The organism is Sphingobium sp. FG58 (assembly GCF_057809055.1).
Window position 1 is genome coordinate 172431 of sequence record NZ_JBMDJF010000005.1, and the last position, 57410, is coordinate 229840.

Consider the following 57410-nt stretch of genomic DNA (forward strand, 5'->3'; position numbering starts at 1 on the left):
GCGCGGCTGGTGGTCGATACCGGCATTCACTCAAAGCAATGGAGCCGTGAGAAGGCCACCGCTTATATGGTTGAAAAGACAGGTTTCACTCAGGCGCGCTGCCAGCGTGAAGTGGAGCGTTACTGCACCCAGCCGGGCCAGGCGACCAGCTACAAGGTCGGCCATGGCGTATGGAGCAAGGCGCGCGCCGCAGCCCAAGCCGCGATGGGCGATCGCTTCGATATCAAGCAGTTCCACGCCATTCTTGAGGAAGGCGCGATGCCGCTATCGATGCTGGAAGCGCGGGTCGCGGCGCGGGCGAAGATGGGCGTTTAAAACGCCGTTCGGGCTGAGCCTGTCGAAGCCTTGTCCTTCTCTTCAAGAAGAACGGCCCTTCGACAAGCTCAGGGCGAACGGTTTAAAAACGTTTGCCGAGTTGCTTACTCGTAATCCAGATCCTGATAGCTGTCGTCCGCCACATCGGAGAAGCGGGTGATGCGGGCGTCGAATTTCATGCGGATGCGGCCGGTGGAGCCGTGACGCTGTTTGGCGACGATGACTTCGGCGAGGCCATAGATGCGGTCCATATTTTCGCGCCAGATGGCATAGGCCGCTTCATCCTCGACCTTGGGTTCCTTGGCCGCTTCATAATAATCCTCGCGGAACACGAACCAGACCATGTCCGCGTCCTGCTCGATCGAGCCGGATTCGCGGAGATCCGATAGCTGGGGCCGTTTGTCCTCCCGCTGTTCGACCGCGCGGCTGAGCTGCGACAGGGCCAGCACTGGCACATGAAGTTCCTTCGCCAAGGTCTTGAGACCACGGGAAATTTCCGAAATCTCATTGACGCGATTCTCGTTGCCGCGACCCGTCCCTTGCAGCAGCTGGAGATAGTCGACGACGATGAAGCCGACATCATGGCGGCGCTTCAACCGGCGCGCGCGGGTGCGCAGCGCCGCGATGGTCAGGCCCGGCGTATCGTCGATGAACAGGGGTAGTTCCTGCAACTCGCGCGCGGCGCGGGACAGGTTCTGGAAATCGGCGCGGCTAATCTTGCCCATGCGCAGCGCTTCGCCGCTGATCCCCGATTGTTCGGCCAGCACGCGGGTCGCCAGCTGATCGGCCGACATTTCCAGGCTGAAGAAGGCGGTCTTGGCCCCCATATTCTTTTCCGGCGGGATGCCATCGGCATTGTCACGCAGCCAACGGGACGCGGCATTATAGGCGATGTTCGTGGCCAGCGAGGTCTTGCCCATGCCCGGACGGCCCGCCAGGATCATCAAGTCGGAATTGTGCAGACCACCGATCTTGGCGTTCAGGCTGTTGATACCGGTGGTGATCCCCGACACATGCCCGCCGCTGTTGAGCGCGCGTTCCGCAACCTGCACCGCGGCGGTGGAGGCGGTGAGGAAGCTCTTGACCGATCCGCTTTCCCCCTCCCCTTCGGACACTTTGTAGAGCGCGACTTCGGCCGCCTCTATCTGTTCGCGGGGATTGACATCCTCGCTCGTATCCATCGCATTTTCAACCAGTTCCCGGCCAACACTCACAAGCTGTCGCAGCAAAGCGAGATCGTAAATCTGCGACGCGAAGTCCCGCGCGCCGATCAGCGCCGCGCCATTGCCGGTCAGTTGCGCCAGATAGCCGGCACCGCCCAATTCCTTGAGCGCAGGGTCCTGATCCAGCATCGGCTTTAGCGTCACCGGATTGGCGACCATGTCGCGGTCCAGCAACTTCATGATCGCGTCATAGATGCGGCCATGCATCGGCTCGAAAAAATGCTCCGCCTTGATCTTGAGCTGGACATCCTCCGCCAGCCGGTTGTCGATCATCAGCGCGCCGAGCAGCGCGGCTTCCGCCTCCACATTGCGAGGGAGTTCAGGCGCGCCGGTTTCGGCGGCGGGATTCATTTTCACCAGTTCGACCATGGCTCTCTAATCCTCCGCCCGCCGCCTGCGCGCAAGGGCCAAGGTCGAAACGACGCATCGACGTTGTGGATAACTCCCGCTTGCATTTCGCGGGCCGCCGCCGCACTGAGGCTGATCGCAATATGGCCGACCCGCGCATCATAGACATCAAGCTCGACGAGCGGACGATCCTGTGGCGCAATGCCGACGTCGAACAGGAACGGCGCATCGCGATCTTCGACCTGCTGGAGGATAATATGTTCGCGCCGCAGCGCGTTCATGCCGACGGCTATGCCGGCCCCTACAAGGTCGTGCTGCGGGTCGAGGACGGGCGGCTGGTGATAGAGATTAACCGCGAGGATGACAGCGCGCTTGAAGCCATCATCCTGGGGCTGGGCCGGTTTCGCCGACCGATCCGCGAATATTTCGCCATTTGCGACAGCTATTATCAGGCGATCAGCAATGCCTCGCCCGCCCAGATCGAGACGGTCGACATGGCCCGGCGCGGCATTCACAATGACGCGGCGGAAATGCTGCGCGAGCGGCTGGAGGGCAAGATCGCGGTCGATTTCGACACCGCCCGCCGCCTGTTCACGCTGATCTGCGTGTTGCATATCAAGGGGTAAGGACAATCGGGCGGCTGACTTTGGGGGGATTGCTGGTCCGCGTCGGACTGGCGCTGGCGCTGATCGCAGTGCTGGCGCTGGCGCTGTTCCTCTATGCCCGCAACTGGGCGCCGGACCGGGGCGACTATCCGGTGCAGGGGCTGAGCGTCAGTTCCGACAATGGGCCGATCGACTGGGGGACGCTGGCAGCGCAGGGGGCGGACTTCGCCTATATCCGCGCGGCCAAGGGGGCGGACTGGCGCGACCCCGCTTTCGCCGCCAACTGGCGCGGGGTGCGTAGCGCGGGCATGCGTTATGGCGCGATGCTGGAATTCAGCCTGTGCCGCTTGGCCAGCGATCAGGCGACCCGTTTCATGACCACCGTGCCGCGCGACAATGCCGCCCTGCCCCCGGTCATCCGGCTGGCCTTCGACCCGGCCTGCACCGCGCGACCGGGCCGCGACCTGTTGCTGTCGGAACTGAACACGCTGGTCAATCTGGTCGAAAGCCATGCTGGCAAGACGGTGCTGCTCAACGTGACCGAGGATTTCGACAAGCGTTATGATGTCGGCTCCGGCATCAACCGGACCTTATGGCTGGACGGCAATTTCTTCCCCCCCGATTATGCGACGCGGCGCTGGGTGATGTGGACAGCCAGCGACATGCGGCATATCGACGGGATCGACGGTCCGGTCAGATGGGATGTGGTGGCGCCATGACGCGCGAGGCAGAGATTGCAGAACTGGTGACGGCGGCGCGCACGGCGATGGCCAATGCTCATGCGCCCTATAGCCGCTTTGCCGTAGGCGCGGCGGTGCGGCTGACCGATGGCAGCATCGTGACCGGCTGCAATTTCGAGAATGCGAGTTACGGCCTGTCGCTCTGTGCAGAAACGGTCGCGCTGGCGACCGTCAATGCGCAGGGACGCTTCGCCGATGTCGCCGCCATCGCCGTGGTCGGCGGCGCGATGGACGGCGCTGGCACGGCGATCGTCACCCCCTGCGGCCGCTGCCGCCAGGTCATGAACGAAGCCGAACAGATGGCCGGACGTCCGCTGGCCATCTATTGCGCCACGCCCGACGGCGCGCAGATTGTCGAACATACAGTCGCAGCATTGCTGCCCCATGCCTTTGGTCCGGCGGACCTGGGCATCACTCCTGTCAGGAAGAACTGAACATCCCATGTCGATATTGTCGGATAAGTGGATTCGCGAACAGGCGCTGACCAACGCCATGATCGAGCCGTTCGTGGAGAGCCAGCGGCGCGACGGCTGTATCAGCTACGGCCTGTCCTCCTATGGCTATGATGCGCGGGTCGCCGACGAGTTCAAGATTTTCACCAATATTGACAGTACCATCGTCGATCCCAAAAATTTCGACACCAACAGCTTTGTCGATCGCAAGACCGACTGCTGCATCATCCCGCCCAACAGCTTCGCGCTGGCGCGCACGGTCGAATATTTCCGGGTGCCGCGCGACGTGCTGGTCATCTGCCTCGGCAAATCGACCTATGCCCGCTGCGGCATCATCGTCAATGTGACCCCGCTGGAGCCGGGCTGGGAGGGGCATGTGACGCTGGAATTTTCCAACACCACACCGCTGCCTGCCAAAATCTATGCCAATGAAGGCGCGTGCCAGTTCCTGTTCCTGAAAGGAAATGAGCCGTGCGAGGTCAGCTATGCCGACCGGGCGGGGAAATATATGGGGCAACAGGGCGTGACGTTGCCGCGCCTGTGACGACGTGCCAGACTGTGGCCCATGAAATGGTTGCGGACATGGTTGGCGCGGGGGCTGGCACGCGGGACGCCGACTGAGGCATCGCCCCCGCCGAGTGTGGGCGACCGCCGCGTCTATGCGATTGGCGATGTGCATGGCCGCGCCAACCTGCTCGACGCCCTGCTGATACTGATCGCGCGCGATGATGCCGAGCGGGGTGCGATGCCCCCGCACATCGTCCTGCTGGGCGATCTGGTCGATCGCGGTCCATCCTCGCGGCAGGTGATCGACCGGGTGATGGCCATGGTCGCATCGGGCGGCGATGTGCGCTGCCTGAAGGGCAATCATGAGGAAATTTTCGTCCTGGCGGCACGGGGCGAAGTGCGGGCGGTGCCGGTCTTTCGCCGGATGGAGGGCGCCGCCACGCTGGCCAGTTACGGACTGGACCCGATCTTGTTTCATGTCATGACCGATGAAGAGATTGTGACATGGATGCTCAACCATGTGCCGCGCGACCATGTCGATTTTCTGGACGCCCTGCCCGATCAGGTCGAAATGGACGATTATCTGTTCGTCCATGCCGGGATCCGGCCGGGGGTGCCGATAGAGGCGCAAAATGGCGCTGACCTGCGCTGGATCAGGCGCGAATTTCTGGATCATGGCGGCGCGCATCCCAGGATGATCGTGCATGGCCACAGCATCACGGATGATGTGGATTTGCAGCCCAACCGGATCGGCATCGACACCGGCGCCTATTATTCGGGGCGACTGACCGCGATTGGCCTGCAAGGCACGGATCGCTGGTTTCTCCAGACCAACGACTGAGTTGTTTTTCCTTTATCTTTTGCGTTGCAGCATCGCCAAATAGCGCCTGCATCAGTCATAAGCTGTTGAGAAACATTCCATGGTTATGGCCCAAGGAAAAGCATAGCGGATTGCTACCTTTGCTTCGTTTCAAGGGGACAGAGCGGCCCAGATGCTGCCATCCAGGGGAACAGATCATGCGTGCTATTCATGCGTTAACCGGGCTTTGCCTGGCGTCTTGCCTTGTGCCTTCTTCCCAAGCTTTCGCAGCTGCAAAACAGGATTTGGCGCTGAGCCAGCGTCATAAGTTCGACATTCATGTCCAGCCGCTCAGCAGCGCGCTGCGCCAGCTTTCGACCCAGTCGGGCGTGCGCATCCTGTTCCCCTATGATGAGGTGGCGGCGATCCGCAGCCGCCGGATTCAGGGCTGGCTCTCAACCCAGGACGCGCTGGCGCGGCTGCTGGCGGGTACTGACCTGAAGATGGAACAGGCCGGTGTCGGCGTCATCGCGCTTGCCGCCCCCGCCAACCGCAGCGTCGCGCGACGCAGCCCCCTTGCGCTCCAGTTCGCGCAGGCGAGCGTCGCAGGCAGCGCCGCTCCGGCCGCCCTCGCCCCGGCCGCCGAACCGATCGAGGATTCAACGCCGATCATCGTCACCGGTACGCGCGCGACCAACCGCACTGTCGCCGAAAGCCTTGCGCCTATCGACGTATTGGGGGCCAAGGATCTGGAATCCAGCGGCAAGCAGTCGGTCCGCGATCTGCTCGGCACGCTGGTCCCGTCGATCAACGTGTCGAACAACGGCGCGGGTGCCAGTTGGGCGGTGCGCACCCTGTCGCTACGCGGCCTTGGCGGTGACCAATTGCTGGTACTGGTGAACGGCAAGCGGCGGCATAATTCGGCCACGCTGTTCATCAACGGATCAGTCCAGAACGGCCAGTCGCCGCCGGACCTGGACCTCATCCCCGGTAATGCGATCCAGCGGATCGAAGTGCTGCGCGACGGCGCATCGGCGCAATATGGGTCGGACGCGATTGCGGGCGTGGTCAACATCATCCTGAAGAACGACACGGCTGGGGGCGCGGCACTGACGCTGGGCAGCACGGCGGACAATGGCGGCGAACAAGGCCGTTGGCAGGTCGACAAGGGTTTCGCGATCGGCCCGGATGGTGGCTATTTCCATCTTGCGGCCGACGGTGTGTTGCAGGCCGGAACGCTGGTTAAAGGATCTCCGATCACCGGCGCCTATTATCCCACAGGCGATCCGCGAAACAACGATCCTGATCTGGACCGGTATCGCGGCAAGGCTGGCCAGCCCGAAGTCATCGGCGGCAATGTCAGCTACGACGCCATGCTGCCAGTGGGTGGCAGCGTGGAAGCTTACAGCTTCGGCACATATTCAAAGCGCCACGCCGCTGGCTGGCTGACCTATCGCACACCAGCCGCGCTCAACAATATCATCGAAATCTATCCCGAAGGCTATATCCCGCGCATCCATGTCTATGATGAGGATTTCCAATATGCGCTCGGCCTGCGCGGCGAAATTGGCGGAGGCGTGCATTTCGACCTTAGCTCCACCTATTCGCAGAATGAGGTCAAATATAAACAGACCACATCGCTTAATCCTTCGATGGGTACGGCGAGTCCGACGAACTTCTATCTGGGCAAGATCCGGTTTGACGAATGGACCAACAATCTGGATTTCAACAAGGAATTGGAGATCGGCCTGGCCGGACCGTTATCCGTTGCTGTAGGTGCAGAATATAAGAAAAATAAATTCATGATCGGGGCTGGCGATCCTGAATCCTATATCGACGGCCAATATGTATCGCCGCCTGGTGCCTGGCTTGCAGGACGGCAACGCACTGGTGTCGGCGCGCAAGGCGTGACGGGTTTCGTTCCGGAAGGCACTGGGAGTTGGAGCCGCAGCAACTGGAGCGCCTATATCAACCTGGAAGGCAAGATCGTCGAGGGGCTGGAATTCGGCCTTGCCGGGCGGCATGAGGACTATACCGATTTTGGCACCACGGACACCGGCAAGGCGTCGCTCCGCATCGAACCGATGCGCGGCTTTGCCATCCGCGGCACGGCCAGCACCGGTTTTCGCGCACCGACCTTGCAGCAGCAGCATTATGCGTCATCCTCCACCATCGGCGTGGTCCAGAATGGCGTCAGCGTACTGTTGCCGGTGCAGGCGTTGCCAGTCGAGGGCGCGGCGGCCAAGGCACTGGGCGCAGTGCCGCTCAAGCCTGAAAAGTCCGTCAACTTTTCCGCCGGTATCGTGCTGACACCCGCGCCGAACCTGAACATCACGGTCGATGCCTATCAGATCAAGATCAAGGACCGTATCCTGCTGAGCGAGACGCTGAGCGGTCCGGTCGTCATCAACGCGCTGGAAGCGGCCGGCATTTACGGGATTGCCGGTGGACTGCTCTTCTCCAACGCCGCCGACACGCGGACACGCGGCCTCGACATCGTCGGCACCTATCGCGCGGGGCTGGGCGACATGGGTCTAGCAACGATCAGTCTTTCGGCAAATTTCAACAAGACCATCTTCACCCATATCGACCCTGTCCCCGGACCGATCGCCGCATCGGGCCTCGCCCTGATCGGCCGAACCAAGCAGGGAGACCTGACTGAGGGCACACCACGCAACAAATTCATCGCCAACGTCCTGTGGGAAAAGGACGATTTCAATATGAACCTGCGCGCGACGCGTTTCGGCAAGATCGTCCAGCGCGCAAACGCCACGGCATTCCACACCGCCGACTTTACGGCTTGCGCAGTCAATGTCGTGAGCCCTGTCTGCTTCCGCGACTTTGTGGACGAAAAACTGAAGCCGAAGGTCATCGTTGATCTCGAAATCGGCTATAAATTGACCAAGGGCGTCAAGTTGTCGGTCGGCGCAAACAACTTGCTCAACACTTATCCCAACAAACTGAAACCGGTAAGCCAGTTCGTCGGCTTTCTCTATAACACCTATGCGCCCTACGGCATAAGCGGGGGCTTCTACTATGGCCGCCTGAACCTGGAGTTCTGAGCATGACGATCAGATCGGGCGTCAGCCGTCGCGAGGCGATCGCGGCGGGCGGGATCGGCTTGCTGGCGGCGGGGAGCGCCGGGGCGGTGGGCGATGCCCGCGCCCCGGCAACGGGTAAGGAGACGATGGTGAGCGTCGAGGACGCCACCAATGTCGCCCTGACCCTGTCGCCCGACGGCAGCCGGATCGCCTTCGATCTGCTCGGCATATTATGGACGATGCCGGTCGCGGGTGGTCCTCTGAAGCGGCTGACCGGGGATTTTGACGATCTCGCCCAGCCCGACTGGTCGCCCGACGGAGCGCGCATCGCCTTCCAATCCTATCGCAGCGGCAATTTCCACATCTGGTCGGTCGCGGCCGATGGCGGCGACATGCGCCAGCATACCGACGGACTGCTCGACGATCGCGAACCGCGCTGGTCGCCCGATGGCAAAAGCATCGCCTTTTCCAGCGACCGGGCCGACGGGCGCTATGCCATCTATCTGCTGGAGGTGGCGTCGGGCCGGGTGACGCCGCTGTCCAAAGGCATAACCAACGACAGCGAACCATGTTGGTCGCCCGATGGCCAGCGCATCGCCTATGTCGCGGGCGGCACGAAACTGGTCTTAGCAGATGTTACAACCGGCGCGGTGACCGAGGTGGCGTCGGTGCCGCCCTCCCCCGACCGTTTCAACCCTTCCGCGATCATGGCCCCCGCCTTCGCCCCGGACGGGCGCATCGCCTATACCCGCGTCCAGCCGGGGTCCGTGACGCTGGTGGTGAATGGCAAGGATGTGATCGCCGGAGAGGATCTCTACCCCTTCCGCCCCGCCTTCACCGCAGACGGCGCGATCCTCTACGGCTCCGGCGGCAAGCTGCGGCGCTGGCGCAATGGCAAGGCGAGCGTGGTGCCGTTCACGACGCAAGTGCCGGTCACGACACTCGATTACAGCAAAAAGGCGCGAGACTTCACCTCCACCACGCCAAAACCCGTGGTCGGCATCGCCGCGCCAATGCTCTCGCCCGATGGCAAGCAGATCGTCTTTGCCGCGCTCAATGATCTGTATCTGATGCCCGTCGGCGGCGCGCCCCGCATCCTCGTCGGCGACGCCTTCCACAAATGCGATCCGGCCTGGTCGCCCGATGGCCGGACGATCGCCTATAGTTGCGACCGCAGCGGGACGCTCGACCTGTGGTTGCATGACGTCAGCACGGGCAAAGAACGGCAGCTGACCAATATCCCCGACAAGGCGGTCGCCTGGGGCAGCTGGTCGCAGGACGGGACGCTGATCGCCTTTCTGGATCAGGAAGGCGCGCTCCATACGGTCGAGGTCGCGACCGGCACCGTGCGCAAACGCTTCGATGCGATCTGGGAACCGGGGCGGCCAAGCTTCGGCCCGGATGGCCAAACCATCGCCTATGCCGCGTTCAAGCCGGTGACGGGCCGCTATCGCGAGGGATCGAGCCAGATCTTGTCGGTCGATCTGGCCACGGGCAAAGGCACCTATCGCCCGGTGTTCGATGGCAAGTCGCTCGGCACGCGCGGGCATGACGGCCCGGTCTGGTCGCCCGATGGCAAGGCGATGGCCTTTGTGTTCGCCAGCACGCTGTGGGTCGCCCCGGTCGCGCCGGACGGCAGCTTCACCGGCGCACCGCGCCAGGTCAGCACGGACCTGGCCGATGCGCCAAGCTGGAGCGGCGATTCACGCTCCATCCTGTATCTCAGCGGCGGAAAATTGCGATTGGTGCCGGTCACAGGCGGCAAGCCACAGACTGTGCCATGCCGCCTGACATGGGCCAATGCCAAGCCTTCGGGTCGCACCGTCATCAGGGCTGGCAAGGTCTGGGACGCCCTGTCCTCGACCTACAAGAGCGGCGTGGACGTGGTGATCGACGGCAACGTCATCACCGCGGTCACGCCGCACGGTGGGGGCGCGCCGTCCGATGCCAATGCCCGCTTCATCGACGCGCCAGACCTGACGTTGATGCCGGGCCTCATCGACATGCACACCCATCGGCAGATGGCGGGCTATGGCTATGGCGACCGGATGGGGCGGCTGTGGCTGGCGATGGGCATCACCGCGACCCGATCCCCCGGTTGCCCAGCCTATCATATGGTTGAGGACCGCGAGGCGATCCAGAGCGGCAAGCGGATTGCGGCGCGCCACTACGCCACCGGCGAAGCGATCGACGGCGGGCGCATCTTCTACAATTTCATGCGCCCGGTGACCGAGCCGGGACAGATGGCGCTGGAGCTGGAGCGGGCGCGGCTGCTCGATTATGACATGGTCAAAACCTATGTCCGCCTGCGCCACGACACGCAGAAGGAGGTAGTCGACGCCTCCCACCGCATGGGGATGCACCTGTCGTCCCATTATCATTATCCCGCGCTCCACAGCGGCATGGATTGCATGGAACATACCGGCGCGACCAACCGCTACGGCTATTCGCGCACGGTAACGGCGCTGGGCGGCGGCTATCATGACGTCAATGACCTGTTCTCAGCCGCCAAGGCCGGGCGCACCCCGACCCTGTTCGCGGCCACTGCGCTGCTGGGGCTGGACGACAGCTTCACCCGCGATCCCCGGATCACGACCCTCTATCCGTCATGGGAGTTCGCAAAGCTGACCGGGCGGGTGAAGGCCATGTCGGGCGAAGGCGGCCCGATCATGCTGGCGTCACTGGAGCGGCAGGTGGCGCAGATCAAACAGATGCTGGCGGCAGGATGGCACCCCCTGTCCGGCACCGACGCCCCGATCGACCTGACCGCGATCAGCCTGCACCTCAACCTGCGCGGCATGGTGAAATATGGCGTGTCCCCGCTCGACGCCCTGATGATGACGACGCGCTGGTCCGGCGAATTTCTGAACGAACCAATCGGCCGGATCGCGCGCGGGATGCTGGCGGATCTGATTCTGGTGGAGGGCGATCCACTCAAGGATGTCAGTACGGTCGCCAATGTGCGGCAGGTCGTGGCGAACGGCGTGGTCCATACGCCTGACGCACTGATGGCCCCGTTCGTGGAAGCCAGGCCGCAAGCGGATGTGACGCCCGTGCTACCGATGCTGGCCGATGCGCACCAGCATATCTGGTGGCACGATGCTGAATATGTGGAAGCAAGCCGGGCGGCCTGTTGCGCCGGTCATGCGGTGGCGCATGTTTGATCAGAGGGACTAACGCAGCAATTCGCTCACCAGCGAAGGTTTCTTCGCGATCATGGCGAGCAGCACCTGCGCGGGACCGGTGGGACGACGGCGACCATGCTCCCAGTTGAGCAGTGTCCCCTTGGCGACACCAATGCTGCGCGCGAACGCACCCTGCGACAGACCAGTGCTGGCCCGGATCGCCGCCACATCCACGACCGGCACTTCCACCTGATGCACCACAGCTCCGGTCTTTTCGCCACGGGCAAAGGCCAGCGCTTCGTTCAGCCCTTCCATCAGGCTCTCATAGACTTCGCTCATGACCTGGCTCCGTAAGTTGCAAGCAATTGCTTGCTCAAAGCGACCGCCGCCGCCTGTTCGGCCTTGGTCAGATTATCCTTCTCATTCTTGGCGAACACCGTCAGCAGAAACAGCGGCATCGCGTCGCCACCGAACACATAGAGCGTGCGATAGCCACCACTTTTGCCGCCACCTTCACGCGCGACACGCACCTTGCGCAGACCGCCGCCGAGCGAGATTCCGGCCTCCGGGTTTGCCGCCAGAAAGCGAACGATCCCGACCCGCTCATCATCCGACATGATCGCTCTGGCGCGCTTAAGAAACGACTCCAGCTCGACGACGGTATGAAGGCGATGCATCATGCCTATCTATGCGCTATTGACGCATAGGTCAATGACGCATGGTCAACGCCACCCCTTCGCCCGCGCATCCACCTCGCCCCCGGCATCCACAGGCTCCCCCTCAATCAGCGCATCCACCGTCGCCATGACCCGCGCGTCGCTGGAGGAGGCCTGACGATAGGCATAACCCTGTCCGGCACCCGGCAACGCCTGCTGCACCTGCCAGCCATCGCCCTCGCGGCAGGCGACGCCTGCAACCGCGCCGTCGAAGCTGCGGCACCAGCCGCCGCCCTTGCGCTGGAAGGTCAGGCCGATGCGGATCGCGCTATCGCCCTGCGCCGATGCCAGCTGGGTGTCGAGCGCCCGCGCCAACGCGCCCTGCGCGACCATGACGCCATCATGCAGGCCGATCGGGCCGCCCTCCCCACCGGTCAAGCGGCCAAGGCTGAGTCCCAGAACAAGGCTCGCGGCGATCGCCCCGCCCGTCGCCCAACCCCGCCAACGCTGCGCCGGGCGCGCCAGCGGCACCACCCTGACGCTCTCCTCCACCAGCGCGCGCATCGCCCCCGGCACCGGCTCCTGCGCGATCGGCGCATAATGGCCCGCCAGCCGCTCCCGCAACCGGCGGTGCATCGCCAGTCGCTCCGCCAGCGCCGGATCGTCCGCCACGGCGCGATCGACGCGGCGACGTGTCACTTCGTCCAGTTCGCCATCGACCAGCGCGATCAACATGGCTTCGTCAATGTCGGTCATGCCGCTTCCCCCATCAGTTCAATGAGCGCCCCGCGCCCGCGCACCAGCCGCGACGTCAGCGTCCCCATCGGCACCCCCAGCACGGCGGCGGCTTCCTTGTAGGACAGCCCCTCCACCAGCACGAGCGCGATCGCCTCGCGCTGTTCGTCGGGCAGCGCCTGCATCGCCCGGTCGACATCGGACAGATGGACATGCGCCTCTATGTCCCGGTCGCCTGCATGGCCGACATGCTCACCAGCCTCAGCCGGGGCAAAGGTTTTGGCAGCCCGCTGGCGCGCGCGGGCCTCGTCGATCCACAGGTTGCGCATGATCCGATATATCCAGCTGTCGAGGCGGGTGCCGGGCTGCCACTGGTCGCGCGCCTTGAGCGCCCGCTCCAGCGCGGCCTGGCACAGATCGTCGCCATCGGCACGATCGCGCGACAGGCTGGCGGCAAAGCGCCGCAGCCTGGGCAGGATCGCCAGCAAATCATGCTCGAACGACATCGGGCCTCCAATCACATGTTCCGGGGATGAAACGGGCCTGCCCGGTCGTTTCATCCCACGACTTGAGAAAAAACGGAAATATTTGTGCGATGGATCATTATGCACCCGAAAGGACCGGTGAGAGCGACATGAGACTGACCCGCCCATGGATGATCGCCGGGCTGATCCTGATCGCGCCGGGCGCGCAGGCGCAATTGCTGGGCGGTCCGGTAGGCCAGGTCGTGCCGGAGGTACTGGACCGGGTCGGTGGCGTTATTGAAGGCAGCGGGCTGGAGCGCCTGTCTCCGGCACGGCTGGCCGATACGTTGATCGAGGCGCGGGCGGCGCGGATCGGCGATCTGCTCCGGCGGCATGGCGATATGGTCGAGCTGGACGACCGGCGTGAGCCGGCACGGCGCGGGGTGATATTGCTGACCGGTGCGGATGCAGCCAGTCTGGATGCGCTGAGGGCCGCAGGATTTGGCGTGGAGAGCGAGGCGGTGGAGGGGCTGGACCTCAGCATCGCACGGCTGCAAGTGCCACAGGGTCGCAGTCTGGCGCGGGCGCTGAAAGATGTGCGCCGCATCGCCCCAAAGGCGCAGGCCAGCGCCGACAATCTTTATTTCCCCGGTGGGTCAGCCAGCGGCGCGGCAGCGGGCGTACTGGCAAGCAGCGGCACGGTGGGACGCAGCGCGGCGGGGCTGATCGACGGCGGGGTCGCGCGGCATCCGGCGCTGAGCGGGCCGATCGAACAGCGCGGCTTTGCGCGCGGTGCGCCAAGGGCCAGCGCCCATGGCACGGCGGTAGCCTCGCTGATCAGCGGCACGGGCAGCGTGCGGGGTGCTGCACCGGGCGCGGCTTTGCTGGTCGCCGATGTCTATGGCGACGATCCGGCTGGCGGCGGCGCCTTTGCGATCGTGCGCGCTCTGGGATGGATGGCGGCGCGCGGGGTGCCGGTCGTCACGGTCAGTCTGGTCGGGCCGGACAATCCGCTGCTGGCAGGCGCGATCCGGCTGGCGCGCGACAAGGGCGTTACCGTGGTCGCCGCCGTCGGCAATGACGGCCCGGCCGCACCGCCCGCCTATCCCGCCTCCTACGCCGGGGTGATCGCGGTTACGGGGATCGACGGGCGCGGGCGGCTGCTACCCGAAGCGGGACGCGCCGCCCATGTCGATTTTGCCGCGCCGGGGGCGGATATGAATGCGGCGCGCAGCGATGGCGGCAAGGGCGCGGTGCGCGGCACCAGCTTTGCAGCGCCGCTGGTCGCCGGGCGGTTGCTGGCGCGGGGCAGCCTGACCGCGCTGCGGGCCGAAGCAGAAGCGCCAAAGGGCAAGGCGCGCGGCTTCGGCCAGGGTATCATCTGCGGCACATGCAGAAATAATGACTGATTTTTAGCCGGTTACGCATTTTTCCCGCCTGCGCGGGATGAAATGCCTGCCTCCTCCCGTTGTCCCTGCATTGCATCGACAATCAACAAGGAGATGAGCGATGAAGAGCAAGTTCATGATCGTGGCGGCCTGTATCGCAACGCTGACCGCAGTTCCCGCTTCGGCCCAATTGCTGGGTGGCAGCGGCGGCGGTGGCGGTCTGCTGGGTGGATCGGTCGGCGGCCTTGGCGGCGCGCTGGGCGGATCGGGCAGCGGTGGCCTTGGCCTCGACCGCAGCATCGACCTCGACAATGGCCGGGTCGGGGCGAGCGGGTCTGGCAATGGCCGCGCCGATGGCAGTGCCAGCGGTTCGCTGACCCGCAGGGACAAAAGCCGCAGCGGCAGCGCTTCAGGTTCGGCCAACGGATCGGCGGGCGGCAGCCTGGCGGTCGATACCCTCGGCACCAGCGACGCCCGCAATGCCGTCGGCAATGTGCGTGACCGGGCCGATAGCGGCGTCGGCGCAGTACGGGATCGGGCAAGCGGCGCCGTCAGTGCAACGAAGGACCGGGCTGGACAGGCCGCAGGCGCGGTTCGGGATCGGGCTGGATCGGCCGTTGGCAGTGCCACTGGCGCTGTGAATGGCGCAGCATCGATCGACGCCAGCGGCCAGGTTTCTGGGGGTGGACAAGGTGCCGGTTCGACCGGTGCCGCTCCCGAAAGTCAGGCGGAAGATTGACCCCGCAGGGGAAAGGGGGGCGGCGGCCAAGTTCCAAGCCGTCGCATCCCGCCCCGCCGCCTGACCGGGCCGACGATTTGGAAGGCCATCTTGGCCAGACCGGATCGTCGGCCCATTTTTTTGCGTCAGTCTAGGACAAGCATCCGCGCGATCGCATCAGTCAAATCACGCTGGGCGCGTTGCGCGACCCGCGCGGTCGCCACCATGTCGAAGGCATGGATAGCGCCTGGATAGACATGACATTCCACCGGCACCCCTGCCCCGGCCAGCCGCCGCACAAAATCCAGATCCTCGTCAAGGAACAGGTCGAGCGCACCCACCGCCACATAGGTCGGCGGCAGGCCAGCCAGATCATCCGCCAGAGCGGGCGAGAACCAGCCCTTGCGCGCGTCATCGCAGCCATAATCGCCGCGCAATGCGCCCCAGCCAAACTGGTTGGAGGCGCGTGTCCAGATAAATTCGCCGGTGCTGGCCGATTGCCAGCGGCAGTCATGCCCACCGGTGCGATGGTCGAGCATGGGATAGATCAGTATCTGCCCGGCCAGCGCGATGTCGCCCCGGTCCCGCGCCATCAACGCCAGCGCCGCCGCCAGCCCGCCGCCCGCGCTTTCACCCATCACGACGATGCGCTGCGGATCGATACCCAGCGTATCGGCCTGCGCCACCAGCCAGTCGAGCGCGGCATAGCAATCCTCCTGCGGCCCCGGAAAGGCCGTTTCGGGCGCTAGCCGATAGTCAACAGAGGCAGCAACGAAACCCATCGCTTCGGCCATCGGTCCAATCGATCGGCTCGCCATATCGGCCGTACCCAAAATCATGCCGCCGCCATGGATGTGCAAAATGGCTGGACGAGGCGGGCGGGCAGGATCGGCATTGAAAATATGAAGCGCCACATCGGGCGCGCCATCGCGGCCCGGAATCGACCGGATATCGGGGATCGCTACCGGTCCCTGTGCCTCCATCGCCGCCATGCCCTCCCGCATGAACGGCAGGATGTCATGGCTCAGTTCCAGTTCCGGCAGCATATCCAGTACCGGGGCGATTTCGGGGTCGATCAGATGGCGGGTCGTCATGGCCTCTCCTGCGGCTTTGTATCCTCGTCGGACATTATCCTATGCCAGCCCGCGCCCTGCCACAACGGAAAAGGCCGACGATCCTGACGGATCATCGGCCTTTCCACCCCCTGGTAAGCGCGTGTGGCGCGAAGCGTCAGGCGACCTTAGCCTGTTCTTCCAGCGCCTCTTCCGGGTCGCGCAGCACATAGCCGCGGCCCCAGACGGTTTCGATATAATTGTCGCCACTGCACGCCAGCGCCAGTTTCTTGCGCAGCTTGCAGATGAACACGTCGATAATCTTGAGTTCCGGCTCGTCCATCCCGCCATAGAGATGGTTGAGGAACATTTCCTTGGTCAGGGTCGTACCCTTGCGGAGCGACAGCAGCTCCAGCATGGCATATTCCTTGCCGGTCAGGTGAACGCGATTGCCATCCACTTCCACCGTCTTGGCGTCCAGATTGACCGCCAGCTTGCCGGTGCGGATGACCGATTGCGAATGGCCCTTGGACCGGCGCACCACGGCATGGATACGGGCGATCAGCTCTTCGCGATGGAAGGGCTTGGTCACATAATCATCGGCACCGAAGCCGAAGGAGCGGACCTTGCTGTCCATCTCGGCTATGCCCGACAGGATCAGCACCGGGGTCTGCACCTTGGCAGCGCGGAGCTTCTTCAGCACGTCATAGCCGTGCATGTCAGGCAGGTTGAGATCCAGGCAGATGATGTCGTAATCATACAGCTTGCCGAGATCGAGACCTTCCTCGCCCAGGTCGGTCGTATAGACATTAAAACCTTCGGTCGTGAGCATCAGCTCAATCGCCTTGGCGGTGGTCGGTTCATCCTCAATCAGCAGCACGCGCATGTGAAGCCCCTTTGTGTCGCAGGTCCGTTCACCCCACCAGAACGGCGTCCGCATCAATTCATTAACCAAAAAACTTCTGAAGGACAAAGGTTAATTTTTCGCTAACCCGCAGAAATCCACGAGTCGTCCAAAAACGAATCTGTTTACAAAGAGTTGAGGCCGAAATGATTCCTGGCGAGTCAAGAAAGATTCACCTGCGAAACGAGCTTTAACACCCATGATGCCGGGTGATGAAATCCAGCAGCGCATCGACGCGGGCGGGGCGCAGCCGCGATGGCGGCGTGACGAGGTGGAGGCCAAAGGGCGGCGCGCGCCAGTCGATCAGCAACTCTTCCAGTTCGCCACTGGCCAGCGCTTCGCCGACGATAAAATCGGGCAACCGGGCAATACCGACCCCCGCGCGCAACGCAGGCAACATCGCGTCGCCGCTGTTGACCGTCAGGCGCGATCGGACCTGCACCACCACATTCTGCTGCCCCGGCCCCGTAAAGCGCCACACGTCGGGCGTGGTCACATTGGAATAGCAGAAGCAGTCATGGCCGCTGAGATCCGAGGGATGCACCGGCCTTCCCCGTGCCGCCAGATAGGCGGGCGACGCGACGACATGAATATGCACATCGGCCAGGCGGCGGGCGCGCAGCGAACTGTCGGGCATGTCGGCAATGCGGATGGTCGCGTCCAGCCCCATTTCAATGAGGTCGATATGCGCGTCGGACAGATGCAGGTCAACATCGACCAGCGGATGCTCCTGGGTAAAGCGGGCGATCAGCGGGGCGATGCGTTGCAGGCCAAAGCTCATCGGCGCACCCAGCCGCACAACGCCCGACAGATCGGCGGTTTCTTCGCGCGCCGCCTCCTCCGCCGCCTGTCCTTCGGCAAGAATACGATGGGCGTGATCGGCCAGCCTCTTGCCGCTTTCGGTCAGCGCCAGGCGGCGGCTGGTGCGGTTGAACAGGCTGGTGTCGAGATGTTCCTCCAGCCGGGTCACGGCCTTGGACACGGTCGCCTTCGACACGCTCAGCGCCTTGGCCGCGTCGGTGAAGCTGCGATGTTCGACCACGGCGGCAAACATCGCCCAGGCCTCAAAATCAGGTAGTCGCATGGGGAAACAATCCGTTTCAATGCTGCGTGTTTCGGAAACGATCCTGATGACTAGATTAGCGGAAAGCAAGCCGGAATGTCCGGTCGATATTCGGAAAGGCAAGGATATGAACACGCACATAGCAAACCGTATCGAGCGCCGCCCCTTCGCGTCGCTCGGCCACGCCGATCATGGCTGGCTGAACGCACGGCACCATTTTTCGTTCGCCGACTATCATGACGAGGACCGCATGCACTGGGGCGCGATCCGGGTATGGAATGATGATGAGATCGGCCCGCGTTCGGGCTTCCCGCCCCACCCCCATGCCGACATGGAAATCATCACCTATGTCCGCACCGGCGCGATCACGCACAAGGACAGCCTGGGCAATCAGGGCCGCACCGAAGCGGGCGATGTTCAGGTGATGTCGGCCGGAACCGGCATCCGTCATGCGGAATATAATCTGGAGGATGAGATCACCACTTTGTTCCAGATCTGGGTCATCCCGCGCACACGCGGCGGCAGCCCAAGCTGGGGCGCCAAGCCGTTTCCGCGCGGTGAGCGTTCGGGCAAGCTGGTCGTGCTGGCCAGCGGCTATGACGAGGACGCAGAAGCCCTGCGCATCCGCGCCGATGCCCGCCTGCTGGGTGGCACGATCAGGGCGGGCGACAGCGTAACCTATGACAGCGCCGACGGTCGCCACCTCTATCTCGTGCCTGCCACGGGACGGATCAGCATCGACGGTGAGACGTTCGAGGCACGCGATGGCGCAGCCATTATCGGCGGCGCGCCCATCACCATCACCGCGATCGAGGACGCCGAAATCGTCCTGGTCGACAGCATCTGAAGTTACCGGCCCGTCCTTCCCCCCGGACGGGCCGGCCGCCGCCCGCGCACTCTCCCCCTCCCCTTGCGCGGGCGGCACCCTCTTTTCCACCCTATAAGGAGACACATCATGGCTAAGGTTCTGGTTCTTTATTATTCCTCCTACGGTCATATCGAAACGATGGCCAAGGCGGTTGCCGAAGGCGCAGCCGCGGCTGGCGCTCAGGCCGATATTAAGCGCGTACCCGAAACTGCGCCGCTCGAAGTCGCGAAGAACGCGCATTTCAAGCTGGATCAGGATGCCCCCGTCGCAACCGTCCCGGAACTGGCGGACTACGACGCGATCGTAATCGGCACCGGCACCCGCTTTGGCCGGATGTCCAGCCAGATGGCCGCCTTCCTCGATCAGGCCGGTGGCCTGTGGGCGCGTGGCGCATTGAACGGCAAGGTCGGCGGTGCCTTCACCTCGACCGCCAGCCAGCATGGCGGGCAGGAAACCACGCTCTTCTCGATCATCACCAACCTGCTGCATTTCGGCATGACCATTGTGGGTCTGGACTATGGTTTCCAGGGCCAGATGGGCGTGGACAAGGTGCGCGGCGGATCGCCCTATGGCGCGACCACGCTGGCCGATGGCGATGGCAGCCGCCAGCCGTCGGAAGAGGAACTGGACGGCGCCCGCTATCAGGGCCGCCGCATCGCCGAAACCGCGATCAAGCTGCACGGCTGACGGTTATCGACTGATCACATCGTCTAGAGATTGCAGCTGCCGAGCCTCCGGGTCGTACCAAAGGTTAAGGCAAGCGGCAGGAGGCTGGCGCGCCGGGACTGTGCGCCAGCCTCCTTTTTTTAAACTATTTCCCCGCTGCGAGCAGGAAGTCGGCACTCTTCTGCAACATATCGGCGCGGGCATCACTGTCGTTCAGGCTGTGGGCCAACCCGTCATAGATGACGAGTTGGCTACGCTTCCCCGCGCCTTCCAGCTTGTCCCCAAATTCTTCCTGTTGGTTCAGGGGCTAAGCGAGGCGGACAAACCGCGCAATCCCCTTGCTTGCCCTTGCCCTCGCACAATGGCATCACGGGACATCACAATCGTATAACAATGATTTTTTGAGGGATATGCCCTGATGCGAACGTCTTTGCTGGCCCTTGCCGCCACCCTTGCCCTGCCACTTACCGCCTGCACCAGCGACGGTGCCGATGCGCCGCCTGCGTCGGCATCCGCCAAGGCTCCGGCTGCGGTCGAGCCGTCGATCGACACGATGAAGCGGCTGGTGAAGGAATTGTCGTCCGACGCCTATGAAGGCCGCGCGCCCGGCTCCGCGGGCGAGGAAAAGACGCTGGCGCTGCTCGCCGCCGAGTTCGGCAAGCTGGGCCTCAAACCCGGCAACAAGGGCAGCTGGTTTCAGGATGTGCCGCTGGTCGAGATCAATGCGAAGAATGTCTCGCCACTCAGCTTCACCGGAGGGAAGAGCGCGGTCAGCGCGACCTATGGCCCGGAAATGGTCGTCGGCACCTATCGCACGACCCAGCCGAAGATTGCGGTCAAGGACAGCCCGGTGGTGTTCGTCGGTTATGGCATCAACGCGCCTGAAAAGGGGTGGAACGACTATGCCGGGGTCGATGTGAAGGGCAAGACGGTCATCATCCTGGTCAATGATCCCGATTATGAAACGCCGGGGCTGACCGGGCCGTTCAATGGCCGGGCGATGACCTATTATGGCCGCTGGACCTATAAATATGAGGAAGCCGCGCGGCAGGGCGCAGCCGCCGCGATCATCGTGCATGACACGGTGCCGGCCGCCTATGGCTGGAATGTCGTGCAGTCGAGCTGGACCGGGGCGCAGCATGTCGCCGACAGCGCGGACGGTAATGCGGGCCTTTCCGCCGCGATCGGCTGGATTCAGAAGGACAAGGCAGCGGCCCTGTTCGCCGGCGCCGGGCTGGACCTGACCGCCCAGATGGCAGCGGCGAAAAAGCCGGGGTTCAAGGCGGTGCCGCTGGGCGCGGTCAAGGCGTCGGTGTCGTTCGACAATGACCTGCGCAAACATATGTCGAAAAATGTCGTGGCGCTGCTGCCCGGCAAGACGCAGCCCGACGAATATGTCCTCTACAGCGCCCATTGGGATCATCTGGGCCGTTGTCAGGCCGCGCCCGATGGCGACGATATCTGCAACGGCGCGGTCGACAATGCGACCGGCACGGCAGCGCTGGTTGCGCTGGCGGAGGCCAATGTGAAGGCCGGACCGACCGACCGCAGCCAGGTGTTTCTGGCGGTGACGGCGGAGGAATCGGGACTGTTGGGATCGGCCTATTATGGCAGCAATCCTATATTCCCCTTCGCGCAGACCGTCGGCGGAGTGAATATGGATGCGCTGTCGGTCGCGGGGCTAGCCAAAAATGTCGTGGTGATCGGCAAGGGCAAGTCGCAGCTCGACGCCTATCTCGACCGGGCGCTGGGCGCGCAGGGTCGCGTCGCGACACTGGAGCCGACCCCGGAGAAGGGCTATTATTACCGCTCGGACCATTTCAGCTTCGCCAAGCATGGCCTGCCGATGCTCTATTTCGAGGGCGGCGAGGATCTGGTCAATGGCGGCACGGCGGCAGGCATGGCCGCCGCGGAAGATTATACCAAGAACCGCTATCACGGACCCAAGGATGAATATGATCCCAATTGGGATTGGACCGGGGTGCTGGCCGACTTGAAGCTTTACTATAGCGTGGGCCGCGATCTGGCGACCGGCAGCGACTGGCCCAACTGGGTGGAAGGCGACGAATTCCGGGGCATCCGCGACAAGGATCGGGCGGGGAAATAAGGGCTGCCCGGTGCTCCCGCGCGGGCGGGAGCACAGTTCCAATGTCTCAACTGGGCTCCCGCCTGCGCGGGAGCACGTCGCTCATTTGGCAGGGCATTTCATTCCCCCATCGGCGCGTAGGACCAGCTTTGCTTTTCGCTGCCGTCGATCTTCGAGATTTCGGCCTTGAGCAGCTTGCCGTCGCGCCAGTAGCGGATGCGCTGGGGATAATCATGGGTGGCGTCCGCAAACACGATCTCCGTCGCGCTCTGCGATTCGATGGCGAAACGTGCGGCGCGCGCGCCCTTGGGTGATGCGTAGAAGGCAATGCTGCCGTCGGGGTCGATCTGGATGCGGGTCTGTTCCCAGAATTCCAGCGTCTCCCCCTTCCCCGTGCGCGCCGCGCCCAGCAATATGCCGCCGCGCGGGCCGGACCAATACTCCTCCGACCAGCTCTCACCATTGCGTTCCACCCATGCCCCCGCAATCCAGCCGGGCAGCTCGTCCGCTTGCGCCGTCAAAGGCGTCATCGCCAGCATGAGGCTCATGATTAGTGCGCGCATGATCCGCTCTCCCCCTGTCCAGACCGGACGCGCCACGCTATGGAGCGCCCCGACCTATAATATCACGCATCGCCGCGACTGCCGAGTGAGGACAGACAGATGACTTTCCGTATGCCTGCCGAATGGGCGCCGCACGACTGGACCTGGATCGGCTTTCCGACCAACCCCGCCGAATGGCCCGGCGCGTTTGAGGAAGCGCGGGCGCAGATCGCCGCCTTTGCCAGCGCACTCTATGCCGGGGGCAAGGGCGAACATGTCCGGCTCGTTGTCGCTAATGCCGCCAATGCGGACGCGGCGCGGGCGTTGGTTGCGCCAGGCGTCACGATCGTCGAACAGAGACTGGGCGATGTCTGGCTGCGCGACACCGCGCCGATCGCGGTGCTGGACGGCAATGCGCGGGCGCTGCTCGATTTCGGCTTCAACGGCTGGGGCGGCAAATATCAGATGCCCGGCGACGAGGATATCGGCGCACGGCTGGCCGCGACCACCGGCCTGCCGACATCGACGCAACATTGGATATTCGAGGGCGGCGCGGTCGATACCGATGGCACCGGCCTGTTCGTGACCACCGAGCAATGCCTGCTCAACCCCAATCGCAATCCCGACCTCGACCGGGGCAAGATCGAGACTTTGCTGGCGGGGAGCCTCGGCCTCTCCGACATGCTCTGGCTGGGCGACGGGTTGCTGAACGATCATACCGATGGCCATGTCGACAATCTGGCGCGCTTCGTGGGCGAAGGGCTTCTGGCCCTGCCGATCGCCACGACCGATGATGATCCCAACGCGGCGATCTACGCCGATGCACGGGCGCGCGCCAAAGCGCATGGCGTGACAGTGGTGGACATCCCTTCGCCGGGGCTGGTGATAGTGGATGGGGAGGCTATTCCGGCCAGCTATATGAATTTCTATATCGGCAACGCGGCCGTCATCGTGCCGATCTATGGCCGGCCCAATGATCAGGCGGCACTCGATACGCTTACCCCTTTCTTTCCGGGGCGAGATATTGTCGGCCTGCGCAGCGATGCCATATTGTCGGGCGGCGGCAGCTTCCACTGTTGCAGCCAGCAAATGCCCACAATAGGTGAGCAATGAGACTGAAAGTCTGCCTCCCACTTATCGCAATCATGAGCTGCTTCTCCTCCGGTGCAATTCCCCAAAGCGGTCGAGTCTCCACCGAAGATTATCCGAAGCGAGCCTTAAAAGAGGAACGCGAAGAGGTTGTGCATTTCAAAGTCGCCATAGGCGCTGATGGCGTAGCGAAGAATTGCACCGTCACACAGAGTTCTGGTTCACAAGATTTAGACGATACGGCCTGCAAGATAATAATGAAGCGCGCTCGTTTTAAACCAGCCCGAAACGCCAAAGGTGAGCCGATGGAAGATGTCTACGAAAGCCGCCTTGTCTGGAGAATTCCGCAATGACCAAAGTAACCGTTGCCGCGCTCCAGCTCGCTTTCACCGACGACATGAGCGAGAATATCGCCCGCGTCGCGACCCATGTGGCCAAGGCCGCCGCGCGCGGGGCGAAGATCATCCTGCCGCCCGAACTGTTCGAAGGCCCCTATTTCTGCCGGGTCGAGGATGAGGCTTTGTTCGCGCGCGCGCAGCCGTTGGACGAGCATCCCGCCGTGCAGGAAATGCGCAAGCTGGCCAAGGATCTGGGCGTCTACATCCCGACCAGCTTCTTCGAACGCGACGGCCAGCATCATTACAATTCGCTCGCGATGATCGACGATTCTGGCGAGATTATGGGCGTCTATCGCAAGAGCCATATTCCCGACGGGCCGGGCTATGAGGAGAAATATTATTTCCGCCCCGGCAATACGGGCTTCAAGGTGTGGCCGACCAGATATGGCACGATCGGCGTCGGCATCTGCTGGGATCAATGGTATCCCGAATGCGCGCGAGTGATGGCGCTGATGGGCGCGGAAATGCTGTTCTACCCAACCGCGATCGGCTCCGAACCCTATGATGCGGACCTCGACACCAGCCGGATGTGGCGGCGTGCGATGATCGGCCATGCCGTGTCCAACTGTATGCCGGTGATCGCCGCCAACCGCATCGGTGAAGAGGATGGCCAGTCCTTCTACGGCCATAGTTTCATCAGCGACCAGTGGGGCGATTTCGCCGCCGAAGCCGATGCCAAGGATCTCGGCGCGCTGGTCGCGACGCTCGATCTGGCGCAGGCGCGCACCCACCGCGCAGGCATGGGCTTCTTCCGCGACCGGCGACCCGACCTTTACGGGCGGATCGCGCAGGACATCTGAACGATACTGACGGCGATTTTTGGACTGAAGCACCAACCGCCGTTCGTTTCGAGCGTAGTCGAGAAACTGTAACGCAGCGTCGGGTTTCTCGACCTTGGCCTGTCCTGAGCGCCTGCCTTGCAGGCAGTCGAAGGGCTCGAAACGAACGGATGAGGGGCAATATGCCTCCAACTATAGCAGAATGCGTTTTGCCGGTGAACTGGTGCCGATGAGCCGCCACAGCAGATACGGCACTATCAGCGCAATCGGGAGCAACCACATCTTGCCCAGATAGGGCGAGAGATAGTGGATAAAGGCCACATGCAGATACATGATAACCAGCGACGCCCGGCCTAGCGAGGCCAGCGGTGCGGCATCAGGCGCGATGCGGCGGGCGATGGCGACGATCAGCAGCGATGTCGCGATCGCCGACCCGATCGACAACAGCGGCCAGCCATAATCGGCGACCTTCATATTGAGCGTTGGAAACCACCCCGCCAGACCGGCCATCGACAGCAGCGCCAGCGGCCCGATCATGGCGTTGCGCCAGCCGACCCGCGCCCACGCCGCGCCGATCCAGAGCAACACGAACGCCATCGGCACGGCGAGCAACCCCAGCGGCGACGCCTGCGTCATCCAACTCAGGGCATAAGCCACCCCCGTCACCAGAACCAGCAACAGCGCCCAGCGCCGATCCAGCGGATTGGGCCAGCGACACAGCACGATGTTGAACAGGATGCGCGCGACCATCAGGCAGGGGACGAACCAGAAAATCGTATAAGGCCCGCGCAGCCAGAAGCCGCCCAGCAGGATCGGCAGTAGATCGCCCGGCCATTGGTGAAAAATCGGCCGCCCGCCCTTCAGCGGCTCGATGATCTGATCGGCGACAATCAGCAGCGTCAGGAAGATGGCATAGGGCCGCATTTGGCTGGCCACCTGCCGCATGGCAAAACGCCCCGTTGGCTGCGGTCGCGACAGCATCCCTGACAATATGAAAAACAGCGGCATGTGGAAGCTGTAGAGCGCGTCGCGCACCGGCCCGCGCGTCCACACATGGCCGATCACGACGGCAACGATGCCGATGCCGCGTGCGACATCGACCCAATCGAGCCGGTCGCCCGCTTCCTTATCGATCGCCCCCCTATGCTCCATCGCCTCCACGCCCTATAGGACGGGACGCGCGCGTCAATGCGCCCCTGCCCTGCTTCCCGATCGGACCCCTATCCCTTGGCCCTGCTTACCGACCATGTCCTCTTCATCGATGGCGAGGCCATCATTCTCGACAAGCCAGCCGGCCTGCCGGTCGATGCCCCGCGCGACGGGTCGATCGCACTCGAAAATCACCTGCAATCGCTGACCTTCGGCTTTGCCCGCTGGCCGCTGCCGGTCCACCGGCTGGACCGCGACACCAGCGGCTGCCTGCTGCTCGCCCGCAATCCCAAGGCGCACAAGCGCTTCGCCGGTGCGTTCGAGGCAGGGACGGTCGCCAAACGCTATGTCGCGGTCGTTGACGGCGTGCCAAACGAAGAGAGCGGCACGATCGAACTGTCCCTGTCCAAGATCAGCAGCGCAAGCGAAGGCTGGCGCATGATCCCGGCCAAGGCGGGCAAGGTCGCCGTCACCCATTGGCGCAAGGTCGCGGAGAAGGACGGTCACGCGCTGATCGCCTTCACGCCCCAGACCGGCCGCACCCACCAGATCCGCGTCCATGCGCTGCATGGTCTCGGCTTCGGCATTGTCGGCGATCCGGTTTATGGCGAGGGAGGCGTGCCGATGCTGCTGCACAGCCGATTCTTGAGCATCCCGCGCGGCGAAAAGCCAGCGGCCGAGGCTACCGCTCCCCTGCCCGCCACCTTTGCCGACGCCGGGTTCGGGCAAGAATTGCTGGACGAAGCCGGGCTTTGACCGGCGCGGTCGAGCGGATACAGTCGCGCCATGGTCGCCATCGCCATCACCCGCTCCATCGCGATCGATAGCGACGAGATTGTCGAAACCTATACCCGCGCGTCGGGTCCGGGCGGCCAGCATGTCAACACGACCGACAGCGCCGTGCTGCTGCGCTTCGACGTGGCAAACTCGCCCGGTCTGCCCGACGCGGTGAAAAACAGGCTGGCGGACCTTGCCGGATCGCGGATGACGCGCGATGGCATATTGATCCTGCGCAGCGAAGGCGCGCGGTCGCAACTGCTCAACCGGCAGGATGTCCGCGACCGCCTGATCGCTCTGATCCTCGAAGCCACCATCGTCCCCAAAAAACGCCGCCCGACCAAACCCACCAAAGCCTCGCAAAAACGCCGGGTAGACGGCAAGGTAAAGCGCGCGACCGTCAAGCAGGGGCGCGGCAAGGTGCGGGTGGATTAGGCAGGTTGTTCGGCCAACGGCCGAGACCATGATGCGGGTTGCATCGATTGCGCCCGCGACAGGCGTTCCGCGCCCTTAAGGCTAAGCCACGCGATCAAAACACCAAATGGCACGTCAATCAGATAATGCCATCGTGTGGCAACAGCTGTAACGAAAATGAAGAAGGTAATGAAGGCATAGAGCGGCACCAGAATTCGCCCATGCTTCCATGCGAAACTGAGAAATAGGAACGCTGCTGCGGAATGGAGCGATGGCATGGCGGCCAAGCCTACGGTAAAGGCCGTCCCACCATTGCGCGCTAGCCAACTTGGCCCTTCCGCGACAGAATGATTGTAGAATTCCAACATGCTGTGTTGGCCTCCCGTAACCATGGGATCCACACCGGTTTCATAGATAAACGGACCGATAGCAGGCGCAACGATATAGGCTAATGTTCCTATAGTTTGCAGAAGTAATGCTGCAATGACCAACTCTGAAAATTTATCCGGCGTGCGGAATGCATGATAGCAAAAACTTCCATAGAACATCCCAATGTAACCAATCATATAAAAATTGGCTTCATATGGAATGAACAAAGTCATCCAGCTTCTAATGCCTATGCATAAGTCAACCAATGGTCGGAAAGTCTGATCTATTTCCCAATACACATCGTCAAACAAATATGGATTTATATGTGGTATCCATAATTTGATATTGAAGTGTGCAAACAAGACGGCAACATAGCATGGAAGTGCGATCAGGAACGTACGCGCCAGCGCCCGTTTTTGTCCGAAAAAAGCAAAGACGCCCCATATCCCAACGCCCATGAGCGGATATAGATAATGTATGCCGACAAATGCCGCTCGTTCACCCGTAGGATAGACGATCGGCAACTGGAAAATGGCAGCAAAAGCTAGCATTAGAATGATCATCAACAGAGAAATACTGATTTCCGGCGGTATGGTGGATTTCAATATATTCATGCTGCTGCCCCCTTCGTTCCGTCAGGCGCTAGCAAAACAAGGTTACCAATATCTGAATTGCCGCCCTCTGGCCCTGCTCCGCCACCGCGCCTATATCCGCCCGATGTTCGACTTTGCTCCCACCGATACCGCCGACAAGGCAACGCTCTATGCCGACCTGCTTTTCGCCGCCGATGCGCTGACGCGCGACGAGCCGGATCAGGTCGCCAACATGGCCAATGTCGCCGCGCTCATCTGGCAATATTTGCCTGACCTCAACTGGGCGGGCTTTTATCGCATGGTCGGGGGCGAACTGGTGCTGGGGCCTTTTCAGGGCAAGCCCGCCTGCATCCGCATTCCGCTGGGGCGCGGCGTATGCGGCACGGCGGCAGCGACAGGCGAAACGCAGTTGGTGGCCGATGTCCATGCCTTTCCGGGGCACATCGCCTGCGATGCAGCCAGCGCGTCGGAAATCGTCGTGCCGGTCATGGTCGATGCCCAAGTGATCGGCGTGCTGGATCTCGACAGTCCGATTGCCGCCCGCTTCGACTCGGATGATGCGCAGGGGCTGGAGGCATTGGTCGCGCGGATTGCCGCGCGGATCGGTTGAAGCGTTAACCCTCTTTCCCGCTACAGTCGCACGTTTCCGCCCCGTTTCGGGACAGGATTTAACGCTCCGACTCATGGATAGGCGCGGATCGCCATGCTAAACAGAGCGTTAGCATTTTGACCCGTGTGGCGCTTTCCCGCCGCGGGAAAACAGGGAGCGTTAACCATGCGGACATCCGGCCTTCTCCTTCTGGGCGCGAGCATTGCGCTGGCGGGCGCGGCTAGCCCGGCACTGGCGGGCAGCGGCCCGGCGATGGGCCATGGCACGACCGGTGGTTGGTCAGGCGGCGGATGGAAGGGCGGCGGTCGGCCGATGACCCACGCACCCCGACCGGGCATGAACTGGAACGGTGGCCACCGCTGGGGTCCGCGGCAAAATGGTCGCTGGTATGCGGGCTGGCGCGCGCCGGGTGGCTGGAACGGCTATCAGCGTCCCGTTTATGGCTATGTCCTGCCGCGCTACTGGATCAGCCCTTCTTATTATATCGGCAATTACGGCGCCTATGGCCTGCCCGCCCCAGCCGCTGGCTATGGCTGGTCGCGCTATTATGACGATGCGGTCATGACCGACCGTTATGGCCGGGTCTATGACAGCCGCAGCAATGTGGCTTGGGACCGGTATGAGGGCGGCTATGGCGACGATGGCTATTATGACGATCGTGATGCGTATCGGCGGCCCGACAATGGCCTTGGCGGTGCGGCCATCGGCGCGGTGGTCGGCGGCGTTGCGGGCAACCGCATCGCCGGGCGTGGCAACCGCACCGCAGGCACGCTGATCGGTGCAGGCGTGGGCGCGATCGCTGGGGCAGTGATCGACAAGGCGGAGGATGCACCCCGTCGCGGTGCCGCGCCGCCACCGCGTCGTCCGGGTGCCGGCTATGATTATGGCTATGGTTATGCCGACGACAGCGTGACCACCCAGAATGACTATGAAGGCCGCTGGACCGGCACCTGGACGACCGCCGATGGCAGGCGCACCAGTGGCACCTATGAGGGCCGGTTCGAGGGCGAAGTGCGCGGCCCAGGCGTCGATTACGATGCGCCAGCCTATGCAGGCCAGCCCCACTGGGCGCAGGGTCCGGCGCACGTCACCACCCATGGCGGTGGCGGCTATGTGTCGGGCGGCTATTACTACCCAGCGCCGATCGTGACCACGGTGACGATCGAGCCTGCGGTGACGACAACGACGACCACGACCTATGTCACCCAGCGCGTCGGCTATCGCAAACCAGCGCGCCGGGCGTGCCGCTGCAAATAAGCGTTTGAGGGCGACAAATCAGGGCCGCGCCTTGCAAGGGGCGCGGCCTTTTCATTATGCCCTGGGCGGCGTGATAACGGCAAAGGGCTGCGGGCGGCCCAGGTGAAAGCCCTGGCCGATGATGCAGCCATGGGCGAGCAGCCGATCGGCTTGGGCCGCGCTTTCCACCCCTTCGGCGACGACATCCATGCCGAAACTGCCGCCCAGCTTGACGATGGCGTCGACGATCGCGGCGTCACCTGCATCCTGTTCGATGTTGGACACGAAACTGCGATCGATTTTGAGAATGTCGACCGGATATTGTTTCAGGTGACTGAGCGAGGCAAAGCCGGTGCCGAAATCGTCCAGCGCGACGCGGACCCCCGCATCTGAAAAATGCCGCAACACGCGCCCGACTTGCCCTGCACCCCGGCCCAGAAAAACAGTCTCGGTCACCTCTATTTCCAGATGTTCCGGCGGCACCGCGAACAGGGCGAGTTGCTCCAGCACGCGTTCGGCGAAATCGTCGCGAGCGAAATCGGCCGCAGATGCATTGATCGCGACCCGACCGGGATCATGCCCGGCCTGCAACCAGTTGCGTACATCGCGCAACACCGCGTCGAGCATCTGCCCGGTCAGCGCGACGGCGATTTCGGCATCCTCAAAACCCGCCGCTATGCTGCCCGGCAATTGCAGGCCCAAACGCGGATGGTGCCAGCGCAACAGCGCTTCATAGCCCAGCACCCGGCCACTACGCAGGTCGACCTTGGGCTGATAATAGGGGGTAACCAGACGATCGGCGATGATTTTTCGTGCCATGCCGATCATCGAACTGCGCTGCTGAGCCTGCGCCCGCAAATCGGAATGGAACAGCGTCAGGCGACCACGCCCGGCCGCCTTCGATGCGTAAAGCGCCAGGTCAGCCGCCTTGAGCAGATCCTCCGCCCTGTCGCCATGATCGCCAAACAGCGCGCCGCCGATGCTGACGCCGCAATCGATCGATCGGCCATTATGGACATGGGGTATGCGCAGGCTTTCGATCAGCTTTGCGCTCCACGCCTCCAGCGCCGCGCCATCAGTCAATGACGGCGCGATCAGGCCGAACTCGTCGCCCCCCAACCGTCCCAGCACGGCGTCGGGCGGCGCGAGCGCGGCAAGGCACCGGGCAAAGGCGCAAAGCAAGGCGTCCCCCGCATCATGGCCCAGCGAATCATTGGTGCGCTTGAGATCGTCAATGTCGAGCAGCAACAGGCCAAAGCGGTTACCGGTGCGCGCCTGTCGTTCGGCCATCTCGTCCAGCGTCGCCTGCCATAAGGCGCGGTTGGGCAGCCGGGTCATGGGGTCGTGCGTTGCGGCCCAGCGGATGCGATCCTCGGCATCGCGCTGTTCGGTGACATCCAGAAAGGTAACGATGACGCGCAGCGCCCGTCCCGATTCCGATCGCGTGGTCCAGCCGCTGCTCCTGATCCAGCGCAGGGCGCCATCATTGGCGCGGTGGACCCGCAGCGTCGCCTCGAAATGCGGCGGCACGGCCCCGGCAGCCACGGCTTCCAGCATGGCACGCAGCGTTTCGCGATCGTCGGGATGGACCAGCGACAGCGCCAGTTCGCTGGTAGCCGGCTGATCCTCGCTCAGACCCAGCATCTCGCGGAATTCGGGCGACCAGCGACGCACACCGGTCGTCGCATCGAAATCCCATATGCCCAGCCTGGCTGCCTGTACGGCCAGACGAGAGCGTTCCTCGCTCTCTGCCAGCGCGTGCTGGGCAAGCTTTTGCGCGTGGACATCCTCCAGCGTGCCATACCAGCGGACGATCTGCCCCTTCGCATCGCGGCGCGCAGCGGCGCGGGCGCGCATCCAGCGATAGCTGCCGTCGCGCAGCCGGATGCGATAATCCACATCTATCGGCGCGCCGGACTCCAGATGCGCGCTCCACAAGGCAACGGTGCGGGTCAGGTCATCGGGGTGCAGTACTGCAAGCCAGCCCGTCCCCAGCGCCTGTTGCGCTGTCATGCCGGTCAGGTTCAGCCAGAGCGGTCCTACTTCCTCGATCGCGCCATCGGGTCCGGCCGTCCATGGCACTTGGGGGCTTAGGTCGACCGACCAGCGATAATGTTCGCGGCTTTCGGCCAGCGCCCTTTGCAGCGCGCGTGCGTCACGATCGTGGCGGTCGTGAATATCCTCGACCGTACCATAAAAGCGGACAAGACCATCCGTACCGGTCATCCGTCGCAAACGGATCAGGCACCAGCGCCGCTGTCCGTCGGCCCCCAGCAAGCGCACGGTCAGGGGCTGCGGTTCTTCCTCTGCGAACGCGGCCTTCAGCAGAGTGCGGCGGTCTGCGCGGTCCAGCAATGCACGCCATGTCCGACCGGTTAGGCTGCCATCCTGGTCGGTCGACAATATCCGGCCCCGCGCATCGGCAATCCAGCGCGACAGGGAAGGCGACAGATGGTCAAAGACCGGCGAAAAGAGTAGCTCGTTTCGATATGGTAATGAATTATCAGTGCGTTGACCGTTTTCCAGCAACCGCCGGAAATCGTCAAATCGGCGTTCAGCAAAGCGATCCATCGCCAGCCCCCGCCCATGTCGCCGTCATCGCGTTCATCATGACAGCACTAGCGGCGAAAGTTAAATAACCTTCTCACACTCCTGTCATTTTGGTCGAATTACTTGGCAGGGGCAGAAATCGCCGGAAATCCATGTAATCAGGCTGCTATTTGCGAAACATGCTCGCCAGTTCGACTGGCAGCGGGGGTTCGTCCCGTTGGGCCACGTCACGAATAGCCTGATCCTGTTCATCAGGATCAAACCGGACCCAGCCAGCCCGGCTCAATTTTTCGAGCGGGCGATAGCGGACCTTATATTGCATCCGCTGCGACCCATCGACCCAATAGCCCAGATACACATAGGGCAGCCCCGCCGCCGAAGCGCGAAGGATATGGTCCATGATGATGAAATTGCCCAGCCCCGGACGATTGTCCAGCTCAGTGTCGAAGAAGCTGTAGATCATCGACAGGCCGTCGCCCTGCCGGTCGGTCAGGCAGGCACCGACCAGCTTGCCAACGCGCCCGTCAATGCCGGGTTCGCGATATTCGACGATATGGCTGTCGACCGGGGTCTGTTCGACCATGTCGGCAAAATCCATCTCGTCCATCTCGGTCATGCCGCCGCCGGGGTGACGCGCCGACAGGTAGCGCTGGAGCAGCGCATATTGCTCTTCGGTCGACCAGGGCTTGCACGCGGTGACGGTCAAGTCGCTGTTACGACGGATCAGCTTGCGCTGGGTAGCGTTGGGGCGGAATTCATCCGTGACGACCCGCACCGACACACAGGCCGAACAGTCGGCGCAACTGGGGCGATAGGCCACATTCTGGCTGCGGCGAAAGCCGATCCGGCCAAGCGCGTCGTTCAGTTCGGCGGCATTGTCCCCGTTCAGCTCGGTAAATACCTTCCGCTCGCTCCGCCCCGGCAGATAGGGGCAGGGCGACGGATTGGTCACGAAGAAGCGGGGAAAACGAAAGGGTGCAGTCACGCTCCAATATCCCCTTCGTGGCGGCGGCGCGGGTGGATCATGTCCCGACTATGCCGTTGCCGCGTCCCTATGAAAAGAGCGTTTACCACGAAAAGTTAACAGACCGTTCGTGTGTCAGGCGACCTCGATCGGCGCGACCTCATAGCCCGCCTCGCCCAGCGCTGCGATCAACCGCTGGAGATGGGCGCGATCACGGGTTTCGCACTCCACGTCCAGGCTCAGCCCCTTGGCGGGCAGGTTGGTGAAAATACGCTGGTGCGCCAGTTCCAGGATGTTGACCGCTTCCTGATCGAAAATCCTGGCAACATGGAACAAAGCGCCGGGTCGATCCTGCAGGATGATCCGCAGCCGCGCCAGACGGCCCGACCGGGCAAGGTCGCGCAGCAGCACATTGGCCAGCAGCCGCGTATCGATATTGCCGCCGGTCAGGATCAGCCCGACATTGCGCCCGACAAATTGCTCACGATAGGTCAGCAGCGCGGCAAGACCCGCGGCCCCTGCCCCTTCCACCACCGTCTTTTCGATCTGGAGCAGCAGGCTCAGCGCCTCCTCCAACCGCCGTTCGGAGACGAGCAGGACGTCGTCCGCCAGCCGCTCGACAACGCGGCGAGTCAGTTCGCCCGGCTGCTTGACCGCGATGCCCTCGGCCAGCGTATCGCCGTCGCAGGCAAGGTCCGCGCCCTTGATGAAATCATACATGGATGGATACAGTTCGGCCTGCACACCGACCAGCCGGATATCGGGCTTCATCGCCCGCGCCGCTGTCGCCATGCCCGAAAACAGGCCGCCGCCGCCGATCGGGATGATCAGCGTGTCGATGTCTGGCGCATCCTCCAGCATTTCGAGCGCGACGGTGCCCTGCCCCGCCATGATGTCCGGCTCGTCAAAGGGATGGATGAAGGTCAGCCCCTGCTCTACCTCCAGCAAGCGGGCATGGGCATAGGCGTCGTCGAATTTCTCGCCATATTGCACCACGGTCGCGCCATGGCTCTGCGTCTGGGTGATCTTCACCGTCGGCGTCGTGGTGGGCATGACGATGGTGACCGGCACGCCCAGCCGCTTGCCATGATAGGCCAACCCCTGCGCATGATTGCCCGCCGACGCGGCGATGACGCCCTTCGCCTTGGCCGCATCGTCCAGTTGCAGCAGGCGATTCAATGCGCCGCGCTCCTTATAGGCGGCGGTGAACTGGAGATTTTCGAACTTCAGATAGACGTTGCAGCCCAACATATTCGAAAGCGTCTGGCTAATCAGGGTCGGCGTCTTGACGATGGAACCGGCAATCCGGGTCCGCGCGGCAAGAATGTCATCGACGGTGATGGGCAGCGGCAAGGCGCTCTCTATCTTGGCTAAGCTGTTCATGGAGCCGCCCCTAGCGGAAAATTGCGCGTGAAGAAACTGGCACTGTCGGAAAACTGGTCCTATGGCTGGGTCTGGCGCATTAAATATACGGGGCATATGGCTAATATCGCGTTTATCGGCCTGGGCGTCATGGGCGGCCCGATCGCAGGCCATCTGGCAAAGGCGGGGCATAGCCTGACTGTCTATAACCGTTCCATCGGCAAGGCGAAAAGCTGGGCGGAGGCCTATGGCGGCACGGTGGCGATCAGCCCGGCCAAGGCGGCCGAGGAAGCGGACATCGTCATCAGTTGCGTCGGCACCGACGATGATCTTAGTCAGGTGACGCTGGGCCGCGAAGGCGCGTTCCGCACAATGAAGCCGGGCGGACTGTTCATCGACCACACGACAGTATCGGCCCGGATCGCGCGGCAATTGTTCGTCGAAGGCGAAAGCCGCGGCATCCACAGCGTCGACGCACCAGTATCGGGCGGTCAGGCGGGCGCAGAAAATGGCAGGCTGTCGATCATGTGCGGGGGCAGCGAACCCGCCGTCACTGCCGCGAAGATCGTCATGAACGCCTATGCCGCGCGGATCGTCCATGTCGGCGGTGCAGGCGCGGGCCAGACCACCAAGATGGTCAACCAGATCTGCATTAGCGGCGTGTTGCAGGGACTGGCTGAAGCGCTGCGCTTTGCGCAAGCAGCCGAGCTGGATCTGGACGCGGTGTTCGAGGCGATTTCGGGCGGCGCTGCGCAAAGCTGGCAAATGGACAATCGCTGGAAAACGATGGCGCAGGACAGTTTCGATTTCGGATTTGCGGTCGACTGGATGCGCAAGGATCTAGGGCTGGCACTGGAAGAAGCGCGGGCCAATGGCGCGACGCTGCCGGTGACGGCGTTGGTCGATCAATTCTACGCCGATGTGCAGGCGCTGGGCGGCAACCGGCAGGATACGAGCGCGCTGGTGCGAAGGATTACGCGGGCGTGAGCGGTAACTTGGTCGGTCGTCATCCTGACGAAAGTCAGGATCCAGAGTCTCCCGCGCTGCGCGTGGCGTCCTGGATCCCGGATCAAGTCCGGGATGACGGAGGGAAGTACGGATTGGCGGGATGGGTAGTTGCCCTCGCCGCCCTCGCGCTCCCCCTTCCCGCCTTCGCGTCCGGCGTCATCGACAATGTCAACGGCATGGCGGTCGATCCCAATGGCAGGATCGTGCATTTCCGCGCGCTGCTGATCGACGATGAGGGCAAGGTCGAAAAATTGCTGCCTGACCGTTATCAGGAGCCGGAATATAAGCCCAAAAAGCCCAAAAAAGGCCAGCCCTGGCCCGAACGGCCCAAGGGACTGTCCTTTCGGATGGATGCGGGTGGCAAGACGCTGATACCCGGCCTGATCGACGCGCATGGCCATGTCATGGGGCTGGGCCTGTCGCTCATCACGCTGGACCTGTCGACCACAACCTCCCTGGCCGAAGCACAGGCGAAAATCCGGGCCTATGCGCAGGATGGCGCAGGGCGCAAATGGATCATCGGCACGGGCTGGAATCAGGAGCAGTGGGGGCTGGGTCGATTCCCGACAGCGGCTGATCTGGACGCGGCGGTCAGCGATATTCCGGTGTGGCTGGAGCGGATCGATGGCCATGCGGGCTGGGCCAACAGCGCCGCGATCCGCGCGGCTGGCGTGACGGCGGCGACCAAGGCACCAGTCGGGGGCCGAATCGAAATGGCGGCCGGCAAGCCGGCTGGCGTTTTCGTGGACAAGGCGATGGACCTGATCGCCAAGGTCGTTCCAGCACCTGCACCCAAGGACCGCGACATCGCCTTTGAAAAGGCGCAGCGCGCGCTGCTGGCGACCGGGATCACCGGCATTGCCGACATGGGGACCAGCATAGAGGATTGGCAGGCGTTCCGCCGCTCGGCCGATCGCGGGGCGCTGCGCGTGCGGATCATGGCATATGCCGCCGGGCTGGAAAATATGACGCTGATCGCGGGGCCGGAACCGACCCCATGGCTCTATGACGACCGGCTGCGACTGGGCGGGATCAAGCTGGTGCTGGACGGGGCGCTGGGATCGCGCGGGGCGTGGCTCAAGGCCGACTATGCCGACGCGCCCGGCCAGCGCGGCCTGCCGATGATTGCCGACACGCAGCTCCGCAACATCATGAGCCGGGCGGCAATGGACAATTTCCAAATCGCCACCCACGCCATCGGCGACGCGGCGAATAGCGAGATACTCGACGCGATTCAGGAATTGTCGGAAACCTACAAGGGCGACCGGCGCTGGCGGATCGAACATGCGCAGATCGTCAGCCCTGCCGATCTTCCCCGCTTTGCCCAGTTCGGCATCGTCGCGTCGATGCAACCGGTGCATGAAGCGTCGGACTGGCGCATGGCGACCGCGCGTCTGGGCGAGGCGCGGCTGGCGGGCGCCTATGCGTGGAAGGCGATGCTCGACAATCGGGTGCCGCTGGCCCTAGGCTCCGACGTGCCGGTCGAAAGCCCCAACCCCTTTGCTGGCATTGCCGTCGCCATGAGCCGCGAGGACGCCAAGGGCGAGCCGGTCGGCGGCTGGTTGCCGCAGCAAAAGGTGAGTTTCGAGGCAGCGCTGGATGGCTTTACCCGGCAGGCTGCCTATGCCGGGTTTGCCGAGAAACGCTTTGGCAGTCTGGTGCCGGGGCAGCGGGCGGATTTCCTGCTGATCGACCGGGATATCTCCACGGCGCGGGCGGCGGACATTCGCGCCACGCAAGTGTTGGAAACATGGATTGGTGGCAAGCGCGTCTATGTGAAGGGGCAGTAGCCCGCTTCACATAGCGTTATCCGCCGCATTGAGGGCATCCTCGAAACTTTCGGGCAGCGGCGGCTGGACCGGCTTGTCGCAGCCTTCTTCCTTCATATGCGCGCGCAGGGCGTCCATCCGGCCCAGATTCCAGCGCGCCAGCGGGACGCCCAAGGGCCGGAATTCGGCGCGGTCGAACAGTTCGACGACATAGGATGCGCAAAGTTCGTCAACCTGATCGAGCGTCAGCATCCCCAGATTCATCACCATCGGCTTGCCCGGCACGCCGTTACGACCACGCACCAGGTCCGTGACATAGAGGCCGCCGCGCGGATCGATCAGCACGACATCGGCCTGGCTGGAATCGATCAACCGATGGCTGGCGGCATAAGGCGCGACGAATGCGTGGGTGCGCCAGACCAGGAAGATGCTGGCGAGGCCGGTGATCACCAGCCCGATGACGAGCGGCCGGAGAGCCCCCTGCGGCCGGAAACGCGCCCAGCCAAGGCCTGCCAGCAGGCAGAAGGGGCCGATATAGCCATGAGCATAGCGAAAGCCCCAGCCATAGCCCTGCGCCAGCGCCAGCGCACATCCTGCCACACAGCCAAGCGCCAGCGGCAATGCGATTTCCTGCCCCCGGATTGCGCGCTTCCAGCGCATCGCGGCGATGCCGAGCGCGGCCAACGGGACCATCAATATATTGTTCCAGGCGACGAAACGGCTGAGATTGACCAGCGGCTGCCAGCGATCGCCCAGCCGCTGGAACAGGCTGCCGACCTTGTCCGCTACCCCGGCCGACGGGCGGACATCGGCGGGAGCGCCCAGCATATCGAGCAAAAAAGCGGGCCAGATCTTGGCCCAGACGATGACGATCGCCACCAGGGTCAGCGCATGGAAGGCCGCGACCGTCCAGCGGCGGGCAAGCAGCATCCACAGGATGAAGGGCGCGATGAAGATTGGCGGAAAATGCCATTGGTGCAGCCCTGCCGCTATCAGCGCGACCAGTCCTGCACTGACATGGCCAACCACCCCGCCGCGCAGCACCAGCGCCAGCCACACCATGTTGAGCGCGAAATGGCCCGTCATGGCATAGGGCGTCATCGCCGTGATCCACAACTGACTGGACGAACAGCCCAGCAACACCGTTACCCACACCGCATCGGGGCGATCGGGCATCAAATGCAGCGCCACGCGCCAGAGGGCGAACAGGCCGGTGAAGAGCAACACCGGTCCCGCCATATTGGGATCGCCCAATTGCCAGAACAGCGCCTGGATCGCGCTATTCACCGGCAGATAGGCCGCCGTCCAATAATCCGCCGCGCCGAAGGGAGAGAAAAATTCGGGCATGATCGCGCGGCGATAGGGTTCCCATTCGATCGGGATCGGCCGGGCGAACAACCCTTCGCGCATATAGGCGGCGGCGAAACGGGCAACCTCCTCATCGCGGGAAATCGCATAATCCTGAAACAGGGCATAATGGCCCGCCCAGGCCGCCAGCCCCATCAGTACGATCAGCGGCACGACGATCCGCGCGGTCGGTCGCGGCAGGATGATCCCGCGCCCTTCGGCAAAGGGCGCGGCCAGCGCCAGCAAAAGCAGCGAGACGATGAGCGCGGGGAAATCCTGATCCAGGAACAGGATGACCGCCAGGCTGATCCCCTGCCGATAGGTCACATGCCACAGGAAGGTCGCGCCCAGCCATAATGTCAGGCCGATCGCCCCCGCCAGAAACAGACGGCGCGCGCTGACGAAGGACGCGGGCGCCTCCATGATCAACCCTGAACCAGCGCCCGGTTGACGAAAATACCGTCCATTTCGACGAGCAGCGGGAAATGGCCTTTGTTGTTGGCGAAGAAAGCGGAAGGGATGAAAGCCCGCGCCTCCAGCCAGTCGATCATCGCGCGATAGCCGGTGCCGCCTTCATAGATGGGCCGCACCCCCAGTTCGGTCTGCACGCCCGTCATCTGCGCCAGCACCGCGCCTGCCCCTTGGCAGACCGACAGGTCATGGCCCTGCGTGTCCATCTTCAGAAATGGTCGGGCAAAGCCATGCTGGCCCACTAATTCAGGCAGCAGCGTATCAAGGCGGCGGCAGGGCGTCGCGACCGTCTGCGTCACCTTGTTACGGTTCGCGAAAATATCATCTTGCGCGCCCGATGGCGTCTTGAGCGAGGAGAATTGATCGGCGGCCATGATGTTGAAATCGGCGGTGCCGTCAAAATCCGACAGCGCCATGTTGAACACATGCCAGTGGCGATCCGACGCGGCGCGCTTTTGCAGTTCGGCGAATACGGCAGGGTTCGGCTCGAATGAGAGGATCAGGCCGCGATAGCCCGCATCCTTGCGCGCCATCGTGGCATATTGGCCGCGATTGGCGCCGACGTCGAACAGGCAGTCGACCTTGAAGCCGGACAGAAAGCGCTTCAACGCCTGAATTTCAGGATATTGATGCACCCGCCCCGCCAGCGCCAGGCGCAGCGCGAGCAGACGGTCGGCGGCTTCACGAACGTAGCGGTTCATGCGCGCGCGGCCAGCACTGCTTTGTAGATGCCGATCGTCGCCACCGCCATATCCGTCCAGTCCCCCATTTTCGCCCCATGAGCACGCGCCCGCGCACCCTGTTCCTGCCTGATGGCGGCGCTTTGCACCAGCGGCAAGAGGGCTTGGGCCAGCGCCGACGCATTTCCCGCCGGAAAGCGGGTCGCGACGCCATCGGGCAACTGACCGAACATGCCGGCGTCGGATGTCACCATCGCCTTGCCATGATGCAGCGCGGAGAGGAAGGCGCCGCTCGAATCGATGTGGCGATAGGGGAAGGCGATGATGTCGGCCTTGGCCATATGCGCATCGAGGCGGCCTTCGGTCAGGAAACCGAAATCGGTCAACAGGCGGTCGGCGAAACCGGCGGCGCGGACCTTCTCCAGCAGAGGCGCGACATCCATGAAGGGTTTGCCCGCCAGCACCAGTTCAAAGGCGTGACCCGACTGCCAGAGCTGAAGGCAGGCATCGATCAGCAGGTCGACGCCCTTATAGGGACGGATCGTGCCGAAGAAGAGGATGCGCGGCATGGCGGGATCGGGGATGGCGGCGAGATCGGCGGGGGTGGCCGCCGCCAACTGCATCGGCGGGTGCGGCGTCACATGAATGCGTGCCGGGTCGATGCCCTGCCCCACCAGCGCCGCCCGCGTAGTGTCGCCATGGACAATCAGCGCGTCAAACTCGTCGAGCAACGCGCGGTATCCCCGGCCCTGTACCCCGGCATCGGCATGATAGGCGTCAGCATTATGGACGGTATGGACCAGCACGGCGCGGCCCTTGAGGCGGCGCAGCATCAGCCCGTCGGCGGGCGCGAGCGGGAGCCACTGGACATGCACGACATCGGCGGCGGCAAGCGGAGTCAGGTCACCCAGTGCGCAGGACAGGCTATAGTCCGCCGCCTTGGCGAGGCGGAAGGCGCGACCTTCGCCAAGCCGGTCACGCAATGCTTCGCTGTGGCGGAAGAAATGCGGGGCGTAGCTGTAACCCCGTGGTTCGATCGCGTCGGTCGCGCGCATCGGGCGGGCGTAAAGGGCTACGTCCGCCCCCTCCCCCGCCAGTGCCGCGCACAGGCTGTCGTCATAGCGCCCGGTGAAGAGCGAGGGATCAAGCATCGCGACCTTCATGCCCGCACCAGCCGGCGCAGCGAGACTGCGTGCAGGGTCGCAGCCAGCAGAAGGGTCAGCGCATAGAGGCTCAGGAAAGCAAGATCGAACCGCTCCGGCCAGAGCAGGCGCGCCAGCGGAACGCTGAGCAGCGATCCGGCGAGGAAGGGAAGCGAGCGGGCGAGAAGATGCGAGAAGCGGCCGAGCGCCGCCTGCACATAGACCGAGACGCACAGCAGCGCGAGGGCAAGCAGAGCGACGACGATCAGCACCAAGTCGGCGCGGTCGATGCTGGCGCGGCCGTCAAACAGGATTGCAAACAGCCAATCGCCGACGCTGAGCAGCACGGCGGATAGCGCCAGCGCAAAGACCATCGCTGCGCCCAACGCCCGGCCAAGCAGCTGGCGCAGGCGCACTTCGTCACCGGCATGATAGGCGCGGGTGATGCGCGGCAGCGCAGCTTCCACCAGGGCGCGTACCAACATGGACAGTGACCTGGACATCTTGAAGAAGAAATCGAACAGCAGCATCGGCCGGGCGTCGCTGGTCGCCAGGGCGATGGTGAAATAGGGCGCGTTATAGGCGATGATGTCGGAGACGGTGAAGGCCGCGGACGCGCCTATGTCGCGCAGATAATGGGCGCGGACATGGCCGCCGCCGACGCGGAAGGCGATCCAGTGGCGCGGCTTCATGCCAAGGCGATGGTGGACATGGGCGATGGCCCAACCGATCACGAGGATGCTGACCGCCAGTTGCAGGGCGAGGGACAGGCGCGGATCGAGACCTGCCAATATCGCCAGCAGCAAGGCGATGGTGATGACCCGCCGCCCGCAATCGAGCGCTTCCCACAGGAAATTGCCGTCCACCGCCGCCAGCGCCCGCTTGGCTAGCAGACCGGGCAGGTTGAGACAGGCCGACAGGAAGAAAAGGAGGAATAACAAGGGCATGGCCGTGCCGATCCAGCCCGCGGCCAGCGCCACGAGCAGGATCAGCGTACCGCCCGCGACGATCAGGCCGAGGAACAGGAACAAGACCCCCATCTCCTCCAGCCGGAACGCGCCTATGTCGGCTTCACCGTCGCCCAGCCAGTGCCGTCGCAGCCGGGCATAGATGATGCTGGTCAGGCCGAATTCGGCCGAAACGGTGAAATTACCGAAGGCGACGAGGAGCAGGAAGGACTGGAATTCCGCCAGCGGCAGCGCACGCACGAACACGAAGGTGACGGCAAAGCCCCAGATCAGCACCAGGCCGACATTGGCGAGCTTGACCAGCGCAAGGATGCGGGCGGACGCCTCCATCCGCGCGAGGATGCTCACGCGAGGATGCTCACTGGGCGCCGGGCTTGCGGGCGCGGAACAGCCGGTCGTCCAGCGCATAGAAATGGCGGGTCGCAACGTCGATCCCGGCGGCGTCAATCTCCTCCAGATCAAAGCCCGCTGCGCGGATGCGGTCGGCAAAATCCGGGCCGTACTGGCGAACATGGTCCCACTGGCCAAAGCGCCGCTCCCGTTCGCGCGGGGGCATGGCGAAACTGCCATCCTCGGTCGGCTTGGTCCATAGCGGCACGATCAGCCAAGCTTCGCCGCCGGGCCTCAGCGCGCGCAAAATGTTGCGCAGCACGGCCATGTCGTCGGGGACATGCTCCATGACGTGGCTGGCGTAGAACAGGTCGTAGCGATCGGCGTCGGCCAGTTCCATCAGGTCGACGCGGTGCATGTTCGGCACGGTGTAGCGCGACGGATCAAGATCGGCAGGGATATAATCGGCAGCGGCAGAAAAGCGGCGGACGAGGCTCGCTTCATTGGGTGCCATGTGCAGGATCGCGCCGTCGGTCGGCACGGTGAGCGTACCCTGCGCGATCAGCCAGTTCATCAGCCGTTCGCGCGGGGATGCGCCGCAGTCCGGGCAGCCCCATTCGCCGTTGTCGCCATAGCGGAAGAAGCCGACCACGGTCGCGCCACAGGCCGGGCAACCCCGACTGGCGCGCGCGCCCAGCGCCTTGCGCAGCTTGAGCGCGCTTCGGGTCAGATGCTTGCCGGCAGCCTTGGCCACCCGCTGAACAGTAATCACGTCATTCTCCGACTGGGGAACAGCATTGGCGCTATACAAGATCGCACGGCTTTGACGAGAGGGTCAGCGCGACTTGGCGGGATTCCAGATGGTGACCGTGCGGCCGGTCATCGCCTTGGCAACGCCTTGCAAAGTCGCGGCATAGGCTATTAGCACATCGACCAGCGCGGCGAATGGTCCGCTCTTGGCACGGATGCCCCGCCAGATGACCAGCGCCACAGCCAGCGCACCGACCATGTAGAGCATCGGCGAGACGTGCATCGCCAGCGTACCGGCAGCGACCGCCCCTGTCAGGATGAACAGCCCGCCGAACCAGCGTACGATCTTGCGAGAGGCATATTTGAAACGGTCGATCGCGGCCATGCGCCGCAATTGCGGGCGCAAATGGCTGTGGGTGTGCCAGGCGCGGGCGGCGATGCGGACCTTGCGCCGATATTCGTCTTTTCGTGCCGTCACCAGTTTTTCGCGCGCGATCACGTCCCTGGCCTTCACCAGTCGCTTGCCCGCAAACACCACGGCCATGGAGACGGTCAGGTCATCCAGCACGCTGTCGGGGAAATCGGGATAGAGGCTGCGGCGGATCGAGAAGATCGAGCCGTCCGCCCCCAGCACATTGCCGGTGCGCGATTCCTCATCCTTCAGCCGCTCCTCGATCCGCCAGTAGAGCGACCCTACCGAGGCGGTAGCGCTTTCGCCCTGCCCGACATAATGGAGCGACCCCAGCACGCCGCCTATGTCAGGGTCTGCATAGCGGGCGAGCAGCCGTTCGACTGCATCGGGGTCCAGCAGCACATTGGCGTCGGTGAAGATCAATATGTCCCCGCGCGCGCGCGCGGCGAGCTGCTTCATGCCGTGCGCCTTGCCGCTGCGGCCGGGACCACGGATCAGGGTGACCAGATCGCCCTGCGCCGCGATCAGATCGCCCGTGCCGTCGGACGATCCATCATCGAAGGCGAGGATTTCAAGCGTCGGGTGTAGCCCCTTGAGCATCGCCAGATTGGCGAGCTTTTCGGGCATCGCATCGGCTTCATTATAGGCGCAGAAAAGCAGCGAGGCAGTCGGCACCGGCCCCGCGACCGGCTGTTCCGGGCGCGTCGGCAGCGCGCGCAAGATGAGCGGATAGAATAGGAACGGCCACATGATGGCGACCAGCGAGACGATAAGCAGTGCGCCAAGCCACAGGTCGGTCATGCTCAATAGGCCTTGTGGTGGAACAGCACGCCCAGCGTCGCGACGATGATGCGCAGGTCGCGCCAGACCGACCAGGCGGTGACATATTCCAGATCCGATTGCAGCCGGTCGATCAGATCCTGATGATGGTCGGTCGATCCGCGATGGCCGCGCACCTGGGCGAGACCAGTCATGCCGGGCTTGATGCAATGGCGCGCCCAGTAGCGTGCATCGACTTCCCAATAGAGCGTGTCGCCCGCCTTGGCCGCGGCAGCGTGGGGGCGCGGGCCGACAATGCTCATATCGCCCTTCAACACGTTGAAAAGCTGGGGGAGTTCGTCGATGCTCGACTTGCGCAGGAAGGCGCCGACGCGGGTGACCCGGTCATCGTCACGCGCGGTCAGTGTCTCGGCCTTGCGGTCGCTGGCGTCGGCGCGCATCGACCGAAATTTGTAGATCAGGAAGGATCGCCCATCCTTGCCGATGCGGGGCTGGCGGAAGATGACCGGGCCGGGACTGGTGAGTTTTACCGCCAGCGCAGCAACGATCAGAACCGGCGACAGGAGGATGGTGGCGGCACCGGCGACGATCAGGTCGAACAGGCGCTTGATCAGCCGATCGCGAAACTGGAGCGGCCCGCCTGCGACGATGATGGTCGGCTGGCCGTCAAATTCATCGACCCGCGCGGGCGCAAAGCGGAGCAGTTCGGGGACGACGATTTCGCCCCGCGCCGACAGGGATTTGAGTGCAGCCGACCAGTCGTCCATCCGGTCGAGCGGACAGGCGACGATGACCCGTTCGGCCATGCCCACCGCCTGGGCGAGGCGCGCGGCCATGTCCGCATCATGGCGTTCGGGGCGCAGGTCTGCGGCGTCCGCTTCGATGATCAGCATGTGCGGGCCGGTTTCGATGGCGACGCCGTCCATGATGACTGCGGTCAAATGCGGCACTTCGCCCAGCAACCTTTTGGCCAGCCGCACGACGACGAGCCGCACCAGCGCGACCGAAACCGCGCCGAGCGCCAGCCCGACGATGAAGGTTAAACGCGACAATTGTTCGGCGATCTTGCCCAGATAGACGATCAGCAGCATCAGCAGAGCCGCCTGCGCCAGCGCCAGCAGCGCGCGGAAAATGCCGCGCCGGACATTTTCAAGGCTGTGGATGCCATAGCCCCCGCCCTGCACGCCGAGCAGCGCATAAAGCGGCGCGATCATCGCGAACATGACGAGGCCATGCGGCTTGCCCGGCTCCCCCCACAGCGCGCCCAGCACGAACCAGTTGGCCGCCAGAAACGCGCCGAACAGCCCCGCCATGTCGCCAGCCAGGCACAGGGCATAGAGCCGCAGCCGGACCATTTCCTTGGAGACTGTCACTGATGCGCCCCGATTATCGCCATGCGCCCCGTTGGCACCGGGCGCGGCTGGTTGCAAGGGGGCTATTCCTCCCCGGCACGGGGAGGGGGACCACTGCGAAGCAGTGGTGGAGGGGGGAGCGTCTTACTCCCGCCCCCTCCGTCGGCCATTCTGGCCGCCACCTCCCCGCAAGCGGGGAGGAATCATATCCCGAACAGCCGCTCTAGCGACTTATCGAGCATCAGCAATTGCCACAGCAGCCGCCCATGATCGGCCATACCGGATTTGTGATCGGCGGCGATTTTGGCCAGTGCTTTGGTATCGAACCAGCCGGTGCGCGCCAGCGATGATCCGCCCGCGATCGCGGTAGCCTCGCCCGCCAGCGCGCCGCGGAACCAGGTGCTGATCGGGGTCACGAAACCCATTTTCTGGCGGTAGAGTATGTCCTGCGGCAGATAGGGTTCCATCGCCTTTTTCAGCAGATATTTGCCGCTATTGCCCCGGATGCGCTGGTTGACCGGCAGGCGCGCGGCAAATTCGACCAACCGGTGGTCAAGCAAAGGCTCGCGCGCTTCCAGGCTGACGGCCATGCTCATCCGGTCGGTCTTGGTGAGGATATCGCCGGGCAGCCAGATGCGGATGTCGGCATATTGGGCGCGGTCGAGCGGATCGCGCGCAGGGGCGTCCGCCATCGCCTTGATATAGCGATCCTCGGCGCGGTAGGCGCCAAGTCGGCTTTTCATGTCCTGGCTGTAGAGGCGATGGCGCAGCGCGTGCGGCGTCACCCCGACCGAGGCGGCATAAGCAGCCCCGCCCTCCCCCGCCAGTTCAAGGAAGGTCGATTTGGCCCGCAGCGCGCGCGGTGCCCAGTCGGCCTTTGGATAATATTTGCCCAGCGTCCCGAACAGGGGCTGACGGACAGAGGCCGGGATGAGGCCGCGGAGGCGCTCGCCCTGCATCTGGAAGCGGTGACGGCGATAGCCTGCAAAGGCTTCGTCCGCGCCGTCGCCCGACAGCGCCACCGTCACCTGTTCGCGCGCCAGTTCACACACGCGAAAGGTCGGCAGGGCCGAAGCGTCGGCAAAGGGTTCGTCGAAATGGAAGGCGAGCCGGTCGATCAGGCCATAATCATCGGGCGATACTATGCGGGTGCGGTGATCGGTCGCAAAGCGGCGGGCGATGCGGTCGGCAAAGGCGGTTTCGTCAAGCGAGGCGACGTCGAAGCCGATGGTGCAGGTCTTGACCGCCTGAGTGGAGGCTTCGGCCATCAGCGCGACGACGCTGCTGCTGTCCACGCCGCCCGACAGGAATGCGCCGAGCGGCACGTCGGCCACCATGCGCGATCGAACCGCCTGTCGCATCAATGCGACCAGTTCTTCTTCCAGTTCCTGCGGTTTCGCCTTGGTCCGATCGGCGAAGCTGACGTCCCAATAGCGCTGCGGCTGCGGCAAGGGACGACCGCGCACCAGCCGCAGCGTTTCACCCGCGCCCAGTTTCCGCACGCCCGCGACCATGCAGGCATCATCGGGGACATAGCCATAGGCCATATAATCCTCGACCGCTGACAGGTCCGGCGCGCGGCGCAGCAGCGGATGGGCGAGCAGGCTTTTCAGTTCCGATCCGAAGATCAGGCTGCCGTCGGACAGCAGCGCATAATGGAGCGGTTTGACCCCCAACCGGTCACGCACCAGCCAGAGCGACTGCGCCCGCGCGTCGAACAGGGCGAAGGCGAACATGCCGTTGAAGCGGTGAACACACTCCTCGCCCCATTGGCGATAGCCGTGGAGGATGACTTCGGTGTCGCTATGGGTGCGGAAGATGTGGCCCTTGGCCTCCAGCTCTGCGCGGACCTCGCCGAAATTATAGATTTCGCCGTTGAAGATGACCGCCAGACTTTCATCCTCGGTCAGCATCGGCTGCGCGCCCGCCTCCAGATCAATGATCGACAGGCGCAGATGGCCAAGCCCAACGCCCGGCGCGGTCCAGATGCCGCTGCCGTCCGGGCCGCGATGCGGCATTGCGTCCAGCATGGCGCGCACCCGCGCGGGATCGACGGGCTTGGCCGTTTCGAGATGGAAGATGCCTGCTATGCCGCACATGCCAACCGCCCTAGCGTAAGCCCATCGCGCGGTCAGCCAGAAGTTTCACGTCGCCCATATCGCGCAGGAAGGCGCTGATCGCGGCGTCGGCGGGCTGGCCTTCGCCCTCTTGCGCTGAAATCAGGATGGCGACGGCGCGCTGGTCCTGTCCCAGCAGGCGGGCCTTCATCGTTTCGATCTTGACCGTCGGTCGGCTGCCGGTCGGCGCGCCCTGCCCTATGATATAGAAGCTGACGACATGGCGGACTACGGGTCCGGGCGCGGTGATTTGCTCGCCGCGCGCATTGGCTGGCGCGCGGGCGGGTGAGGACCAGACCCATTGGCTGTCGGGGTCCGCCGCGCCCTGGCCAAAGCCGACCAGTTCGCGGCCTTCATCCTGCCGGGCATAGGCGATGATGGTGAGGTCGATGAGCTGCCCTGCGCTGTTGCGGTAATGGCCCGTGACGCGATGATCCGCGCCGTCGAAGCGGGGCGTCCATGGATAGCTTTGCACGGCATCGGTGCGGGTCCAGCCCTTCACCACCGGCAGGTCGATTCGTTCAGGCAGTGGGTCCGCACTCGCGGCAGTCGCGGCCAGCCAGAGCGGCGCGGCGACGATCAGCGCGAGGGCGATTCCCGCCACGGTGCCGGTCGATGTCCGATGGCGGACCGCGCCCTGCAACTGCGCCGGATCGAACCAGGGATCGCCCGGCTTGCGATCGAAAAAGGGCCAGGCAGTGGCCATCACCACGATCATGATGATCGCGAAAAAGACCCAGCCATAGACGACATGATCGAAGCCGACGGCGGCGTCCACGCTGGTCAGGTGCGCGACGAGGATGGTGGCGAAGGCACGCACGCCATTGGCCAGCACAGACAGGCCCAGCGCGCCGATCATAAAAACGATACGGCGCGGCCATGTACGGAAACAGACATTGCACACCAGCACGCCATAGGCAGTCATGGCGATCAGGAATTTCGCGCCCGAACAGGCTTCGGCCACCTCGAAATAGCCGGTCGGCGTGGTGATGAAGATGCCCTCCATATGGGCAGGCACCCCCGACAGGTCGAGGAAGAGCATGGCCAGCCGCGCCGTCACCAGTTGGAGCGGCGGGACGATCTCTTCACCAAAGGGGACCATGAAGAAGGCGTAGAAGAGCGGGAAGATGAGCGCGCGGGCAACCGCCGGTCCCAGCAGCGCAATGGTCGCGCCCTGGAGCATCATGATCAGCGCGCCATGGCGCACCATCGCCACGCCCGCCGCAGCGCCGACCAGCCAGGCCAGCGCACCCAGCGCCAGCCAGACCAGCCCCGGCGTCCAGGCGACCGGCTCCAGCTGGCGCAGGCCTGGCAGGCGTTGCTGCACCAGCCAGGCGATCAGCGGTGGAATGAACAGGCAATGGCCAAAGGTGGAGGCGTTCCACCAGATCGATACCATCGACCAGACATCGGCATGGAACAGCGCCAAAATGGCAAAGGCGACCACGCCCAGTGCGGTCAGATGGCCGCGCCAGCCGGTCAGATCCACCAGCGGCATCCGGCCAAGAGACAGCGCGCGGTCTGTCATGCCACCTGCGACCCCGCGTCGCGCCCGAACAGTAAATCGGGCAATCCCGCCAGCGTCGCCGACCAGCGATAGCGCGCCTCCATCCGTTCGCGCGCGGCCACGCCCAACCGGGCAGAGCGCGCGGGATCGGCCAGTAGAGCGATGACCTTGGCGGCTTCCTCGGCAGGATTGGCGGCGACCAGAAATTCGGTGCCGTCTGTAGCGTCTATCCCTTCGGCAGCCTGCGGAGAGGCGACGACGGGCCGGGCCATCGCCATCGCCTCCAATACCTTGTTCTGGATGCCGCGCGCGATTCGTAGCGGCGCGACGACGACGTCAGCCGCCGCCAGCCAGCCGCGCACATCGGGGACGCCGCCAGTGACGATCACGCCGGGCAGATCGGCCAAGGCTTCGACGGCTTTGGCCGGATTGCGGCCGACGATCGCGAAGCGGGCCTGCGGGTGGACGGTCTGGATGGCGGGCAAGGTCTGGCGCGCGAAACTTTCGACCGCCTCGACATTGGGGCGATAGTCCATTTGCCCTGTAAAGACGAGCAGCGGGCCGCTGCCATGGTCAACGGAGGGAAAGGCGGCGGCGGGATCGAAATAATCCAGCGCCACGCCATTTTCGAGTGCGACGATACGGTCCGGCCCAAGACCGCAGGCCTTGCGGAACAGCGTGGCTTCGGCTTCGCTGACGAAGGAGCAGGCATCGGCGCGCTGAGCGATGGCGCGCTCGAAATCGAGCAACACCCGTCCCTCGCGCCGGTTGATCCAGGCCATCGGACCGGAGCCTTCCGCGCCATAAGCGGCATATTTGGCCGAATCGAAATCGACGAAATCCATCAGGAAACGGACATTGGAGGCCAGCGTCGGCACGAAATGCGCCATCTGCGCCGAATAGGCGACGACCGCACGCACCGGGCGCTGCGCCAATGTCTGCGCCACCCATTGATGCAGGCCGGGATGATCGAACAGTGACACCAGCAGCGACTGGCGCTTGGCAAGGCCGGTCAGCCCGGCAACGACCTTCGACCGGTCGCGCCGCAACAGGCACTGGCTGGCGGCGACCTGCGCCAGTTCACCCGCATAGCCCATGTCGCGATCATCATCGCCAAAGCAGCCGACATGGACCGGCGCAACTTGCGCGAGGCGCTCGAGCAGATGGTAGGAGCGGATCTTGTCGCCGCGATCGGGCGGGAACGGGATGCGATGACACAGGAATAATATGTCGCCGGTCATCCCAGCCCCCGCGCAATATGCGGGCCGATCCAGGTCGCGATCGATTCGGGCAGCTTCTTCCACAATTCCACCTTGCGCCGATATTGCGGCGAGAGCGGATTGACGTCGCGCGTTTCCTTGCCCGGTGCGGTGCGCAGATAATAGCCGAGCGGTTCGCCTTCAAAGCCCCAGGTCTTTTTCCACGCCGCAGGGCCAGTGCCGACCTTCGACCGGCCAAAATCGAACGTCGTCAGACCACGTTCGCGCGACTGGCGCATCAGCAGGAAATAAAGGACTTCGTTGGAACGCATCGCCCGCGCGCCCTCCGCCGCGCCATGCCAGTAAGGCATGCAGGCACCGCGATGATAGAAGCTGATGACGGCCGACAGTGGCTTGCCGTCCTTCGACATCACAGCAATGTCTGCATCCTCGCCCATCCGATCGAGCATGGCGTCGAATAGCGCGCGGGGGAAAACCGGCGTGCCGAGATTATGGACGCTATGGGCATAGAGGCGATAATGAATGTCGCGCAGGCGTTTGTCGCGGCCACATTCGAAGGTCAGATCGTTGCCCAGCCCTTTGCGGATTTCGGCGCGGTGGCGCTTTGGCACGGCCTTGAGTTCCGCCTCGTCATCAGCGGCCAGCGGTCGGGAGAAACCGAGATAGGCGTCGGCCTTCTCCTGCCACACCGTGCCATCGGGCGCTTCCCCGCCGCGCAGTTCCAGCGTCGAGCAGCCCAGCTTTTCCGCGAGCGTCCAGGCGGCATCGGCGAGCGCTGGACCAGCCTTGCGATGGGTGGTCAGCAGGCCGCCATCGACGGCAAAGCCGCTGCCCACCAGCGCCCGGCCGAACAAAGCGGAGCGGATATAGGTGAGCGGCAGCAGGCCGATAATCTCGCCGCCCGCCATCCGTGCGACCAACATCTTGGCTTTCTGGCCAGTCCCTGCCTCCACGCCCATGATCCAGGCGGGGCGATGAAAGGGCGTCGAATCGGGATGCGCGCAGACCCAGGCGTCCAGTTCGGCGACGCAGGCGCCGTCGGTCAGCCGCGCCTCCTCGACGATGACGGCCAGTCCGCTAATCATATTCATGGACGTCATTCCTGTTACCACCCTGCCCCCCGATCTAAACGCAGGGGCTGAACATTTCGTATCCGTTTCAACCAAGACCGCGCGAAATCAGCGGACCGATGAGATTGGCGATCGGTAGCGGCAATTTTTTCCAAAGCGCGATGCGGCGCTGATAACGGGCGCTGCCGGGATCGACGTCGCGCCGCGCGCCGTCCGCCGACCAGCCATGATAGACCAAGGGTCGGGGATCGAAGCCGAAGCTTTTTTTCCACGCCGCCTGCCCGCTGCCGACCTTCGACCGACCAAAGTCGAAATGGGTCATGCCGCGCGCGCGGCCATGGGCCATCAGGCGATAATACATCAGTTCATTGGACCGCAGCCGCCGCGCATCCGCCAGGCCGCCACCCCAATAGGGCATGACCCGACCATTGTGGTAAAGCGTCAGCACGGCGGAGACCGGTCGCTCACCCTCCCGGATGATGAGAATATCGGCATCTTGGCCAAAATGGTCCAGCACGGCATGGAACAGGCTCCGGGGAAATACCGGCGTGCCAAGGTTGCGGACGCTCGTGGCGTAAATATGGAAATGGTCGCGCAAATGGCGCGCATCGCGGCCGATCTCTACGGTCAGTGCCGGATTGGCGAGTGCCTTGCGCAGCTCGGCGCGATGTTTGCGCGGGACGGCCAGCAACTCCGCTTCGTCATCGGCGGCCAGCGGACGGACGAAACCGACATGCGCGCCGTCCATTTGTTGCCAATCGTCGCCCGGCGTCGGACCACCACGCAGTTCCAGCGACAGGCCCCCGCGCTCGCTCGCCAGCCTTTGGGCCGCCGTCGCCAGCACCGCAACTGCGCGCTGGTCGTCCGCCAATATCCCGCCACCGACGGCGAAGGCGGTGGACACCAGAGCCGCGCCGAACAGGCGGCTGCGCACATGGTGCAGGGGCAGGATGCCGCTGATCCGCCCCGACGGCCCGACCGCCGCCAGCAGCAGCGCGCGATTGCCGGTCGCCTGTTCGATCGCGTGCAGCCAGGCGGGGCGATGGAAGGGCGATCCATCGGCATGACCCAGTACGAAGGCATCGACCGCGCGCGCCTGCGCGGGGTCGGTCAGGTCCATCATGGTGACGGCCATGCCTGCGCCATTGCCCAGCATCATGGCGCAAGCGCCGCCTGCGCATCGGCCAGCGCATCCACCCGCGTCCAGGCAAAATCGTTTGTCAGGCGGCGCAGCTTCGCCGCCATGACCGACAGGTTGGTGTAATGCCGCACCCGCGAGCGTAGCGGCGCGTCGGTGCGGCGTGGCTGGTCCGGGTCGATTTCCCATGGATGGAAATAGATGATCGCGGGCCGCCCCGCCTGCTCATTGACCTGCCGGATCGCCCAGCGCGAAAAGCCATAGGGCAACAAGCGGAAAAAGCCCCCGCCCCCGGCCGCAAGCGTGCGCTTGCCCAGCTTTGCGGTCGTCACGGGCAGTTCGACCAGATCGGACCCCGGCACCGGTTTCCAGGCAAAGCGCGGCGAATCGGGCCAGCCATAATGATCGTGCCGGATCGGCGCGACGCTGGAGGAATAGCGATAGCCCTCCTCCGCCAATATGGGATGCGCCCATGGCGTGCGCGGGTCGATGGAGAAGCTGGGTGCGCGATAGCCGGTGACGGCCTGTCCGCTGGCATCCTCCAATATCGCGCGTGATTTGCGCAGGTCGGCGCGAAACTGCTCCGGCGTGAAGGTGAACACGCGCGCATGGTCATAGCCATGGCTGGCGACCTCATGGCCCGCCGCGACGATGCGGCGCATCAGCGCAGGATAGCGTTCGGCCACCCAGCCCAGCGTGAAGAAGGTGCCGGTGACGCCCGCTTGCGCGAACAGGTCCAGCACCGCGTCGGTATTGCGCTCGACACGGTGGGTCAGGCCATCCCAGTCGGCGCGCCGGATCGTGCGCTCGAATGCGCCGACCTGAAACCAGTCCTCGACATCGACGGACAGGGCGTTCTGTATCATGTTGCGCACCTTGGTCGGGCCGCCCGCCGGGGGCAAGTCCTGTGTCAGGCGGCTGCGCTGTCGCGCGGCGCGGCCATCCGTTCTTCCCGCTCGACCCAGTCGACCAGCAGCGTCAGCACCCGGCGCAGCGCCGTGTCCTGTTCCTCCGCGCGGAATTCCAGCGACTGCAACCGCTCCTCGATCAGGGTGAAGCAATCCTTGAGCGCTTCGGGATCGACCGTCGGCGCAGGGGCGAAAGGCACATGGGCCTGCACGGCCCGAAGCGAGGAAATTTCCGCCCGCAGCCCTTCAATCTCCGCCAGCATGTCGTGGCGCAGCGCTTCGACCTGTGCCGCGTCGATCGTGGCGACGGGTTGCGGCATGGCCGGTTCCGGCTGAGGTTGTTCGACGGCCGCCGGCTCTTCCACCGCTGGCTCGTCCTCGGCGGCCCATATCTCAGCCGGTTCCTCCACAGCATCAAAAGCCGTATAAAAGGGTTCGTCCATTTCGATCTCCGGCGATAGCTCAGCCGTCGGCACATCCTCGATCACCGGTGCGGTAAAGGGGGCAGCGAAAGGCGCTGGTGCAGCCTCGTCCGCCTCTTCCTGCTCGGCGACGGCCTCTACCTCGGCTTCCACCACAGCGGCTTCCTCAGCGTCATCGACCGTGTCGAGCAGCGAAGGCGCAACGGGTTCAGGGGCGACATCGACATCAAGCCCCATGTCGGTAACGACGGCCTGCACGACATCCGCGTCAATCTCGCGCAACTGGTCGATCGCGCCCATCAGCAGCACGCGGCTGACCAGCGCGTTCAGGCGGCGCGGCACGCCACCGGTCGCGGCATAGAGCGCGGCGAAAGCGGCAGGCGTGAAGGTCGGGTTGCCGACCCAGCCCGCCACGGTCAGGCGGTGGAGGATATAAGGCTCGACCTCCTTGGCCATCATCGGTTCGAGATGGTGGGTGGCGATGACGCGCTGGCGCAATTGCTCCAGTTGCGGGGATTTGAGCAGGTCGCGAAATTCCGGCTGGCCCAGCAAGAAAATCTGGAGCAACGATTGCCCGCCCAGCTGGAAGTTGGACAGCATCCGCAATTCTTCGATCGCGGAAACCGGCAGGTTCTGCGCTTCATCCACGATCAGCAGGGTGCGCCGTCCAGCGCGCGCTTGGGCGTGAAGAAAGGCTTCGATCTTTTGCAGCGTCGCGGCCTTGGGCAGACCATCGGTCGCCAGGCCAAAGCTCTGCGCGGCGAGGCGCAGCATGTCGTCGCCCTCCACCTGGGTCGATACGATCTTCACCGCGGTCAGCCGCACCGGGTCGATCGTCTGCATCAGATGGCCGACCAAAGTGGTCTTGCCCGCGCCAATGTCCCCGGTGATGACGATGAAGCCCTCCCCCTGCGCCAGACCATAGCCCAGATAGGACAAGGCCTTGCGATGGGTCGCGCTTTCAAAATAATAATGCGGGTCCGGCGTCAGCTGGAACGGGCGGCCCTGCAATCCATAATATTGATCGTACATCTAAATTCTCCAACCGACCCGTTAGAAACTGTAGCGCAGGCCGACCTGGCCCATCGCGCTGATCACCGTGTCGATGTCATCAGCCTGCACGCCGTCCACACCGACCGATGCCGAAGCCGACAGGCGACGGGTCAGACCTTTGTAATAGCTGGTGAACGCACCATAATTGAGGACGTCGGGGCGTCCGCCGCTGGCGTCGAAATAATTGACGTAGGCGACCGTATCGATGCTGTCCCGATCGTTGAACATATAGGTCATCGACCCATTGCCGTACCAGTTCTGGTCCTTCGACCCGCGCACAAGGACGCTCTGGCCCTGCGGCGTGATGAATTTGCGCTGCGAATAGCCGGCACCTACGCCCCAGCCCCATTGGCCGCGCCGCAGCGAATATTGGGTCGAAACGCCGCGATAGCGGAAATTGGCGTCGGTGATGCCCGCCAGCGCATCATTGAAACACTGTCCCCCGCCAGTGGTGGAGAAGGCGCAGCCGGTAATGTCCCCGGTGAAGGGGTTGCGCGCCACGTCAAAGCTGCTGCCCGACAGCGCGGCGGCGTTGGCCGTGATCAGGCGACCGAAGCTGTCGATACCGTCGAACACGATGACGGCAAAGCTGCTGTTTGCGCCCTGCCATGTGAAGCTGCCCTGATAGGTCATACCGCCATAACGCTGGCCGACCTGCGCCTGAAGCGAGGTACGGCGGCTGGGCCGCCACAAGACGCCTGCGTCCCAGATGATGTCGTCAAATTCATAGATCAGCGCGCGGGGTGAGCTTTTGTCGGTGACATAGCGACCGTTGCTGATCACCGGCACGCCTGCCGAGTCCAGCAGAGGCGAACGCTGGCTGATCTCGATCTGCTCATAGCCGATGCCACCGATCAGCGCGACGGTGCGCGATACCGGCAGCGTGGCGTCAACCCTACCCCATTTGTCCTCGAACCGCTGGTCGAGCTGGCTTGCATCCTCGCGGTCATAGCCCGCGCTGGCAGTCAGGCCGACGGGGAGCAATGTGCCGGGGGCAAAGCCGACCGATCCGGTCAGGTTATGCGTCCAGCTGTCCGCGAAGGAGCCGCTGACGGGCGCGTTGGAAAGGTTGGAATCAAGGTCATCCTCCACCCGTGCATAGCCGAGACGATAGGAGCCGTTGACAGTGATGTCGCCAATCTGCGTCGTGTAGGCCGGGCCGATATAACCGGCATAGACCTGGCTGGTATAGCTGTCATTGAGCGTCGATGCGCCCGACAGGCCATCGGTCCGCACCCGCGACGCCATGCCGCCGGTGTGGAGCGACAGGCCACGCGCGACATTGACGGTCGCGCTGGCGATGCCGCTCAGCACATCCTGATCGGGCGCCTGTTTGCTCCAGCTGAAGCTGTGATTATATTGCAGGTCGATCACCGCCTCGACCCGGCGGTTCTGGACTTCGGCTGTTACTCCGGCAGTCACATTGCTGTAGGTCAGCACGTCGCCACCGCCCTTGAGCGGACCCATCACCACCTGATCCACGCCGATATAGGGCGTGACATTGACGCGCCGATTCGCGCTGGTCGTCTGGGCGAATGCTGGCGCACTCGCTGCGGCCAGCGCGGCGAGCGACGCGCCGCTGATCCACTGACGGACGGTCATGACGAACTATTCCCCTTGGCATAATAGCTGCCGAAACGGCGGCCGCCGCCGTTGAAGCGGACGGCATTGAGCAGAAGCTGGACCTGTGCGCCGCCCTTGAGCATCCCGGCAGCGTCGCGCAGGGCGCTTTCCGATGTGCTGTCGGCGCGCACGACCAGCAGCGCGATCGCGACATGGCTGGCCAGCACGGCGGCGGGCGAAGCCGCAAGCAATGGCGGCGAATCAAAGATGATGATGCGTTCGGGCCGTCCCTCGGTCAGCCGCGCCAGCAACTGTTCGGTGCGAGCGGACGACAGATATTCGGTGTCCGCATTGCTGCGCTGCCCGGCGGGCAGCACCGACAGCGACGGCAGGTCGGTGCGGATGACGCAATCTTCGATCGCGATCGTCGGATCGGCAAGCGCGTCCATCAGGCCGGGACCACCCGCCAGCCCCAAAGTTTCGGGGATGCCGGGCTTGCCGAAATCCGCGTCCACCAGCAGGATTTCGCGATCCTTCTCCGCCGCCAGGCTGAGCGCCAGATTGACCGCGCAAAATGTCTTGCCCTCGCCGCTATGGGCCGAGCAGATGAGGATGCGATTGCCGCGTTCCTGCCCCTGCAACTGGGCGAGCAGGTCGCGCTTGAGCAACCGGAACTCCTCGCTCATCGCGGTGACTGCGCCATCGGGGCGCAGGAAGCCGGCCTCCTCCAGCTTGATACGGTCGATCGGCTGGACTGGCCCTGTCCATGGCAAGGCGCGAAAGGCCGACGGTGAAGCCGACACAGGGTCAGCCGCC

Annotated in this window: 52 protein-coding genes (2 of these 52 cut by a window edge); 22 read left to right on the top strand and 30 right to left on the bottom strand. The window is 63.9% G+C overall.

What is annotated here, in order from left to right:
• Positions 1-315 carry the final stretch of a DUF885 domain-containing protein gene (locus ACODR8_RS08770; protein WP_489006891.1) on the top strand. The gene continues 1485 nt to the left of window position 1, outside the view, so 315 of the gene's 1800 nt are visible here — the last part of the coding sequence; its start codon lies beyond the left edge, outside the window; it ends in the stop codon at positions 313-315.
• 104 nt (positions 316-419) lie between these two features.
• Here the strand turns inward: ACODR8_RS08770 and ACODR8_RS08775 are convergent, their stop codons facing one another.
• Positions 420-1907 (bottom strand): replicative DNA helicase, encoded by a 1488-nt coding sequence (locus ACODR8_RS08775; protein ID WP_489006892.1) that lies wholly within the window; start codon positions 1905-1907, stop codon positions 420-422.
• Positions 1908-2029: 122 nt separating this feature from the next.
• Here ACODR8_RS08775 and ACODR8_RS08780 point away from each other — a divergent pair, with 122 nt between their 5' ends.
• From ACODR8_RS08780 to ACODR8_RS08810, 7 genes are all read left to right on the top strand, one after another.
• Positions 2030-2512 (top strand): UPF0262 family protein, encoded by a 483-nt coding sequence (locus ACODR8_RS08780; protein ID WP_037488349.1) that lies wholly within the window; start codon positions 2030-2032, stop codon positions 2510-2512.
• Positions 2513-2541: 29 nt separating this feature from the next.
• Positions 2542-3210 (top strand): GH25 family lysozyme, encoded by a 669-nt coding sequence (locus ACODR8_RS08785; RefSeq protein WP_489006958.1) that lies wholly within the window; start codon positions 2542-2544, stop codon positions 3208-3210.
• Positions 3207-3665: a cytidine deaminase gene (locus ACODR8_RS08790; RefSeq protein WP_489006893.1), complete on the top strand. Its 459-nt coding sequence runs from the start codon at positions 3207-3209 to the stop codon at positions 3663-3665. Before ACODR8_RS08785 ends, ACODR8_RS08790 begins: the two co-directional genes overlap by 4 nt.
• A 7-nt stretch (positions 3666-3672) precedes the next feature.
• The gene (dcd, locus tag ACODR8_RS08795; protein ID WP_489006894.1) at positions 3673-4227 is read left to right on the top strand and encodes a dCTP deaminase; all 555 of its coding nucleotides are present in this window, start codon (positions 3673-3675) and stop codon (positions 4225-4227) included.
• 21 nt (positions 4228-4248) lie between these two features.
• A complete protein-coding gene (locus tag ACODR8_RS08800) occupies positions 4249-5031 on the top strand; it encodes a metallophosphoesterase (RefSeq protein WP_489006895.1) in 783 nt (260 codons plus the stop codon).
• A 263-nt stretch (positions 5032-5294) separates the two neighbouring features.
• On the top strand, positions 5295-8051 hold the full coding sequence (locus tag ACODR8_RS08805) for a TonB-dependent receptor plug domain-containing protein (RefSeq protein WP_489006896.1): 2757 nt from the start codon (positions 5295-5297) through the stop codon (positions 8049-8051).
• 2 nt (positions 8052-8053) lie between these two features.
• Positions 8054-11194 carry an amidohydrolase family protein gene (locus ACODR8_RS08810; protein WP_489006897.1) on the top strand — a complete coding sequence of 1047 codons (3141 nt, stop codon included), beginning with the start codon at positions 8054-8056 and terminating at the stop codon, positions 11192-11194.
• Positions 11195-11203: 9 nt separating this feature from the next.
• On the opposite strand, the gene ACODR8_RS08815 is transcribed toward ACODR8_RS08810, so the two are convergent.
• From ACODR8_RS08815 to ACODR8_RS08830, 4 genes are read right to left on the bottom strand one after another with little or no spacing between them, the layout of a single operon-like run.
• Complete coding sequence (locus tag ACODR8_RS08815; RefSeq protein ID WP_489006898.1) at positions 11204-11494, bottom strand: helix-turn-helix domain-containing protein; 291 nt, start codon at positions 11492-11494, stop codon at positions 11204-11206.
• Positions 11491-11835: a type II toxin-antitoxin system RelE/ParE family toxin gene (locus ACODR8_RS08820; RefSeq protein ID WP_489006899.1), complete on the bottom strand. Its 345-nt coding sequence runs from the start codon at positions 11833-11835 to the stop codon at positions 11491-11493. The genes ACODR8_RS08815 and ACODR8_RS08820 overlap by 4 nt, the downstream gene beginning before the upstream one ends.
• A 42-nt stretch (positions 11836-11877) precedes the next feature.
• Positions 11878-12567: an anti-sigma factor family protein gene (locus tag ACODR8_RS08825; protein WP_489006900.1), complete on the bottom strand. Its 690-nt coding sequence runs from the start codon at positions 12565-12567 to the stop codon at positions 11878-11880.
• Positions 12564-13052 carry a sigma-70 family RNA polymerase sigma factor gene (locus ACODR8_RS08830; protein ID WP_006950045.1) on the bottom strand — a complete coding sequence of 163 codons (489 nt, stop codon included), beginning with the start codon at positions 13050-13052 and terminating at the stop codon, positions 12564-12566. The genes ACODR8_RS08825 and ACODR8_RS08830 overlap by 4 nt, the downstream gene beginning before the upstream one ends.
• A gap of 89 nt (positions 13053-13141) precedes the next feature.
• On the opposite strand from ACODR8_RS08830, the gene ACODR8_RS08835 reads away from it, so the two are divergent.
• Both ACODR8_RS08835 and ACODR8_RS08840 read left to right on the top strand, forming a co-directional pair.
• Positions 13142-14419, top strand: a complete 1278-nt coding sequence (locus ACODR8_RS08835) for a S8 family serine peptidase (protein ID WP_489006901.1) — start codon at positions 13142-13144, stop codon at positions 14417-14419.
• 100 nt (positions 14420-14519) lie between these two features.
• Positions 14520-15137 carry a hypothetical protein gene (locus tag ACODR8_RS08840; protein ID WP_489006902.1) on the top strand — a complete coding sequence of 206 codons (618 nt, stop codon included), beginning with the start codon at positions 14520-14522 and terminating at the stop codon, positions 15135-15137.
• Between the two features lie 125 nt (positions 15138-15262).
• Here the strand turns inward: ACODR8_RS08840 and ACODR8_RS08845 are convergent, their stop codons facing one another.
• The 3 genes from ACODR8_RS08845 to ACODR8_RS08855 all read right to left on the bottom strand — a co-directional run bounded on the left by ACODR8_RS08845 (position 15263) and on the right by ACODR8_RS08855 (position 18156).
• Positions 15263-16210: an alpha/beta hydrolase gene (locus tag ACODR8_RS08845; RefSeq protein WP_489006903.1), complete on the bottom strand. Its 948-nt coding sequence runs from the start codon at positions 16208-16210 to the stop codon at positions 15263-15265.
• Positions 16211-16346: 136 nt separating this feature from the next.
• Positions 16347-17054 (bottom strand): response regulator transcription factor CtrA, encoded by a 708-nt coding sequence (ctrA, locus tag ACODR8_RS08850; RefSeq protein ID WP_037488316.1) that lies wholly within the window; start codon positions 17052-17054, stop codon positions 16347-16349.
• A 208-nt stretch (positions 17055-17262) separates the two neighbouring features.
• The gene (locus ACODR8_RS08855) at positions 17263-18156 is read right to left on the bottom strand and encodes a LysR family transcriptional regulator (RefSeq protein ID WP_489006904.1); all 894 of its coding nucleotides are present in this window, start codon (positions 18154-18156) and stop codon (positions 17263-17265) included.
• Positions 18157-18262: 106 nt separating this feature from the next.
• Here ACODR8_RS08855 and ACODR8_RS08860 point away from each other — a divergent pair, with 106 nt between their 5' ends.
• The 3 genes from ACODR8_RS08860 (at position 18263) to ACODR8_RS08870 (ending at position 21776) form a co-directional block, all read left to right on the top strand.
• Positions 18263-18982 carry a pirin family protein gene (locus tag ACODR8_RS08860; protein ID WP_489006959.1) on the top strand — a complete coding sequence of 240 codons (720 nt, stop codon included), beginning with the start codon at positions 18263-18265 and terminating at the stop codon, positions 18980-18982.
• Between the two features lie 108 nt (positions 18983-19090).
• Complete coding sequence (gene wrbA, locus ACODR8_RS08865) at positions 19091-19690, top strand: NAD(P)H:quinone oxidoreductase (RefSeq protein ID WP_489006905.1); 600 nt, start codon at positions 19091-19093, stop codon at positions 19688-19690.
• A 397-nt stretch (positions 19691-20087) separates the two neighbouring features.
• Positions 20088-21776 (top strand): M28 family peptidase, encoded by a 1689-nt coding sequence (locus ACODR8_RS08870; protein ID WP_489006906.1) that lies wholly within the window; start codon positions 20088-20090, stop codon positions 21774-21776.
• A 98-nt stretch (positions 21777-21874) separates the two neighbouring features.
• On the opposite strand, the gene ACODR8_RS08875 is transcribed toward ACODR8_RS08870, so the two are convergent.
• Complete coding sequence (locus ACODR8_RS08875; RefSeq protein ID WP_489006907.1) at positions 21875-22303, bottom strand: DUF6265 family protein; 429 nt, start codon at positions 22301-22303, stop codon at positions 21875-21877.
• Between the two features lie 114 nt (positions 22304-22417).
• On the opposite strand from ACODR8_RS08875, the gene ACODR8_RS08880 reads away from it, so the two are divergent.
• Genes ACODR8_RS08880 through aguB form a run of 3 tightly spaced genes read left to right on the top strand, consistent with a single transcriptional unit; the run spans position 22418 to position 24584 of the window.
• Positions 22418-23410: an agmatine deiminase family protein gene (locus ACODR8_RS08880; protein ID WP_489006908.1), complete on the top strand. Its 993-nt coding sequence runs from the start codon at positions 22418-22420 to the stop codon at positions 23408-23410.
• Positions 23411-23442: 32 nt separating this feature from the next.
• A complete protein-coding gene (locus ACODR8_RS08885; RefSeq protein WP_489006909.1) occupies positions 23443-23739 on the top strand; it encodes an energy transducer TonB in 297 nt (98 codons plus the stop codon).
• Positions 23736-24584 carry an N-carbamoylputrescine amidase gene (gene aguB / locus ACODR8_RS08890; protein ID WP_489006910.1) on the top strand — a complete coding sequence of 283 codons (849 nt, stop codon included), beginning with the start codon at positions 23736-23738 and terminating at the stop codon, positions 24582-24584. Before ACODR8_RS08885 ends, aguB begins: the two co-directional genes overlap by 4 nt.
• A 171-nt stretch (positions 24585-24755) precedes the next feature.
• Here aguB and ACODR8_RS08895 read toward each other — a convergent pair whose 3' ends face one another.
• Positions 24756-25715: an acyltransferase family protein gene (locus ACODR8_RS08895; protein ID WP_489006911.1), complete on the bottom strand. Its 960-nt coding sequence runs from the start codon at positions 25713-25715 to the stop codon at positions 24756-24758.
• Between the two features lie 75 nt (positions 25716-25790).
• Between ACODR8_RS08895 and ACODR8_RS08900 the strand changes: the two genes are divergently transcribed.
• Together ACODR8_RS08900 and arfB are read left to right on the top strand one after the other, a co-directional pair.
• A complete protein-coding gene (locus tag ACODR8_RS08900) occupies positions 25791-26468 on the top strand; it encodes an RluA family pseudouridine synthase (RefSeq protein WP_489006912.1) in 678 nt (225 codons plus the stop codon).
• 30 nt (positions 26469-26498) lie between these two features.
• A complete protein-coding gene (gene arfB / locus ACODR8_RS08905; RefSeq protein ID WP_489006913.1) occupies positions 26499-26924 on the top strand; it encodes an alternative ribosome rescue aminoacyl-tRNA hydrolase ArfB in 426 nt (141 codons plus the stop codon).
• Here arfB and ACODR8_RS08910 read toward each other — a convergent pair.
• Positions 26921-27886 carry a phosphatase PAP2 family protein gene (locus ACODR8_RS08910; protein WP_489006914.1) on the bottom strand — a complete coding sequence of 322 codons (966 nt, stop codon included), beginning with the start codon at positions 27884-27886 and terminating at the stop codon, positions 26921-26923. The genes arfB and ACODR8_RS08910 overlap by 4 nt on opposite strands.
• A 103-nt stretch (positions 27887-27989) precedes the next feature.
• Between ACODR8_RS08910 and ACODR8_RS08915 the strand changes: the two genes are divergently transcribed.
• Positions 27990-28475 (top strand): GAF domain-containing protein, encoded by a 486-nt coding sequence (locus tag ACODR8_RS08915; protein ID WP_489006915.1) that lies wholly within the window; start codon positions 27990-27992, stop codon positions 28473-28475.
• A 165-nt stretch (positions 28476-28640) separates the two neighbouring features.
• Entirely contained in the window at positions 28641-29732 is a 1092-nt protein-coding gene (locus tag ACODR8_RS08920) for an RcnB family protein (protein ID WP_489006916.1), read from the top strand.
• Between the two features lie 54 nt (positions 29733-29786).
• On the opposite strand, the gene ACODR8_RS08925 is transcribed toward ACODR8_RS08920, so the two are convergent.
• From ACODR8_RS08925 to ACODR8_RS08935, 3 genes are all read right to left on the bottom strand, one after another.
• Positions 29787-32282: an EAL domain-containing protein gene (locus ACODR8_RS08925; RefSeq protein ID WP_489006917.1), complete on the bottom strand. Its 2496-nt coding sequence runs from the start codon at positions 32280-32282 to the stop codon at positions 29787-29789.
• A 145-nt stretch (positions 32283-32427) separates the two neighbouring features.
• A complete protein-coding gene (locus tag ACODR8_RS08930; RefSeq protein ID WP_294131302.1) occupies positions 32428-33246 on the bottom strand; it encodes an arginyltransferase in 819 nt (272 codons plus the stop codon).
• Between the two features lie 114 nt (positions 33247-33360).
• Positions 33361-34608, bottom strand: a complete 1248-nt coding sequence (locus ACODR8_RS08935; protein WP_489006918.1) for a threonine ammonia-lyase — start codon at positions 34606-34608, stop codon at positions 33361-33363.
• Positions 34609-34704: 96 nt separating this feature from the next.
• Here ACODR8_RS08935 and ACODR8_RS08940 point away from each other — a divergent pair, with 96 nt between their 5' ends.
• Together ACODR8_RS08940 and ACODR8_RS08945 are read left to right on the top strand one after the other, a co-directional pair.
• The gene (locus ACODR8_RS08940; RefSeq protein ID WP_489006960.1) at positions 34705-35574 is read left to right on the top strand and encodes an NAD(P)-dependent oxidoreductase; all 870 of its coding nucleotides are present in this window, start codon (positions 34705-34707) and stop codon (positions 35572-35574) included.
• A 113-nt stretch (positions 35575-35687) separates the two neighbouring features.
• Entirely contained in the window at positions 35688-37385 is a 1698-nt protein-coding gene (locus ACODR8_RS08945; RefSeq protein ID WP_489006919.1) for an amidohydrolase, read from the top strand.
• 6 nt (positions 37386-37391) lie between these two features.
• Here ACODR8_RS08945 and ACODR8_RS08950 read toward each other — a convergent pair whose 3' ends face one another.
• The 16 genes from ACODR8_RS08950 to ACODR8_RS09025 form a co-directional block, all read right to left on the bottom strand.
• The gene (locus tag ACODR8_RS08950) at positions 37392-39134 is read right to left on the bottom strand and encodes an MFS transporter (protein ID WP_489006920.1); all 1743 of its coding nucleotides are present in this window, start codon (positions 39132-39134) and stop codon (positions 37392-37394) included.
• Between the two features lie 2 nt (positions 39135-39136).
• Positions 39137-39883, bottom strand: coding sequence for an FkbM family methyltransferase (locus ACODR8_RS08955; protein ID WP_489006921.1), 747 nt, complete (start codon positions 39881-39883; stop codon positions 39137-39139).
• Entirely contained in the window at positions 39880-41025 is a 1146-nt protein-coding gene (locus ACODR8_RS08960; protein WP_489006922.1) for a glycosyltransferase family 4 protein, read from the bottom strand. The genes ACODR8_RS08955 and ACODR8_RS08960 overlap by 4 nt, the downstream gene beginning before the upstream one ends.
• Positions 41022-42302: a hypothetical protein gene (locus tag ACODR8_RS08965; RefSeq protein ID WP_489006961.1), complete on the bottom strand. Its 1281-nt coding sequence runs from the start codon at positions 42300-42302 to the stop codon at positions 41022-41024. The genes ACODR8_RS08960 and ACODR8_RS08965 overlap by 4 nt, the downstream gene beginning before the upstream one ends.
• Before the next feature lie 28 nt (positions 42303-42330).
• Positions 42331-43074, bottom strand: coding sequence for a class I SAM-dependent methyltransferase (locus ACODR8_RS08970; protein ID WP_489006923.1), 744 nt, complete (start codon positions 43072-43074; stop codon positions 42331-42333).
• 63 nt (positions 43075-43137) lie between these two features.
• Positions 43138-44265: a glycosyltransferase family 2 protein gene (locus ACODR8_RS08975; RefSeq protein ID WP_489006924.1), complete on the bottom strand. Its 1128-nt coding sequence runs from the start codon at positions 44263-44265 to the stop codon at positions 43138-43140.
• A gap of 2 nt (positions 44266-44267) precedes the next feature.
• Complete coding sequence (locus tag ACODR8_RS08980) at positions 44268-45599, bottom strand: sugar transferase (protein ID WP_489006962.1); 1332 nt, start codon at positions 45597-45599, stop codon at positions 44268-44270.
• 200 nt (positions 45600-45799) lie between these two features.
• Entirely contained in the window at positions 45800-47695 is a 1896-nt protein-coding gene (locus tag ACODR8_RS08985; protein WP_489006925.1) for an XrtA/PEP-CTERM system amidotransferase, read from the bottom strand.
• A gap of 10 nt (positions 47696-47705) precedes the next feature.
• The gene (gene xrtA, locus ACODR8_RS08990; RefSeq protein ID WP_489006926.1) at positions 47706-49241 is read right to left on the bottom strand and encodes an exosortase A; all 1536 of its coding nucleotides are present in this window, start codon (positions 49239-49241) and stop codon (positions 47706-47708) included.
• Positions 49238-50461, bottom strand: a complete 1224-nt coding sequence (locus ACODR8_RS08995; protein WP_489006927.1) for a TIGR03087 family PEP-CTERM/XrtA system glycosyltransferase — start codon at positions 50459-50461, stop codon at positions 49238-49240. The genes xrtA and ACODR8_RS08995 overlap by 4 nt, the downstream gene beginning before the upstream one ends.
• A complete protein-coding gene (locus ACODR8_RS09000) occupies positions 50458-51531 on the bottom strand; it encodes a FemAB family XrtA/PEP-CTERM system-associated protein (RefSeq protein WP_489006928.1) in 1074 nt (357 codons plus the stop codon). The genes ACODR8_RS08995 and ACODR8_RS09000 overlap by 4 nt, the downstream gene beginning before the upstream one ends.
• A gap of 67 nt (positions 51532-51598) precedes the next feature.
• Positions 51599-52669 (bottom strand): FemAB family XrtA/PEP-CTERM system-associated protein, encoded by a 1071-nt coding sequence (locus tag ACODR8_RS09005; RefSeq protein WP_489006929.1) that lies wholly within the window; start codon positions 52667-52669, stop codon positions 51599-51601.
• Complete coding sequence (locus ACODR8_RS09010) at positions 52666-53514, bottom strand: XrtA system polysaccharide deacetylase (protein ID WP_489006930.1); 849 nt, start codon at positions 53512-53514, stop codon at positions 52666-52668. Before ACODR8_RS09010 ends, ACODR8_RS09005 begins: the two co-directional genes overlap by 4 nt.
• A 44-nt stretch (positions 53515-53558) precedes the next feature.
• Complete coding sequence (locus tag ACODR8_RS09015; protein WP_489006931.1) at positions 53559-55010, bottom strand: XrtA/PEP-CTERM system-associated ATPase; 1452 nt, start codon at positions 55008-55010, stop codon at positions 53559-53561.
• A 21-nt stretch (positions 55011-55031) separates the two neighbouring features.
• A complete protein-coding gene (locus ACODR8_RS09020; RefSeq protein ID WP_489006932.1) occupies positions 55032-56633 on the bottom strand; it encodes a hypothetical protein in 1602 nt (533 codons plus the stop codon).
• Positions 56630-57410: the 3' portion of an AAA family ATPase gene (locus tag ACODR8_RS09025; RefSeq protein WP_489006933.1), read on the bottom strand. 134 nt of this gene lie beyond the right edge of the window; only the last 781 of its 915 coding nucleotides appear in the window; its start codon lies off the right edge, out of view; it ends in the stop codon at positions 56630-56632. The genes ACODR8_RS09020 and ACODR8_RS09025 overlap by 4 nt, the downstream gene beginning before the upstream one ends.

Coding starts and splice junctions, on each gene's coding strand:
- ACODR8_RS09010 (WP_489006930.1), bottom strand. CDS start 53,514: ATGATACAGAACGCCCTGTCCGTCGATGTCGAGGACTGGTTTCAGGTC.
- aguB (WP_489006910.1), top strand. CDS start 23,736: ATGACCAAAGTAACCGTTGCCGCGCTCCAGCTCGCTTTCACCGACGAC.
- ACODR8_RS08855 (WP_489006904.1), bottom strand. CDS start 18,156: ATGCGACTACCTGATTTTGAGGCCTGGGCGATGTTTGCCGCCGTGGTC.
- ACODR8_RS08875 (WP_489006907.1), bottom strand. CDS start 22,303: ATGAGCCTCATGCTGGCGATGACGCCTTTGACGGCGCAAGCGGACGAG.
- ACODR8_RS08860 (WP_489006959.1), top strand. CDS start 18,263: ATGAACACGCACATAGCAAACCGTATCGAGCGCCGCCCCTTCGCGTCG.
- ACODR8_RS08840 (WP_489006902.1), top strand. CDS start 14,520: ATGAAGAGCAAGTTCATGATCGTGGCGGCCTGTATCGCAACGCTGACC.
- ACODR8_RS08960 (WP_489006922.1), bottom strand. CDS start 41,025: ATGAAGGTCGCGATGCTTGATCCCTCGCTCTTCACCGGGCGCTATGAC.
- ACODR8_RS09005 (WP_489006929.1), bottom strand. CDS start 52,669: ATGATGCTGGGCAATGGCGCAGGCATGGCCGTCACCATGATGGACCTG.
- ACODR8_RS08775 (WP_489006892.1), bottom strand. CDS start 1,907: ATGGTCGAACTGGTGAAAATGAATCCCGCCGCCGAAACCGGCGCGCCT.
- ACODR8_RS08820 (WP_489006899.1), bottom strand. CDS start 11,835: ATGATGCATCGCCTTCATACCGTCGTCGAGCTGGAGTCGTTTCTTAAG.
- wrbA (WP_489006905.1), top strand. CDS start 19,091: ATGGCTAAGGTTCTGGTTCTTTATTATTCCTCCTACGGTCATATCGAA.
- xrtA (WP_489006926.1), bottom strand. CDS start 49,241: ATGACAGACCGCGCGCTGTCTCTTGGCCGGATGCCGCTGGTGGATCTG.
- ACODR8_RS08935 (WP_489006918.1), bottom strand. CDS start 34,608: ATGAACAGCTTAGCCAAGATAGAGAGCGCCTTGCCGCTGCCCATCACC.
- ACODR8_RS08845 (WP_489006903.1), bottom strand. CDS start 16,210: ATGACGACCCGCCATCTGATCGACCCCGAAATCGCCCCGGTACTGGAT.
- ACODR8_RS09000 (WP_489006928.1), bottom strand. CDS start 51,531: ATGAATATGATTAGCGGACTGGCCGTCATCGTCGAGGAGGCGCGGCTG.
- ACODR8_RS08835 (WP_489006901.1), top strand. CDS start 13,142: ATGGATCATTATGCACCCGAAAGGACCGGTGAGAGCGACATGAGACTG.
- ACODR8_RS08790 (WP_489006893.1), top strand. CDS start 3,207: ATGACGCGCGAGGCAGAGATTGCAGAACTGGTGACGGCGGCGCGCACG.
- ACODR8_RS08920 (WP_489006916.1), top strand. CDS start 28,641: ATGCGGACATCCGGCCTTCTCCTTCTGGGCGCGAGCATTGCGCTGGCG.
- ACODR8_RS08940 (WP_489006960.1), top strand. CDS start 34,705: ATGGCTAATATCGCGTTTATCGGCCTGGGCGTCATGGGCGGCCCGATC.
- ACODR8_RS08895 (WP_489006911.1), bottom strand. CDS start 25,715: ATGGAGCATAGGGGGGCGATCGATAAGGAAGCGGGCGACCGGCTCGAT.
- ACODR8_RS09015 (WP_489006931.1), bottom strand. CDS start 55,010: ATGTACGATCAATATTATGGATTGCAGGGCCGCCCGTTCCAGCTGACG.
- ACODR8_RS08950 (WP_489006920.1), bottom strand. CDS start 39,134: ATGGAGGCGCCCGCGTCCTTCGTCAGCGCGCGCCGTCTGTTTCTGGCG.
- ACODR8_RS08965 (WP_489006961.1), bottom strand. CDS start 42,302: ATGGAGGCGTCCGCCCGCATCCTTGCGCTGGTCAAGCTCGCCAATGTC.
- ACODR8_RS08915 (WP_489006915.1), top strand. CDS start 27,990: ATGTTCGACTTTGCTCCCACCGATACCGCCGACAAGGCAACGCTCTAT.
- ACODR8_RS08910 (WP_489006914.1), bottom strand. CDS start 27,886: ATGAATATATTGAAATCCACCATACCGCCGGAAATCAGTATTTCTCTG.
- ACODR8_RS08800 (WP_489006895.1), top strand. CDS start 4,249: ATGAAATGGTTGCGGACATGGTTGGCGCGGGGGCTGGCACGCGGGACG.
- ctrA (WP_037488316.1), bottom strand. CDS start 17,054: ATGCGCGTGCTGCTGATTGAGGATGAACCGACCACCGCCAAGGCGATT.
- arfB (WP_489006913.1), top strand. CDS start 26,499: ATGGTCGCCATCGCCATCACCCGCTCCATCGCGATCGATAGCGACGAG.
- dcd (WP_489006894.1), top strand. CDS start 3,673: ATGTCGATATTGTCGGATAAGTGGATTCGCGAACAGGCGCTGACCAAC.
- ACODR8_RS08955 (WP_489006921.1), bottom strand. CDS start 39,883: ATGAACCGCTACGTTCGTGAAGCCGCCGACCGTCTGCTCGCGCTGCGC.
- ACODR8_RS08995 (WP_489006927.1), bottom strand. CDS start 50,461: ATGACCGGCGACATATTATTCCTGTGTCATCGCATCCCGTTCCCGCCC.
- ACODR8_RS08825 (WP_489006900.1), bottom strand. CDS start 12,567: ATGACCGACATTGACGAAGCCATGTTGATCGCGCTGGTCGATGGCGAA.
- ACODR8_RS08980 (WP_489006962.1), bottom strand. CDS start 45,599: ATGGTCCGGCTGCGGCTCTATGCCCTGTGCCTGGCTGGCGACATGGCG.
- ACODR8_RS08985 (WP_489006925.1), bottom strand. CDS start 47,695: ATGTGCGGCATAGCAGGCATCTTCCATCTCGAAACGGCCAAGCCCGTC.
- ACODR8_RS08975 (WP_489006924.1), bottom strand. CDS start 44,265: ATGACCGACCTGTGGCTTGGCGCACTGCTTATCGTCTCGCTGGTCGCC.
- ACODR8_RS08780 (WP_037488349.1), top strand. CDS start 2,030: ATGGCCGACCCGCGCATCATAGACATCAAGCTCGACGAGCGGACGATC.
- ACODR8_RS08880 (WP_489006908.1), top strand. CDS start 22,418: ATGACTTTCCGTATGCCTGCCGAATGGGCGCCGCACGACTGGACCTGG.
- ACODR8_RS08815 (WP_489006898.1), bottom strand. CDS start 11,494: ATGAGCGAAGTCTATGAGAGCCTGATGGAAGGGCTGAACGAAGCGCTG.
- ACODR8_RS08830 (WP_006950045.1), bottom strand. CDS start 13,052: ATGTCGTTCGAGCATGATTTGCTGGCGATCCTGCCCAGGCTGCGGCGC.
- ACODR8_RS08810 (WP_489006897.1), top strand. CDS start 8,054: ATGACGATCAGATCGGGCGTCAGCCGTCGCGAGGCGATCGCGGCGGGC.
- ACODR8_RS08925 (WP_489006917.1), bottom strand. CDS start 32,282: ATGGATCGCTTTGCTGAACGCCGATTTGACGATTTCCGGCGGTTGCTG.
- ACODR8_RS09020 (WP_489006932.1), bottom strand. CDS start 56,633: ATGACCGTCCGTCAGTGGATCAGCGGCGCGTCGCTCGCCGCGCTGGCC.
- ACODR8_RS08870 (WP_489006906.1), top strand. CDS start 20,088: ATGCGAACGTCTTTGCTGGCCCTTGCCGCCACCCTTGCCCTGCCACTT.
- ACODR8_RS08885 (WP_489006909.1), top strand. CDS start 23,443: ATGAGCTGCTTCTCCTCCGGTGCAATTCCCCAAAGCGGTCGAGTCTCC.